This is a genomic window from Streptomyces sp. A0958, assembly GCF_004795035.1.
Classification (GTDB): domain Bacteria; phylum Actinomycetota; class Actinomycetes; order Streptomycetales; family Streptomycetaceae; genus Streptomyces.
Genome location: NZ_SSBK01000009.1, coordinates 1 through 57,291 on the forward strand (window position 1 = coordinate 1; position 57,291 = coordinate 57,291).

49 protein-coding genes and 4 pseudogenes are annotated in these 57,291 nt (G+C 72.4%); 36 read left to right on the forward strand and 17 right to left on the reverse strand.

What is annotated here, in order from left to right; translation table 11 throughout:
• On the reverse strand, positions 1-298 hold a 298-nt coding region (locus E6P78_RS12050; RefSeq protein WP_206307794.1), incomplete at its 3' end, for a transposase.
• A gap of 272 nt (positions 299-570) precedes the next feature.
• On the opposite strand from E6P78_RS12050, the gene E6P78_RS12055 reads away from it, so the two are divergent.
• Complete coding sequence (locus E6P78_RS12055) at positions 571-831, forward strand: hypothetical protein (RefSeq protein WP_136203561.1); 261 nt, start codon at positions 571-573, stop codon at positions 829-831.
• Positions 832-934: 103 nt separating this feature from the next.
• Here the strand turns inward: E6P78_RS12055 and E6P78_RS12060 are convergent.
• The 3 genes and pseudogenes from E6P78_RS12060 to argG all read right to left on the reverse strand — a co-directional run bounded on the left by E6P78_RS12060 (position 935) and on the right by argG (position 4,201).
• Positions 935-2,181 (reverse strand): annotated as a pseudogene (locus E6P78_RS12060) (tyrosine-type recombinase/integrase).
• Positions 2,178-2,288 (reverse strand): annotated as a pseudogene (locus tag E6P78_RS12065) (excisionase); the annotation flags it as partial. The pseudogenes E6P78_RS12065 and E6P78_RS12060, both read right to left, overlap by 4 nt.
• A gap of 467 nt (positions 2,289-2,755) precedes the next feature.
• The gene (argG, locus tag E6P78_RS12070; RefSeq protein ID WP_136203562.1) at positions 2,756-4,201 is read right to left on the reverse strand and encodes an argininosuccinate synthase; all 1,446 of its coding nucleotides are present in this window, start codon (positions 4,199-4,201) and stop codon (positions 2,756-2,758) included.
• Positions 4,202-4,335: 134 nt separating this feature from the next.
• Here argG and E6P78_RS12075 point away from each other — a divergent pair.
• A pseudogene (locus E6P78_RS12075) lies at positions 4,336-4,518 on the forward strand (DUF4396 domain-containing protein); the annotation flags it as partial.
• A 13-nt stretch (positions 4,519-4,531) separates the two neighbouring features.
• Here the strand turns inward: E6P78_RS12075 and E6P78_RS12080 are convergent.
• Entirely contained in the window at positions 4,532-5,176 is a 645-nt protein-coding gene (locus tag E6P78_RS12080; RefSeq protein WP_136203563.1) for a dihydrofolate reductase family protein, read from the reverse strand.
• Between the two features lie 136 nt (positions 5,177-5,312).
• On the opposite strand from E6P78_RS12080, the gene E6P78_RS12085 reads away from it, so the two are divergent.
• Positions 5,313-5,522 carry a hypothetical protein gene (locus tag E6P78_RS12085; protein ID WP_136203564.1) on the forward strand — a complete coding sequence of 70 codons (210 nt, stop codon included), beginning with the start codon at positions 5,313-5,315 and terminating at the stop codon, positions 5,520-5,522.
• 112 nt (positions 5,523-5,634) lie between these two features.
• Here E6P78_RS12085 and E6P78_RS12090 read toward each other — a convergent pair whose 3' ends face one another.
• A complete protein-coding gene (locus tag E6P78_RS12090; RefSeq protein WP_136203565.1) occupies positions 5,635-6,516 on the reverse strand; it encodes a helix-turn-helix domain-containing protein in 882 nt (293 codons plus the stop codon).
• Between the two features lie 304 nt (positions 6,517-6,820).
• The gene (locus tag E6P78_RS12095; RefSeq protein WP_136203566.1) at positions 6,821-7,240 is read right to left on the reverse strand and encodes an ATP-binding protein; all 420 of its coding nucleotides are present in this window, start codon (positions 7,238-7,240) and stop codon (positions 6,821-6,823) included.
• Between the two features lie 127 nt (positions 7,241-7,367).
• Between E6P78_RS12095 and E6P78_RS12100 the strand changes: the two genes are divergently transcribed.
• Both E6P78_RS12100 and E6P78_RS12105 read left to right on the forward strand, forming a co-directional pair.
• On the forward strand, positions 7,368-8,219 hold the full coding sequence (locus E6P78_RS12100; protein WP_136203567.1) for a helix-turn-helix transcriptional regulator: 852 nt from the start codon (positions 7,368-7,370) through the stop codon (positions 8,217-8,219).
• Complete coding sequence (locus tag E6P78_RS12105) at positions 8,216-8,422, forward strand: DUF397 domain-containing protein (RefSeq protein ID WP_136203568.1); 207 nt, start codon at positions 8,216-8,218, stop codon at positions 8,420-8,422. Before E6P78_RS12100 ends, E6P78_RS12105 begins: the two co-directional genes overlap by 4 nt.
• Positions 8,423-8,491: 69 nt before the next feature.
• Here the strand turns inward: E6P78_RS12105 and E6P78_RS12110 are convergent, their stop codons facing one another.
• Both E6P78_RS12110 and E6P78_RS12115 read right to left on the reverse strand, forming a co-directional pair.
• Positions 8,492-9,946 (reverse strand): ATP-binding protein, encoded by a 1,455-nt coding sequence (locus E6P78_RS12110; RefSeq protein ID WP_136203569.1) that lies wholly within the window; start codon positions 9,944-9,946, stop codon positions 8,492-8,494.
• Between the two features lie 94 nt (positions 9,947-10,040).
• Positions 10,041-11,024: an Lrp/AsnC family transcriptional regulator gene (locus E6P78_RS12115; protein WP_136203570.1), complete on the reverse strand. Its 984-nt coding sequence runs from the start codon at positions 11,022-11,024 to the stop codon at positions 10,041-10,043.
• 152 nt (positions 11,025-11,176) lie between these two features.
• Between E6P78_RS12115 and E6P78_RS12120 the strand changes: the two genes are divergently transcribed.
• The 8 genes from E6P78_RS12120 (at position 11,177) to tsaE (ending at position 20,184) form a co-directional block, all read left to right on the forward strand.
• Positions 11,177-12,682, forward strand: coding sequence for an MFS transporter (locus E6P78_RS12120; RefSeq protein ID WP_136203571.1), 1,506 nt, complete (start codon positions 11,177-11,179; stop codon positions 12,680-12,682).
• Positions 12,683-12,852: 170 nt separating this feature from the next.
• A complete protein-coding gene (glmS, locus tag E6P78_RS12125) occupies positions 12,853-14,700 on the forward strand; it encodes a glutamine--fructose-6-phosphate transaminase (isomerizing) (protein WP_136203572.1) in 1,848 nt (615 codons plus the stop codon).
• 40 nt (positions 14,701-14,740) lie between these two features.
• A complete protein-coding gene (locus E6P78_RS12130; protein WP_136203573.1) occupies positions 14,741-15,109 on the forward strand; it encodes a holo-ACP synthase in 369 nt (122 codons plus the stop codon).
• Between the two features lie 48 nt (positions 15,110-15,157).
• Positions 15,158-16,624, forward strand: coding sequence for an NAD(P)H-hydrate dehydratase (locus E6P78_RS12135; protein ID WP_136203574.1), 1,467 nt, complete (start codon positions 15,158-15,160; stop codon positions 16,622-16,624).
• A gap of 42 nt (positions 16,625-16,666) precedes the next feature.
• Positions 16,667-17,053, forward strand: coding sequence for a DUF488 family protein (locus E6P78_RS12140; protein WP_136203575.1), 387 nt, complete (start codon positions 16,667-16,669; stop codon positions 17,051-17,053).
• Between the two features lie 73 nt (positions 17,054-17,126).
• Entirely contained in the window at positions 17,127-18,296 is a 1,170-nt protein-coding gene (gene alr / locus E6P78_RS12145; protein ID WP_136203576.1) for an alanine racemase, read from the forward strand.
• A gap of 98 nt (positions 18,297-18,394) precedes the next feature.
• Positions 18,395-19,603: an alpha/beta hydrolase gene (locus E6P78_RS12150; RefSeq protein WP_136203577.1), complete on the forward strand. Its 1,209-nt coding sequence runs from the start codon at positions 18,395-18,397 to the stop codon at positions 19,601-19,603.
• Between the two features lie 26 nt (positions 19,604-19,629).
• Positions 19,630-20,184 (forward strand): tRNA (adenosine(37)-N6)-threonylcarbamoyltransferase complex ATPase subunit type 1 TsaE, encoded by a 555-nt coding sequence (tsaE, locus tag E6P78_RS12155; RefSeq protein WP_136203578.1) that lies wholly within the window; start codon positions 19,630-19,632, stop codon positions 20,182-20,184.
• Positions 20,185-20,504: 320 nt separating this feature from the next.
• Here tsaE and E6P78_RS12160 read toward each other — a convergent pair whose 3' ends face one another.
• Entirely contained in the window at positions 20,505-21,047 is a 543-nt protein-coding gene (locus E6P78_RS12160; RefSeq protein WP_136203714.1) for a hypothetical protein, read from the reverse strand.
• Positions 21,048-21,253: 206 nt separating this feature from the next.
• Between E6P78_RS12160 and tsaB the strand changes: the two genes are divergently transcribed.
• The 10 genes and pseudogenes from tsaB (at position 21,254) to groL (ending at position 28,155) form a co-directional block, all read left to right on the forward strand.
• Positions 21,254-21,901 (forward strand): tRNA (adenosine(37)-N6)-threonylcarbamoyltransferase complex dimerization subunit type 1 TsaB, encoded by a 648-nt coding sequence (gene tsaB, locus E6P78_RS12165; RefSeq protein ID WP_136203715.1) that lies wholly within the window; start codon positions 21,254-21,256, stop codon positions 21,899-21,901.
• Entirely contained in the window at positions 21,898-22,425 is a 528-nt protein-coding gene (gene rimI / locus E6P78_RS12170; RefSeq protein ID WP_136203579.1) for a ribosomal protein S18-alanine N-acetyltransferase, read from the forward strand. Before tsaB ends, rimI begins: the two co-directional genes overlap by 4 nt.
• Positions 22,425-23,525, forward strand: coding sequence for a tRNA (adenosine(37)-N6)-threonylcarbamoyltransferase complex transferase subunit TsaD (gene tsaD / locus E6P78_RS12175; protein WP_136203580.1), 1,101 nt, complete (start codon positions 22,425-22,427; stop codon positions 23,523-23,525). The genes rimI and tsaD overlap by 1 nt, the downstream gene beginning before the upstream one ends.
• Entirely contained in the window at positions 23,522-23,806 is a 285-nt protein-coding gene (locus E6P78_RS12180) for a hypothetical protein (protein WP_136203581.1), read from the forward strand. Before tsaD ends, E6P78_RS12180 begins: the two co-directional genes overlap by 4 nt.
• 8 nt (positions 23,807-23,814) lie before the next feature.
• A pseudogene (locus tag E6P78_RS33385) lies at positions 23,815-23,977 on the forward strand (VOC family protein); the annotation flags it as partial.
• Between the two features lie 141 nt (positions 23,978-24,118).
• A complete protein-coding gene (locus tag E6P78_RS12190; protein WP_136203582.1) occupies positions 24,119-24,484 on the forward strand; it encodes a hypothetical protein in 366 nt (121 codons plus the stop codon).
• Positions 24,485-24,617: 133 nt separating this feature from the next.
• Positions 24,618-25,601: a polysaccharide deacetylase family protein gene (locus tag E6P78_RS12195; RefSeq protein ID WP_136203583.1), complete on the forward strand. Its 984-nt coding sequence runs from the start codon at positions 24,618-24,620 to the stop codon at positions 25,599-25,601.
• Complete coding sequence (locus E6P78_RS12200; RefSeq protein WP_136203584.1) at positions 25,598-25,918, forward strand: hypothetical protein; 321 nt, start codon at positions 25,598-25,600, stop codon at positions 25,916-25,918. The genes E6P78_RS12195 and E6P78_RS12200 overlap by 4 nt, the downstream gene beginning before the upstream one ends.
• A gap of 204 nt (positions 25,919-26,122) precedes the next feature.
• On the forward strand, positions 26,123-26,431 hold the full coding sequence (gene groES, locus E6P78_RS12205; protein WP_018101172.1) for a co-chaperone GroES: 309 nt from the start codon (positions 26,123-26,125) through the stop codon (positions 26,429-26,431).
• 101 nt (positions 26,432-26,532) lie between these two features.
• Positions 26,533-28,155: a chaperonin GroEL gene (groL, locus tag E6P78_RS12210; RefSeq protein ID WP_136203585.1), complete on the forward strand. Its 1,623-nt coding sequence runs from the start codon at positions 26,533-26,535 to the stop codon at positions 28,153-28,155.
• A gap of 126 nt (positions 28,156-28,281) precedes the next feature.
• On the opposite strand, the gene E6P78_RS12215 is transcribed toward groL, so the two are convergent.
• Together E6P78_RS12215 and E6P78_RS12220 are read right to left on the reverse strand one after the other, a co-directional pair.
• Positions 28,282-29,055 carry an SDR family oxidoreductase gene (locus E6P78_RS12215; RefSeq protein ID WP_136203586.1) on the reverse strand — a complete coding sequence of 258 codons (774 nt, stop codon included), beginning with the start codon at positions 29,053-29,055 and terminating at the stop codon, positions 28,282-28,284.
• A 74-nt stretch (positions 29,056-29,129) separates the two neighbouring features.
• A complete protein-coding gene (locus E6P78_RS12220) occupies positions 29,130-29,801 on the reverse strand; it encodes an MOSC domain-containing protein (RefSeq protein WP_136203716.1) in 672 nt (223 codons plus the stop codon).
• A gap of 89 nt (positions 29,802-29,890) precedes the next feature.
• Here E6P78_RS12220 and E6P78_RS12225 point away from each other — a divergent pair, with 89 nt between their 5' ends.
• Positions 29,891-30,781 (forward strand): LysR family transcriptional regulator, encoded by an 891-nt coding sequence (locus tag E6P78_RS12225; RefSeq protein ID WP_136203587.1) that lies wholly within the window; start codon positions 29,891-29,893, stop codon positions 30,779-30,781.
• A gap of 65 nt (positions 30,782-30,846) precedes the next feature.
• On the opposite strand, the gene E6P78_RS12230 is transcribed toward E6P78_RS12225, so the two are convergent.
• On the reverse strand, positions 30,847-31,173 hold the full coding sequence (locus tag E6P78_RS12230) for a WhiB family transcriptional regulator (protein WP_018550557.1): 327 nt from the start codon (positions 31,171-31,173) through the stop codon (positions 30,847-30,849).
• A gap of 445 nt (positions 31,174-31,618) precedes the next feature.
• Here E6P78_RS12230 and E6P78_RS12235 point away from each other — a divergent pair, with 445 nt between their 5' ends.
• From E6P78_RS12235 to E6P78_RS12250, 4 genes are all read left to right on the forward strand, one after another.
• Positions 31,619-32,230, forward strand: a complete 612-nt coding sequence (locus E6P78_RS12235; protein WP_003948568.1) for a response regulator transcription factor — start codon at positions 31,619-31,621, stop codon at positions 32,228-32,230.
• A gap of 267 nt (positions 32,231-32,497) precedes the next feature.
• The gene (locus E6P78_RS12240) at positions 32,498-33,073 is read left to right on the forward strand and encodes a sigma-70 family RNA polymerase sigma factor (RefSeq protein ID WP_018101160.1); all 576 of its coding nucleotides are present in this window, start codon (positions 32,498-32,500) and stop codon (positions 33,071-33,073) included.
• A 141-nt stretch (positions 33,074-33,214) separates the two neighbouring features.
• On the forward strand, positions 33,215-34,717 hold the full coding sequence (gene guaB, locus E6P78_RS12245) for an IMP dehydrogenase (RefSeq protein WP_136203588.1): 1,503 nt from the start codon (positions 33,215-33,217) through the stop codon (positions 34,715-34,717).
• A gap of 265 nt (positions 34,718-34,982) precedes the next feature.
• Entirely contained in the window at positions 34,983-36,107 is a 1,125-nt protein-coding gene (locus tag E6P78_RS12250) for a GuaB3 family IMP dehydrogenase-related protein (protein WP_136203589.1), read from the forward strand.
• Positions 36,108-36,195: 88 nt separating this feature from the next.
• Here the strand turns inward: E6P78_RS12250 and E6P78_RS12255 are convergent, their stop codons facing one another.
• Together E6P78_RS12255 and E6P78_RS12260 are read right to left on the reverse strand one after the other, a co-directional pair.
• Positions 36,196-36,801 carry a hypothetical protein gene (locus tag E6P78_RS12255; protein WP_136203590.1) on the reverse strand — a complete coding sequence of 202 codons (606 nt, stop codon included), beginning with the start codon at positions 36,799-36,801 and terminating at the stop codon, positions 36,196-36,198.
• A 122-nt stretch (positions 36,802-36,923) separates the two neighbouring features.
• Positions 36,924-38,186, reverse strand: a complete 1,263-nt coding sequence (locus E6P78_RS12260) for a nucleotide sugar dehydrogenase (RefSeq protein WP_136203591.1) — start codon at positions 38,184-38,186, stop codon at positions 36,924-36,926.
• A gap of 247 nt (positions 38,187-38,433) precedes the next feature.
• Here E6P78_RS12260 and E6P78_RS12265 point away from each other — a divergent pair, with 247 nt between their 5' ends.
• Positions 38,434-40,140, forward strand: a complete 1,707-nt coding sequence (locus tag E6P78_RS12265; protein WP_136203592.1) for a glycerol-3-phosphate dehydrogenase/oxidase — start codon at positions 38,434-38,436, stop codon at positions 40,138-40,140.
• A gap of 328 nt (positions 40,141-40,468) precedes the next feature.
• On the opposite strand, the gene E6P78_RS12270 is transcribed toward E6P78_RS12265, so the two are convergent.
• Positions 40,469-41,536, reverse strand: a complete 1,068-nt coding sequence (locus tag E6P78_RS12270; protein WP_206307795.1) for a serine hydrolase domain-containing protein — start codon at positions 41,534-41,536, stop codon at positions 40,469-40,471.
• 295 nt (positions 41,537-41,831) lie between these two features.
• Between E6P78_RS12270 and E6P78_RS12275 the strand changes: the two genes are divergently transcribed.
• The 6 genes from E6P78_RS12275 (at position 41,832) to E6P78_RS12300 (ending at position 54,663) form a co-directional block, all read left to right on the forward strand.
• Positions 41,832-43,778: a serine/threonine-protein kinase gene (locus E6P78_RS12275; RefSeq protein ID WP_136203593.1), complete on the forward strand. Its 1,947-nt coding sequence runs from the start codon at positions 41,832-41,834 to the stop codon at positions 43,776-43,778.
• A gap of 213 nt (positions 43,779-43,991) precedes the next feature.
• On the forward strand, positions 43,992-47,114 hold the full coding sequence (locus E6P78_RS12280; RefSeq protein ID WP_136203594.1) for a protein kinase: 3,123 nt from the start codon (positions 43,992-43,994) through the stop codon (positions 47,112-47,114).
• Positions 47,115-47,236: 122 nt separating this feature from the next.
• On the forward strand, positions 47,237-48,892 hold the full coding sequence (locus E6P78_RS12285) for a serine/threonine-protein kinase (RefSeq protein ID WP_240799167.1): 1,656 nt from the start codon (positions 47,237-47,239) through the stop codon (positions 48,890-48,892).
• 172 nt (positions 48,893-49,064) lie between these two features.
• Positions 49,065-50,693 (forward strand): succinic semialdehyde dehydrogenase, encoded by a 1,629-nt coding sequence (locus E6P78_RS12290; protein WP_136203595.1) that lies wholly within the window; start codon positions 49,065-49,067, stop codon positions 50,691-50,693.
• Positions 50,694-50,786: 93 nt separating this feature from the next.
• Positions 50,787-52,625, forward strand: a complete 1,839-nt coding sequence (locus E6P78_RS12295; RefSeq protein WP_136203596.1) for a GMC family oxidoreductase — start codon at positions 50,787-50,789, stop codon at positions 52,623-52,625.
• Positions 52,626-52,935: 310 nt separating this feature from the next.
• Positions 52,936-54,663 (forward strand): peptidase, encoded by a 1,728-nt coding sequence (locus E6P78_RS12300; protein ID WP_136203597.1) that lies wholly within the window; start codon positions 52,936-52,938, stop codon positions 54,661-54,663.
• Between the two features lie 384 nt (positions 54,664-55,047).
• Here E6P78_RS12300 and E6P78_RS12305 read toward each other — a convergent pair whose 3' ends face one another.
• On the reverse strand, positions 55,048-55,356 hold the full coding sequence (locus E6P78_RS12305; protein ID WP_136203598.1) for a chorismate mutase: 309 nt from the start codon (positions 55,354-55,356) through the stop codon (positions 55,048-55,050).
• A gap of 330 nt (positions 55,357-55,686) precedes the next feature.
• Here E6P78_RS12305 and guaA point away from each other — a divergent pair, with 330 nt between their 5' ends.
• Entirely contained in the window at positions 55,687-57,273 is a 1,587-nt protein-coding gene (gene guaA, locus E6P78_RS12310; protein ID WP_136203599.1) for a glutamine-hydrolyzing GMP synthase, read from the forward strand.
• Positions 57,274-57,291 lie beyond the last annotated feature (18 nt).

The window sequence follows — 57,291 nt, forward strand, 5'->3', positions numbered from 1 at the left end:
TCTCCACCGGGCCGACCTCGGTCGTCACCGTCTTGGACCGGTGACCGTTGCGGTAGTTCTCCCGACCGCCCTCGGCCCGCTCGCCGGGCTCATGCCCGAGGTGGTCGGTCAGCTCGCCCTCCAGCGCGGACTCCAGCACTTTGCGCGTGAGCTCCGCCAGGAGGCCGCCCTCACCGGTCAGCTTCACTCCGCCGGCCTCGGCCCGGGCCACCAGCTCGGCAACCAGACCGTCATCCACAGCATCCAGCGCACTCACGGCGGCCTCCCCGGCCTCGATGTCACTCACCACGTCAGTCATCAACTGCCGCTTTCAGATCGGGAGTTACACCGCTCACCGTACAGACCCCACTTCGGGGACCGCGTTCAGGGCATCCAGGGGATCTGGGTCTACGGAGATAACCTTGGAGGCTTCAACGAAGCTGTCCGTGGTGGTGCGAGCCTTGTATCGGCAGCCAAGGGAACCTGGACTGGAAGACAAGCAGCCAGATATGGCTTCACTCGTGCGAGGATCGATGAAGCAGTTCCGAGGCTCGACGGGGACTTCCAGCAAGTTCTTGCCACATTCCGAAGATGAGGGAACTGATGGACGAGGAAATTGAACGATTGGCGCGCTTGGCCGTCGAGTACGGCGCGATTGGGTGCAGTGTTGCAGAGATCGCCGATCTCCTTATCGACAAGCATCCGGACTTGAGGTCGGCGCCGTTCCGGCTGGTCCAAGTGCTTCGATCGGCCTTCGGTCTTTCGGTTCATGACCTGCAATACGTCACCGCATGGGCGCAAGGTGAGATTTCAATGGAAACACTGGAGGAGCGCCTTCAGGTGACTCGGTAAGTCAGCCTCAGCCCATAGCATGCTGTAAACATTTCGAGAGGCCCCACCGAATAGCTATTCGGTGGGGCCTCTCGGGCGTTTGACGGCAACGCTGACGGCAACGTCAGCGGACGACGGCCGCGGCGGGTGGGTCGCCGTCGGTCGAGCCAAGGGCATTGCCCAAGGCGTCGACGGCTTGGCGCTGGAGGCGGAGTCGTACGTGGGTGTAGACGCCGGCAGTGACGCCGATGTGGGCGTGGCCAAGGAGTTCCTTGATGACGATGAGGTCCACGCCTTGTTCCAGCAACAGGGTGGCGGTCGAGTGGCGGAGGTCGTGGAAGCGGATGCGCCGGAGCCCGGCCTGGTTGAGGAAGCCGCGGAAGCGGCGGGTGAGGTTGGCAGGGTCGAGAGGGCGGCCAGTGGGCGTGGAGAAGACGAGGCCGCTGTCTGTCCAGGCCGACCCTGCGGTCTCCCGCTCCTTGTCCTGCCGTTCCTGGTGCTTCTTGAGGGAGTGGAGGCATTCGGTCGGGAGGGCGATTCGGCGTTCGGACGCGCGGGTCTTGGTGGGCAGGTGAGTGAGGCCGCCGCTTCGGGTGCGCTGGAGCGAGCGCCGGATGCTGGCTGTTCCGGTGGTGAGGTCGAGGTCTTCCCAGTGGAGGCCGAGGAGTTCGCCTTTGCGGAGGCCGGTGCGAAGGGCGAGTTCGTACAGGGCGTGGAGCCGGTCCGTGCGGGCGGCGTCGAGGAACTGACGAGCCTCTGTCGCCGTGAGGGGCCGGAAGCGCCTGGGCCGGGCGTGGCGGCTTCGACGTTCCGGGCGACGTTGCGCGGCAGCTCGTCTTCGCGGACGGCGTGTTCCAGTGCCGACTTGAGCACCGAGTGCACGTAGGTCACGGTCGAAGCGGACAGGTGCTTCTGGCAGCACTCGCCGACGGCGCAGCATCTCTTCCGTTCGGTGTCCAGGTCCTGGGCGCAGCACTGGCAGGTGGTGCGGAGCCGGTCGAGGAAGGTGCGGACGTCCTTGGCGGTGAGGCGGGCGATCTTCTTGGTGCCGAGGCCGGGGATGAGGTGGAGGCGGACGCAGGCGGCGTAGCGGGTGTGGGTGTTCTCGCGGAGCCGGTGGATGGCGACGCTGCCGAGCCAGTAGGTGAGGTAGTCGCCAAGGGCGCTGTCGGCGGTGGCGTCGGGGAGGCCGCGGTTGCTATCGGCGATCTTGTCGGCGGCTTCCCTCCGCGTGCTGCCGTAGACGCGGACGCGTTTGCGGGTGCCGTTGGCGGCGAGGACTTAGCCGGCGGCTTCCCAGCGGCCGTCCTTGCGCCGGTAGTTGGTGCCTTCGCCGTTGGCGCGGGCCTTCTTGCGCTTGGGGGCGGTCATCGGGCGGCCTCTTCCAGGTGGTGCTGGACGTAGTCAGCGAGGGCGTGGGTGGGGATGCGGCGGGCGCGGCCGATGGTCAGCGAGGCGAGGCGCCGGGTGCGCAATACCGGGACAAGCGTTCCAGGTGTCGGCTGGCACGATCTGACAACTACACGCATGTGGGGGCAGCACGTAATTGACTACGTCCTAAATATGGCCCCGGAGTCGGAATCCTCTGGCAGTGAATACGAAAGTCTCCATAAATTCCGTAGTCCCCCGCATGACGGGATGATCGCCGAAAATCACGCGGAGGCGGACTCCTTGGCGTGAACCGCCGGGGCGCAGGCGCTCCCGACGTCCTGAGTGACAACAGCACACATGAAGCCCCGGCAGGTGCGTCCTGGCGGGGCCTCCGCGTGAGGTGAGCGCAGGAGTCGACCACTCAGCGGATGCGTGCGTGGGCATGGCTTCGACGTGAGCGGGGGTCGGGGGAGTGGTCCGGAACATGAGCCCCGCGCGGGTCCTTGGCCGGAGCGCGGCGAAAGGCCGGGCGGTCCCCAAGGGCGCCCGGCCTTTCGCCGTCGTGCCGCAGGGGTTAGTCCGTGCCCGACTCCATCGCCGCGCGGTCCAGCATCTCGTCCACGTCGGAGACCTCGCCGCGGGAGGCGATGGCCTCGGCGCCGCCCTCGGGGAGGGAGCCGATCAGGCCGGTCGCGGCGGCCTGGGCCGCGCCGATCGCCGGGTTGGCGTTGCCGATCATGCCGAGGCCCGCGTACTGCTCCAGCTTGGCGCGGGAGTCGGCGATGTCGAGGTTGCGCATGGTGAGCTGGCCGATGCGGTCGACCGGGCCGAACGCGGAGTCCTCGGTGCGCTCCATGGACAGCTTGTCCGGGTGGTAGCTGAAGGCCGGGCCCGTGGTGTCGAGGATCGAGTAGTCCTCGCCGCGCCGCAGCCGCAGGGTGACCTCGCCGGTGACGGCCGTACCGACCCAGCGCTGGATCGACTCGCGGACCATCAGCGCCTGCGGGTCCAGCCAGCGGCCCTCGTACATCAGCCGGCCGAGGCGGCGGCCCTCGTTGTGGTACTGGGCGAGGGTGTCCTCGTTGTGGATCGCGTTGACCAGGCGCTCGTACGCGGCGTGCAGCAGGGCCATGCCGGGGGCCTCGTAGATGCCCCGGCTCTTGGCCTCGATGATCCGGTTCTCGATCTGGTCGGACATGCCCATGCCGTGGCGGCCGCCGATGGCGTTCGCCTTCATCACCAGGTCGACGGCGGTCTCGAACTTCTCGCCGTTGATCGTGACCGGCCGGCCCTGGTCGAAGCCGATCGTGACGTCCTCGGTCTCGATCTCGACCGACGGGTCCCAGAACCGCACGCCCATGATCGGCTCGACGGTCTCCACCCCGGTGTTCAGGTGCTCCAGCGTCTTGGCCTCGTGGGTGGCGCCCCAGATGTTGGCGTCGGTGGAGTACGCCTTCTCCGTGCTGTCGCGGTACGGCAGGTCATGGGCGGCCAGCCACTCCGACATCTCCTTGCGCCCGCCGAGCTCCGTCACGAACTCGGCGTCCAGCCAGGGCTTGTAGATCCGCAGGTGCGGGTTGGCCAGCAGGCCGTAGCGGTAGAACCGCTCGATGTCGTTGCCCTTGAACGTGGAGCCGTCGCCCCAGATCTGCACGTCGTCCTCAAGCATCGCCCGGACCAGGAGCGTGCCCGTGACCGCGCGGCCCAGCGGCGTGGTGTTGAAGTACGCCCTGCCGCCCGAGCGGATGTGGAACGCCCCGCACGTCAGCGCGGCCAGGCCCTCCTCGACGAGCGCGGCGCGGCAGTCGACCAGGCGGGCGAGCTCGGCGCCGTACGCCTTGGCGCGGCCCGGCACCGAGGCGATGTCGGGCTCGTCGTACTGGCCGATGTCGGCGGTGTAGGTGCACGGGACGGCGCCCTTGTCACGCATCCAGGCGACCGCGACCGAGGTGTCGAGGCCGCCCGAGAAGGCGATGCCGACGCGTTCGCCGGCGGGCAGGGAGGTGAGGACCTTGGACATGGGAAGATTATGCATCATCTCGCATGATCATGCAATGTCGGGTTGCGATGCCGGATCGCAATGCCGGCCCCCGGCGGCCACGCGTCCTGGCGCGGATGGCGGCACAGGCCGCCCTCTGTCGATCGCCGTCATCCGAGGTCGTCGACGACACCGCCATGGTGACGATCCCCGACGCCGTGGACGCGCGCCCGGTCGGAGCCCTCTTCCGGGGCGCGCTCGCCGGCTCCCTGGCCCTCGCCTTCGTGATCACGACACCGGTCAACCGGTGGATGACCGGCCGCGGCAAGGGCCACGCCGTGGTCCACGCCTACCGCTGAGCGGCGTACGGGCTCACTTCCGCCAGAACAGGTGGTGCGCCACCCCGCTCGGGCTCGGTACGACGTCCAGGTGGAAGCGGTCGCGCAGATCGTCCGGCGAGTCCCAGAGCCGCAGGCCCGACCCCAGCTTCACCGGGGACACCGCCACGTGCAGGGTGTCGACGAGGTCGGCGTCCAGGAACTCCCTGACGGTCGTGACCCCGCCGCCGAGGCGTACGTCCTTGCCCCGCGCCGCCTCCCGGGCCTGCGCCAAAACCTCGGCGGGCTCGCCGTCCACGAAGTGGAACGTGGTGTCGGAGAGCGTGAACGAGGGGCGCTTGTGGTGGGTCAGGACGAACACCGGGGTGTGGAACGGCGGTTCGCCGCCCCACCAGCCCTGCCACTCGTGGTCCTCCCAGGGCCCGCGCTGCGGGCCGAACTTGTTGCGGCCCATGATCTCGGCACCGATGTTGTGCGAGAAGTCCCGCGTCATGTAGTCGTCCAGGCCCCGGCTCCCGCCCGGGTCGGTCCGGCCCGGCCAGCTCGCCGTCGCCCCGGCCCAGGAGAACAGCTGCCCCGGGTCGACATGGCCGAAGGGCCGCTCCAGGGTCTGGTCCTCACCGCAGGCGACGCCGTCGGCGGAGACGGTGAAGCTCTGGACCCGCAGCAGTTGAGCCATGTGATTCCTCCTGGTGTTCGAGTGGTGACCCAAGGATGACTCCCCGGGCGGGCCGAACTCATCGGCGTAACGCCGTCCGGATGTCCGCGATGACGTCCGGCGCACGGGACCGGCCCCGGACCGAGCCTATTTCCGGGTGCGGGCGCCCGCTCGCCACTACGCGCACCAGGCGGCCGGCGTGGGCGTGGCGACGGCGCCGCCCTTCGCCGAGGCCGTGACCGGAGCCCGGACTCCGGAGGAACTGCTCGATGAGGTGTGGGCGTCACTGTCCGGGGAGTACCGCATCGTCGCCGCGGTCCTCGACCCGGCCAAGGGCCCCGGCGCCGCTCTCCTGCGATCCGCCTGACGCGGGGCCGGCTACGGCCGCCGGGGAGGACGGCAAGGGCTTCCACCCCCAAGGAGAACTCTTACCGCAAGAGGGCCGCCGCCTGCACGGCTCTGTCGGCAGGGCCACATGACTACGACCGTCGCCGCGCCGTGGCGGCGAGCTCCGACCGGCACTCGGCGCAGTACCCGGGCTCCGGTGCCCGGAACCCCCGGTCGCAGCCGTCGCAGTTCTGTATGGCGTCGTGACTCCCGGCTCGTTCGGCGGCCGGGAGGGGCGCCGGAAGGCCGGTGGTCAGCCGGTGCGCGAGGAGTCTCGCGGGGCACTTCAGCGGGGCGGGGAGGGCACTCGTCAGCGCCCTCGCGATGGCGGCGGGCGTGACGTCGCGTTCGAGCCAGGCGGCGACGGCGGGGGTGAGCGCGGCGATGTCACCTTCGTGCAGCACGATCTCGGCCGCCTCTCGCCGCAGCCCGAGGAGCAGGGCGCGCGCCGCCCGGTACAGCTCGGGGTGAGGGGCCTGCGGCCGGGGGAGGGGCGGGCGCTTCACGGGCGGTTCGGGCCGGGGCGGGAGCGGTGCGACGGCTGCGGGGGGAGCGACGGCTTCGGGGGGAGCGGGGGGAGCGGGGTGCGGAACCGGCGTCCGTACGGGTGCCCGTGAGGCCGGGCGTACGGCGGCGCGCGGCTGGTTGTACGAGGTCGTGCGGGTGACGACCCGGCCGTTGGGAAGCCGCTCGCGCTCGCGCGTGAGGTAGCCGTGTTCCTCCAGTTCGCGCAGGGCCCCGGCGATGCGGGTCTCGCTCCCGGGGAAGCGTTCGGTCAGGCACTTGACGCCGACCTTCGCCCCGGCGGGCAGCGACTGGATGTGCGTGGCCAGGCCGATCGCGACGAGCGAGAGCTCGCTGTGCTGGGCGAGGTGGTTGCCGATGACGGTGAAGTGGGTGGTGTGGCGCACGTTTTGGTGCACGATGCCCCGGGACGGGGCGCGCGGGGGCGCGATAACCTGCGATGTCCCCATCGGGAAGCCCTGTTCTCTTCCTCGGTGGTGAGGCCCTCGCCAGGGATTGCTGTCCCGGCGGGGGCCGTCACGTTTCTGACGTCTGGCTGCGCGAGCATATGCCAGGCAATCAGGGTCATATCCAGCCCAGTTGGGCAACCTCACCCGTGCGGGTGACGGGCGCGCGTGGGCGCACGGGGCCTGCTGAGGTCCACCCGGGTCGGGTGGGTTGGGTGGGGTTCTTTCCCAGAGGTCCTTTAAAGCCTTTACGTCGTGGACCACCGGGTCGCGGCCGGCCGGGTCGCCGTCCATCGGGTCGCGGCTGTCACGATCCGGTGAGCGCGATCTCCGCCCAGACGGTCTTGCGGGGGAAAGGCCCGCGCTCGACGCCCCAGCGGGTGGCTAGCACCTGGACCAGCAGTAGTCCGCGCCCGGACTCCGACACCTCGCTCTGCGCTCGGAGGCACGGCACGTGCTCACCGCGCGCGTCCGTCACCTCGATGCGCAGCGTGTCCTCCTCGACGGTCAACTGGACGCGGAAGTCCCGCCCCGGCACGTATCCGTGCAACACGGCATTGGCCGCGAGTTCGGCGACGACGAGAGGGGCGGCGTCGAGCGGGAGCCCCCAGGAGCGGAGCTGCTCGGTCGCCAGCAGCCGGGCGAGCCGGGCGCCCCGGCGGGTGGCGGAGAGCTGGACGACGAACTGGCCGCTGCGGGTTCGCGGATGGGTGATTTCTCGGTTCACGTCACTCAGCGTGGCCGCACGTGTCTACGCTGAACAGCAGTGACGCGTGTACGGACGGTGACTGTCCAGCGGTTGTGCGGGGCTGTCTGGTGCGTACAGGAGCTGGGTGGCTGGAGGCGGGTGGCGGATGAGCGTGAACGACATTGCGGGCGACCAGGACTGGGGCCCTGAGCCCGAGGACGATTCACAAGCGGTGGTCGCGGCCGTCGGGCGGCAGATCCGGATCTGGCGGGAGGCGGCCGGTTTACGTGCGGCGCAGCTGGGCGAGCTGATCGGCTACGGCGAGAACATGGTCTACAAGGTGGAGTCGGGTGTCCGTATCCCGAAGCCGGAGTTCCTGGACAGGGTGGACAAGGCAGTCGGGGCGGAGGGCAAGATCGCCGCGATGAAGCAGGACGTGGCGGAGGCGCGGTACCCGAAGAAGGTCCGGGATCTGGCCAAGTTGGAGGCCAGCGCAGTGGAGATGGGCGCGTACGACACCGATGTGATCAACGGCCTCCTTCAGACCGAGGAGTATGCCCGCGCCCTGTACAGGGAGCGGCGTCCGGCTTACGCCGAGGACCAATTCGAGCGCCTGGTGGCCGCGCGCATGGCCCGGCAGTCAGTCCTGGACCGCCGTCCCGTGCCTCTGCTGACCTTTGTCCAGGAGGAGACAACGCTTCGGCGGCCGATCGGGGGGAGGGCCGTCCTGCGGCGTCAACTCGAACGCTTGCTTGAGCTGGGGTCGTTGCGGCACGTCGAGATCCAGATCATGCCGACAGAGACGGAGGAGCACTCGGGGCTGGCGGGCTCGCACCGTGTGCTTAAGCTGAAGGACGGCACGGCTGTTGGGCTCAACGAGGTGCAGCTCACCAGTCGGCTGATCAGCAATCCCAGGGAGGTTCAGATCCTTGAGATGCGGTACGGCATGATCAGGGCGCAAGCGCTCACGCCGCGGCTGTCGCGGGCCTTCATCGAAAAACTGCTGGGAGAGACATGAGTGCCAAGTCCTCGGCCGGGAGCACGTCCGACTTGACCTGGTTCAAGAGCAGTCACAGCTCGAACGACGGTCCTTCGTGCGTGGAGGTGGCCGCAGCCCCCGCCACCGTCCACGTCCGTGACTCGAAGAACATCCCCGGCCCGGAACTCGGCTTCACCCCGGCCGCCTGGGCCGACTTCGTCTCGTACGCATCGGACAACTGACACCGGCACCACCGCCCACGGAGGACCTGCCGCGCACATCCGCGCCGCAGGTCCTCCGCGTGTATGTACTCAGCGCCACCCCGCGATGACGTCCTCCGGGCCCCAGTACGCGGCCAGGTCCTTCGCTGCCGTGTCCGTCGGGGGGACGCGGCTGACCGCGATCAGGGGAGCGTCCTGGGCACCTGGGACCTGCTGCGCGGAGGCGACGAGTTCCGCGAGGTCGCGTGCCCCGAACGGAGTCTCGTCGCGCCATTTCACCGAGCCGACGAAACAGACGCGGCCTGCGACCGGGGCCGCGTCGGCGCCGATGAGGTCGACCTCGGGGTTGTTCTGCCGGTTCCACCAGCCGCCGACCTCCACGGCCTCGGGGAAGAGATCATCGGGGACTCGGCGCGCCAGGGACTCCCTGATCACCGGCTCCACCGCGCGGCTCCGCCACGAGGGCCAGGAACGCTGGATGCGTGCGGCCGAGATTTCGCCCCTGCCCCTCTCCGCCTGGGCGACGGCGTCTTCCAGGTGGGCCAGCCAGAAGCGCAGATACGTGTCGGCGATGCGGTAGCGCTTGAGCTTGAGGGCCGGCTGGGTGGAGAGCGGGACGTCGGTGGCCACGATCCGTTTGGCCTCCGTGAGTTCGTTCAGTATCGGGGCGAGCGTGCCGTGTGCCAGCGCGCGCCCGTCTGCGCCTCCCGTGCTCGCGGCGATGCCGGAGAAGGTGCGCTCGCCGGAGCCGATCGCCCGGAGCACCCGGCCCGCTTGGAGACGTGCGGGGAACTCCGCCGCGAGCGACCGCTCGCCCGTGGTGAGCAGGACCGACGACGGGTCCTCCAACTGGCGGTCGAGATACGCGGCGACGGGCTCGCCGGTATGCCAGCCGGTGACCACCTCGGGGAAGCCCCCGGTGACGAGGTAGGCGTCGAGCGCCGCCCCCGCGTCCAGACCGGTGGAGTCCTGTACGTCGGCCGGGCTGAGCGGCCCCACGGTGTACTGGCCGGCCCGGCCGTAGAACGGGTGGTCGTACGAAGTCAGCCGGTCCATCATTGCGTGGTCGGAGCCGAGTAGCAGCAGGAGCACCGGCTTGGCGGACAGGTGCATGTCCCAGGCCGTCTTGAGTGCCGCGTCGAAGCCGCCGTCCGCCTCGGACAGCCACGGGACCTCGTCGAGGACGAGGATCACCGGCTCGTCGGAGGGCAGGGCGGCGCTGACGGCGGCCAGCGTCCGCCCCCAGTCCCCGGGGGCGGCTGCGTGTTCCAGTGCCGCACCGTGGTCCCGCATCCCCTGACCACCGGCGACCGCGTCGAACAGAGCCCGCCGGGCGAGGGGCGCCGGCTGGCTGCGGGTCGCCTGGAAGAAGACGTACGGCCGGCCCGACCGGGCGCAGAACTCCTGCACAAGCCGCGTCTTGCCGACACGTCGCCGCCCCTTGATGACCAGCGCCTGTCCGGCGCTGCCGCCCGCGCCGGAGGCGACGCGCTCCAGCCACGATCCGAGGATGCGCAGCTCGCGGCCGCGTCCGGTGAAGGCCACTGGTCCTCCATGAAGTCGTAGTGGCTCAAAGTATGAAGCATTCCTACTTTACCGCCGGTCGGCCGGACTCGGAGGGTCGGTTCAGCAGCGCGCGCTATCCCCGGAACGGCCGGTACGTCAGCTGCTTCACGCGGCGCAGCAGCGGCATCGACTCCACGTGTTCGACGCCGTCGAGCCGGCCCAGGCGTGCGCTGAGGTAGCGGTAGAGGTGGGCCGGGTCGCGGGTGATCACGACCGCCATCAGGTTGGACGGGCCCGTGGTGGCCGCCGCGTAGGCCACCTCGGGGTCGGTCGCGAGTGCTTCGCCCACCGTGTGCAGGGCGCGGGGTGCGGCGGTGACGCACAGCATGCTCGCGTTGCGGAAGCCCAGGTGGGCGGAGTCGAACTCCACGTCCACGTAGAGCGCGCCGGAGGCGACGAGGCGGGCCAGGCGGCGCTTGACCGATGATTCGGAGTGGCCCGTAGCGCGCTGGAGTTCGGGGTACGTGGCCCGGCCGTCCCGTTCCAGCGCGGCGACCAGGGGTTCGTCGTCGGCGGTGATGACGGCCGGGCCCGGCGGGGCGGAGGCGGGGGGCGGGGTGAGGGCGGCGGTCTCCTCCGGGGTCAGGGCGCCGCTCTTGTGGAGCCAGCCGGCCGGGCCGCCGTAGAAGCGGTGCAGGAGCTGGTGGGCGCGGATGTCCACGATGTGCGGGGTGCGCGGCAGCTTGCCGAGGAGCAGGTCGTCGGCGTCGCCCCGGCTGCGGACGTTGGCCGTGCACGTCACCTCCGTACCGCCCGAGGTCAGCCCGATCCACGAGGTGTCGGGGCGTTTGGCCAGGGCCTCCGCGATGGCCATCGCGCCCTCGGGGGCGCAGCGCACCCGCAGCAGCCAGTGCTCCAACGACTCCTCCGAGGCCGCGCACCGCACCCCCACCACCCGCAGGCCGCCCTCCGTCCGCAGCCTGCGGAACCGGCGTGCCACCGTCTGGTCGGAGACCCCGAGCGCGGCGGCGATCCGGCTGAAGGGGGCGCGGGCGTCCAGCTCCAGTGCGTGCAGGATGCGCAGGTCGAGGACGTCGCCCCGGGTGGGTGATTCCACTGCTTCAGGCCCCTTTCATGTCGGATTCCGGCGCCGGGGTGTCGCTGGCTGGGGATTCCGGACGCGGTCATCCGATCGTACGGGGGTGGCCGCCGGCCGCACCGAAGCCGTACGGGCCGCACCGAAGCCGTACAGGGAGAAGGACAAAGGACATGCGTAAGTGGGGGCCGCTGACCGCGGTCTGTCTGGGGACGTTCATGCTGCTGCTGGACGTGACGATCGTCATCGTGGCCCTGCCCGACATGGCGCGGGCGCTGGACGCGTCGCTCTCCGATCTGCAGTGGGTCATCGACGGCTACGCCCTCGCGCTCGCCGCGCTGCTGCTCGGCATCGGCGCCGCGGCCGACCGGCTCGGGCGGCGCCGGGTCCATGTCGCGGGCGTCGTGCTCTTCGCCGTCGCCTCGCTGGCCTGCGGCCTCGCCTCCTCGCCGGCCGCGCTGGTGGCCGCGCGCGGGGTCCAGGGGGTGGGCGCGGCCGCGATGTTCGCGACCACGCTGCCGCTGCTCGCCTCGGTGTACCAGGGCAAGGACCGGTCCGTGGCGCTCGGGCTGTGGGGTGCGGTCAGCGGGGGCGCCGCCGCGATCGGCCCGGTGGTCGGCGGGCTGCTGACCGAGGGGCCCGGCTGGCGCTGGATCTTCTTCGTGAACCTGCCGGTCAGCGTGGGCGCCATCTGGCTGACCCTCAGGACCGTGCCCGAGTCGCACGGGGCGCGGGACCGGCGGACCGACTGGGCGGGGACCGTGGCGTTCGCGGTGTTCGCGGGGGCCGCGACGTACGCCGTCGTACGGGCGGGCAGCGTCGGCTGGACGTCCGGGCAGACGCTCGCCACCTTCGGGATCGCCGCGCTGGCGCTGCTCTGTTTCGTCCTCGTGGAGCTGCGCGTCGCCCACCCGCTGCTGGACCTCTCGCTGTTCCGGACCTCCGCCTTCACCGGTGTGATGGCGGGGTCGCTCGCCTTCAACATGGCGGCGTTCGGCGTGCTGCCGTACACCTCGATCTGGTTGCAGACGGTCCTCGGCCTGAGCCCGGTCCAGGGCGGTCTGGCGGTCCTGCCGCTGGCCGCGACCTCGTTCGTGGTGGCGGCCGCCGGCGGGCGCCTGCTGCACGGGGTGCAGCCGCGCCTGACCATCGGTGTCGGGCTCGCCCTCATCGGCGCCGGCACGCTCGGTCAGGCCGTGCTCGGCGCGGGCTCCTCGTGGCCCGCGCTGATACCGGGCCTGGTGGTCGCGGGCATCGGTACGGGGCTGGTGTCGCCGGCCATCGCGGGCGCGGCGCTCGCGGCGGTGCCGCCGGAGCGGGCCGGCATGGCGGGCGGCGCGGTCAACACCTTCCGCCAGCTCGGATACGCCTTCGGGGTGGCCGTCCTCGGGACGGTGCTGACCTCCCGGATGGGGGAGAGCCTGGGCGACGGCCAGTCCCACGCTCTCGCGGGCGGCGGCGCGGCCGGGCTGCGCGCGGCCGGGGTGCCGGAGCACGCGCTGCGGGCGGCGTTCGCCTCGGGGCTGGACGTGGCGGCCGTGGTGGCCGGTGCGGTGGGGATCGTCGCGGGGGCGGCGGTGCTGCTGCTCGTGAAGGGGAAGCGGGGGGCGCCTGGGGCGCCGGAGGCGCCGGAGGCTGCTGGGAGCGGTGCGGTGCCGGAGGCCGTGCGGGCCGGCTGAGGTGCGCGCCACCTCCGGCGGCGCCTTGTCCTCAATCGCCGGACGGGCTTGAAGCGGCCGGTGCGGGCTCGACGGGGCGCGCTGGGCCGGCGGGCTCCGTTGGGCTTGAAATGGGGATCACTTCTGCGACTATGCGAAGAACAGGGGCTGGTGACCAGGAAAGGACCACTATGTGCGGAATCGTGGGTTACGTCGGTGGGCAGTCGGCGCAGGACGTCGTCGTCGCGGGCCTCAAGCGGCTGGAGTACCGGGGGTACGACTCCGCCGGCATCGCCGTCCTCGCCGACGGCGGGCTGGCCGCCGCCAAGAGGGCCGGGAAGCTCGTCAACCTGGAGAAGGCGCTCGCCGAGCGCCCGCTGCCGGCCGGCAGCGCCGGGATCGGGCACACCCGGTGGGCCACCCACGGCGGACCCACCGACGTCAACGCGCACCCGCACCTCGACAACGCGGGCCGCGTCGCCGTCGTCCACAACGGGATCATCGAGAACTTCGCGGCCCTGCGCGCCGAACTCGGCGAGCGCGGCCACGACCTGCTCTCCGAGACCGACACCGAGGTCGTCGCCCACCTCCTCGCCGAGGCGTACAGCGGGAGCGGGGAGCCGGCCGAGGCGATGCGGCAGGTGTGCCGGCGGCTCGAAGGGGCGTTCACGCTCGTCGCCGTCTTCGCGGACGCGCCCGACGTCGTGGTCGGGGCCCGGCGCAACTCGCCGCTCGTCGTCGGGGTGGGGGAGGGCGAGTCGTTCCTCGCCTCCGACGTCGCCGCGTTCATCGCGCACACCCGGTCCGCGATCGAACTCGGCCAGGACCAGGTGGTGGAGCTGCGCCGGGAGGGCGTCCTCGTCACCGGGTTCGACGGGGAGCCCGCCGAGGTGCGCTCGTACCACGTGGACTGGGACGCGTCGGCCGCCGAGAAGGGCGGGTACGCCTCCTTCATGCTCAAGGAGATCGCCGAGCAGCCCAAGGCCGTCACCGACACCCTCCTCGGCCGCATCGATCCCGAGGGCACGCTCCACCTGGACGAGGTGCGCATCACGCGCGGCGAGCTGCGCGAGGTCGACAAGGTGGTGATCGTCGCCTGCGGGACCGCGTTCCACGCCGGGATGATCGCCAAGTACGCCATCGAGCACTGGACCCGCATCCCCTGCGAGACCGAGCTGGCCAGCGAGTTCCGCTACCGCGACCCGATCCTGGACCCGCACACCCTGGTCGTCGCCATCTCCCAGTCCGGCGAGACGATGGACACCCTGATGGCCCTGCGGCACGCCCGTGAGCAGGGCGCGAAGGTGCTCGCCATCTGCAACACCAACGGCTCCACCATCCCCCGCGAGTCCGACGCCGTCCTCTACACGCACGCCGGGCCCGAGGTCGCCGTCGCCTCCACCAAGGCGTTCCTGACCCAACTCGTCGCCTGCTACCTCGTCGCCCTCTACCTCGGCCAGGTGCGCGGCACCAAGTGGGGCGACGAGATCCGGACCGTCATCCGGCAGCTCTCCGAGATCTCCGGCTCGGTCGACCGCGTCCTGGAGACCATGGAACCGGTCCGGGAGCTGGCCCGGTCGCTGGCCTCCCACGACACCGTGCTCTTCCTCGGCCGGCACGTCGGCTACCCGGTGGCCCTGGAGGGGGCGCTGAAGCTGAAGGAACTCGCGTACATGCACGCCGAGGGGTTCGCCGCAGGAGAGCTCAAGCACGGGCCGATCGCGCTCATCGAGGACGGGCTCCCGGTCGTCGTCGTGGTGCCGTCCCCGGCCGGGCGCTCGGTGCTGCACGGCAAGATCGTGTCGAACATCCAGGAGATCCGGGCCCGCGGCGCCCTTACCGTCGTCATCGCCGAGGAGGGCGACGACGAGGTCGTCCCGTACGCCGACCACCTCATCCGGATTCCGGCAACGCCTACGCTGCTTCAGCCGCTGGTCGCCACCGTGCCGTTGCAGGTCTTCGCCTGCGAGCTGGCGACGGCCCGCGGCAACGAGGTCGACCAGCCGCGCAACCTGGCGAAGTCCGTCACCGTGGAGTGAGCCGCGGGCGGGGCCGTGAACGAGCAATGAGGGTGGATACGTGATCATCGGGGTCGGGATCGACGTGGCGGAGATCGAACGGTTCGACGCGGCGATGCGGCGCACGCCGCAGCTGGCCACGCGCCTCTTCCTGGAGCGGGAACTGCTGCTGCCCGACGGCGAGCGGCGCGGCATCGCCTCGCTGGCCGCCCGGTTCGCCGCCAAGGAGGCCCTGGCCAAGGCGCTCGGCGCCCCCGCCGGACTGCTGTGGACGGACGCCGAGGTGTACGTCGAGGACAGCGGCCGGCCGAGGCTGCGGGTACGCGGCACGGTCGCCGCCCGCGCCGCCGAACTGGGCGTGGAGCACTGGCACGTGTCGCTCAGTCATGACGCCGGGATCGCCTCGGCGGTGGTGATCGCGGAGGGATAGGACCCTTACGTGGCGCGCCCCCGGCCATTCCTGCGTACGTTGGGGGGCATGCGTACCGCCTACAGCGTTGAGACCGTACGGGCCGCCGAGCAGGCCCTCATGGCCCGGCTCCCCGAAGGGGCGCTGATGCAGCGCGCCGCCGCCGGACTCGCCGCCGCCTGCGCCGACCTGCTGCGGCGGGCAGGCCGGGTGTACGGCTCCCGGGTCGTCCTCCTCGTCGGCACCGGCGACAACGGGGGCGACGCCCTGTACGCCGGCGCCCGGCTCGCCCGGCGCGGCGCGGGCGTGGTGGCCGTACGGGCCGTCCACGGCCGGGCCCACGAGGGCGGCAGCGCGGCCCTGCGCGCGGCGGGCGGGCGCGTCGTGGACGGCGGGGACAGCACCACCCACCAGGACTGGGCCGGGCGCATCGACCTCGTCGTGGACGCCATCACCGGCATCGGCGGACGCGGCGGACTGCGGCCCGAGGCGGCCGAACTGGTCGGGCGGTACACCGCGCACGGCGCCCCCGTCGTCGCCGTCGACCTGCCGAGCGGCGTCGAGGCCGACACCGGGGAGGTGCCCGGCGACGCGGTGCGCGCGGACGCGACCGTCACCTTCGGGGCGTACAAACCGGCGCTGCTCGTCGACCCGGCCGCCGAACGGGCCGGTGCGCTGCGCCTCGTGGACATCGGGCTCGGCGACGAACTCCCCGACGTGCCCGACCTGGAGGCCCTTCAGTACGCGGACGTGGCGGACCTGCTGCCCGTGCCCGCCGCCGAGAGCGACAAGTACCGGCGAGGCGTCGTCGGCATCGCCGCCGGATCGACCCGCTACCCGGGCGCCGCGGTGCTGGCCGTCTCCGGGGCGCTGCGCGGCGGGGCGGGGGCCGTGCGCTACGCGGGCCCCGGCGGCGAGGCCGTCATCGCCCGGCATCCGGAGGTCCTGGTCCACGCGGGCCGGCCCTCGCAGGCCGGGCGGGTGCAGGCGTGGGTCGTCGGGCCGGGGCTCGGCGACGGGACGAAGGCCGTGGAGGCCGTCTCCGACGTGCTGGCCGCCGAGGTGCCGGTGCTGGTCGACGCGGACGGGCTGCGGCTGCTGGACGCCGACGTGGTCCGGGCCCGCACCGCGCCCACCGTCCTCACCCCGCACGCCGGGGAGGCCGCGGCGCTGCTCGGCGTGGCGCGCGAGGAGGTCGAGGCGGGGCGGCTCGCCGCCGTACGCGCCCTGGCCGAGCGGTTCGGCGCGACGGTCCTGCTCAAGGGGTCGACCACCGTGGTCGCCACCGACACCCCGCACACCCCGGTCCGGGTCAACCCGACGGGCACCTCGTGGCTGGCCACCGCCGGCAGCGGCGACGTGCTCTCCGGCCTGACCGGCTCGCTGCTCGCCGCCGGCCTCGCCCCGCTCGACGCCGCGTCCGCCGGGGCCTACCTGCACGGCCTCGCGGCCCGCCGCGCGGCGGACGGCTCCCCGCTCGCCGCACTGGACGTCGCCGAGGCGATCCCCGCGGCCTGGCGGGACGTCCTGGCCTGAGCGATCCTGGAGGCAGCATCCGCACCCGAGAGGCGGTCGGCCGTGAGCAGCAGCGACGAGGTGCGCGTACGCCGGGTGTACGACCCCGCGGAGGACGGCGACGGCACTCGTGTCCTGGTCGACCGGCTGTGGCCGCGCGGGGTCTCCAAGGAGCGGGCCGCGATCGACCGGTGGCTCAAGGACCTCACCCCCTCGGACGAGCTGCGCTCCTGGTACCACGAGGACCGCTCCGAGACCCGCTACGACTCCTTCGTGGACCGCTACCGCGCCGAGCTGGCCGACCCGGTGCACGCGGCGGCCGTGGACGAGCTGGTGGGGCTGGTACGCGAGGGCGGCCCGGTGACGCTCGTCACGGCGGTCAAGGACGTTCCGCACAGCCACGTACCGGTCCTGGCCGAACACCTGGGGCACGAGCTGCACCACGGCTGACCAGCCCGTGCACCGGTTCGGCACGCCCCGCCATGGCCGCCGGACGGCACAGCTCTGAGACACTGGGCGCGATATGAACGAGACAGCGCCCCTGAGAGCCCGTGCCGAGATCGATCTCGCCGCACTCCGCGCCAACGTGCGCGTCCTGCGTGCCCGGGCGTCCGGGGCGCGGCTCATGGCCGTGGTCAAGGCCGACGCCTACGGGCACGGTGCGGTCCCCTGCGCGCGGGCCGCGCTGGAGGCCGGCGCCACCTGGCTGGGCACCGCCACGCCGCAGGAGGCGCTGGCCCTGCGCGCGGCCGGGCTCGACGCCCCGATGATGTGCTGGCTGTGGACGCCGGGCGGGCCCTGGCGCGAGGCGATCGAGGCCGGCATCGACGTGTCGGTGAGCGGCATGTGGGCGCTGCGCGAGGTCACCGCCGCCGCTGCGGAGGCCGGCCGGCCGGCCCGCGTCCACCTCAAGGCGGACACCGGCCTCGGCCGGGCCGGCTGCCAGCCCGCCGACTGGCCCGAACTGGTCGCCGCCGCCCGCACCGCCGAGCAGGCGGGCACGGTCCGCGTCACCGGCCTGTGGTCCCACTTCGCCTGCGCCGACGAGCCGGGCCACCCCTCGATCACCGCCCAGCTGGACACCTTCCGCGACATGGTGGCGTACGCCGAGAAGGCCGGCGTCGAGCCCGAGGTGCGGCACATCGCCAACTCCCCGGCCACCCTCACGCTCCCCGAGTCCCACTTCGACCTCGTGCGCACCGGGATCGCCATGTACGGCATCTCGCCCGGCCCCGAGCTGGGCACCGCCGCCGACTTCGGGCTGCGCCCCGTCATGACGCTCGCCGCGTCCGTCGCCCTGGTCAAGCACGTACCGGCCGGCCACGGCATCAGCTACGGCCACCACTACACGACGGCCGCCGAGACCACGCTCGGCCTGGTGCCGCTCGGGTACGCCGACGGCATCCCGCGCCACGCGTCGGGCCGGGGCCCGGTCCTGGTCGGCGGGGTGCGGCGGAAGGTCGCGGGCCGGGTGGCCATGGACCAGTTCGTCGTGGACCTCCACGGCGACGAGGTGGCGGTCGGCAGCGACGCGGTGCTGTTCGGCCCGGGCGACCGGGGCGAGCCGAGCGCCGAGGACTGGGCCGAGGCGGCCGGCACGATCGCGTACGAGATCGTCACCCGGATCGGGGCCCGGGTGCCGCGCGTCCACCTGGGCACCGGGGCGGCGGACGGTGCCTCGGCCGGGTCCTGACCGGTGAAGGCCCCTGACCAGGCACGATCTGAACACGTCCGAGACGGGCCTGGCTCGGGCCGGGACGGACCGACACGACCGACGAGGAGTGCGGCACGGTGAGCGAGATCAGTGCGGGTGACGCGGTGGCGACGGCCGCTTCGGCGGCCGGCTGGCGCCGGGCGGGAGTCGCCGGCGCCGCCATAGGCGTGATCGCCGCCGGGGCGGCGGCCGGGGTCGCGGTGGAGCGGCTGACGGTCGGCCGGTCCATGCGCAAGCGCGCCCGGCTGGCCCTGGACGCCACCGGACCGTACGGCTCGCTGCGCGGGCTGCCGGGCCGGGCCACGGCCGACGACGGCACCCAGCTGTACTACGAAACCGACGAGATCGACGAGGCCGGCTCCGAAGACGCCACATCCTCGTCCGCCGGTGCGGGCCCCCGCCGGCGCCGGCTCTTCGGACGCAAGGCCCCCGCCCCGGTCACGGTCGTCTTCAGCCACGGCTACTGCCTCAGCCAGGACTCCTGGCACTTCCAGCGGGCAGCCCTGCGCGGCATCGTGCGCACCGTCCACTGGGACCAGCGCAGCCACGGCCGCTCCGAACGCGGCCGCGCCCAGGCGAGGGCCGGCGGCGGGGTGCCCGTCGGCATCGACCAGCTCGGCCGCGACCTCAAGGCCGTCATCGACGCGGCCGCCCCCGAGGGCCCGCTCGTCCTGGTCGGCCACTCCATGGGCGGGATGACGATCATGGCGCTGGCCGAGCGGTACCCGGAGCTGATCCGCGACCGGGTCGCCGCCGTCGCGTTCGTCGGTACGTCGAGCGGGAAGCTCAACGAGGTCAGCTTCGGCCTGCCGGTCGCGGGCGTCAACGCGGTGCGGCGGGTCCTGCCCGGGGTGCTGAAGGCGCTCGGCTCGCAGGCGGAGCTGGTGGAGCGGGGGCGGCGGGCGACCGCGGACCTGTTCGCCGGGCTGATCAAGCGGTACTCGTTCGGCTCGCGGGACGTGGACCCGGCCGTCGCGCGGTTCGCCGAGCGGCTGATCGAGTCCACCCCGATCGACGTGGTCGCCGAGTTCTACCCCGCCTTCGCCGAACACGACCAGAGCGCGACCCTGCCCCTCTTCCGCGATCTCCCCGTCCTCATCCTGGCCGGTGACAAGGACCTCGTCACGCCCAGCTCGCACAGCGAGGCCATCGCGGACCGGCTGCCCGACGCGGAACAGGTCATCGTCCCGGACGCCGGCCACCTGGTGATGCTGGAACACCCGGAAACGGTGACGGACCGGCTCGCCGACCTGCTGGTGCGCGCGGGCGCCGTACCGGAATCCTGACGGCCGGGGCCGTATCGTTTCCGGCCATGGAAGCAGCACAGAACAGCCCGGCGGCCGCTGGGGCCGCCGCGTACGAGAACGCCCCCTCCGCCGTCACCGTGAAGCTGGCGGTCGACGCCCCCGAACAGATGCGGGCCCTGGGCCGCCGGCTCGCCGCTGTGCTGCGCCCCGGCGACCTCGTGATGCTCACCGGCGAGCTGGGCGCCGGCAAGACGACCCTGACCCGGGGGCTCGGCGAGGGCCTGGGGGTGCGCGGCGCCGTCACGTCCCCCACCTTCGTGATCGTCCGCGTCCACCCGCCGCTCGGCGACGGTCCGGCGCTGGTCCACGTCGACGCCTACCGGCTGGGCGGCGGTCTGGACGAGATGGAGGACCTGGACCTGGACGTGTCGCTGCCGGAGTCGGTGGTCGTCGTCGAGTGGGGCGACGGCAAGGTCGAGGAGCTGTCGGAGGACCGGCTCCAGGTGTTCATCGACCGCGCGGTCGGGGACACGGACGACGAGCGGCGCTCGGTGACGCTGCTGGGCGTGGGTGCCCGGTGGGCGGGGCTGCGCAACGAGTCCTGGGCGCCCTGGGCCTGAGCGGGCCCGCTGTTTCCGACGCCTTGTCGGTAAAATGTTGCGCCGGACGGGGCAGGCATGGTGACATGGAGGACGAGAGCAGGTTAGGTCTGCCTAACCATGCCTTCCACCGGAGTCTCAGGAGGCGTCCATGCCGGCATCCGAGCATGAAGCCCAGCCGCCGCGGGCGGTATCGATGAGGGACCTGCTGGCCGCGGGAGCGGCGGCGAACGCGGTGTCCACCCCGCCGAATCAGACCCGTCCGGCGACCGGGGACATCTCCGACCGGTCCGAGAACGGCCCGCGCCCCGATCGTCCGGGGCGCTGATCCGCGCTCCGGCTCACGGGACCACGACCACCTTCGCGCTCACCGTGGCGAACGTCCACATGGCGTCGCCGTCCTCACGGGACATCCGTACGCCGCCGGCCTTCAGGGTCGGGTCCGGCTCCTCCATCGAGCCGTCCTGCGCCGCGCTGAAGCCGATCGCCACGTCGTTCACCGAGGTGAACCGCACCACGTGCTCGATCGGCACGCCGTCGGAGCCCTGGACGGTGCCGGAGCGCGAGGTCACCGCGTAGGTGCCCGGCACGGCCGTCACCGCGCTCGGCATCACCTTGAACGTCCGGGACGCCTTGCCCTTCGCGTCCACCAGCCACACCCGGCGGTCGCCCAGTGCGTACACCACCCGCGCCCCGGTGCCGGAGTCGGCGGGGACCGCGAGCGGGTCCTTCTTCACCTTGGGCTTGGCGTGGCCGCCGCCGGTCGGCGCGGACGCGCTGGTGGACGGCTTCGGCTTCGCGCTCAGGTGGTCGGGCACGTTGGCGGAGGCCTGGTAGGCCAGGAAGCCGACCGCGGCGATGGCCGCCGCGGTGAGCGCGGCCACGATTCCCGAGCTGCCCCTTGCCACCGTGCGTGCCTCTTTCGCCGTCGTGTGCCGTAAGTCGCGTGTCGTAAGTCGTACAAGCGTTTACACGTACTCCGCGTATACCCGGTGACGGTAGCAGCCGGGATCGCCCGGAACGGGAAGCCGTACGGGGCGCGGGGCGGACCGCGCCGGAGCCGTAGGCTGTTTGCGTGCTCTTGCTCGCAATGGATACCGCCACCCCCGCCGTCACCGTCGCCCTGCACGACGGAACCCGCGTCGTCGCCGAGTCCGCCCAGGTCGACGCCCGCAGGCACGGGGAGCTGCTGCTGCCCGCCGTCGACCGGGTCCTCGCGGACGCCGGGGTGAAACTCGACGCCGTGACGGACGTCGTCGTCGGCGTCGGCCCCGGACCGTACACCGGGCTGCGGGTCGGCCTGGTGACGGCCGCGACGTTCGGCTCGGCGCTGTCCGTGCCGGTGCACGGGCTGTGCACCCTGGACGGCCTCGCGTACGCCGCCGGGCGGGCCGGGCTCGAAGGACCGTTCGCCGTCGCCACGGACGCCCGCCGCAGGGAGGTCTACTGGGCGCGGTACGAGGACCCCCGCACCCGGACCGATGGGCCCTCCGTCGACCGGCCCGCCGACATCGCCGAGCGGCTCGCGGGCCTCCCCGTCGTCGGGGCGGGCGCGGTGCTCTACCCCGACGCCTTCCCGGACGCGCGCGGCCCCGAACACCTCGCGGCGGGCGCCCTCGCGGGCCTCGCCGCCGAACGCCTCGCGGCCGGTGACGAACTGCTGCCGCCGCAGCCGCTCTACCTCCGCAGGCCCGACGCGCAGGTCCCGAAGAACTACAAGGTGGTCACCCCCAAGTGACCGCCACGACCGCCGTGCTGCGCGAGATGCGCTGGTGGGACATCGATCCGGTGCTCGACCTGGAGCACGAGCTGTTCCCGGACGACGCCTGGTCGGCCGGCATGTTCTGGTCCGAGCTGGCGCACGCGCGGGGCCAGGGGGCCACCCGCCGCTACGTGGTCGCCGAGGACCCGGCCACCGGCCGGATCGTCGGGTACGCGGGCCTCGCCGCCGCCGGTGACCTCGCCGACGTACAGACGATCGGCGTCACCCGCGACCACTGGGGCGGCGGACTCGGCTCCGAGCTCCTGACCGATCTGCTCAAGCACGCCACCGCCTTCGAGTGCGCCGAGGTGCTGCTGGAGGTCCGCGTCGACAACATCCGGGCCCAGAAGCTGTACGGACGCTTCGGCTTCGAACCGATCGGCTTCCGCCGCGGCTACTACCAGCCGGGCAACGTCGACGCACTCGTCATGCGCCTGCACGTACACGAAGACGTACCCGAGGACATCCCGGGGCACGCACAGGGAACAGAGACTGACTGATGGCTGACGAACCGCTCGTACTCGGCATCGAGACCTCCTGCGACGAAACCGGGGTCGGCATCGTCCGGGGGACCACGCTCCTCGCGGACGCCGTCGCGTCCAGCGTCGACACGCACGCCCGCTTCGGCGGCGTCGTCCCGGAGATCGCCTCCCGCGCGCACCTGGAGGCGATGGTCCCCACCATCGAGCGCGCCCTGAAGGAGGCCGGCGTCAGCGGCCGGGACCTCGACGGCATCGCCGTCACCGCGGGGCCCGGCCTCGCGGGCGCCCTGCTCGTCGGCGTCTCGGCGGCCAAGGCGTACGCGTACGCGCTGGACAAGCCGCTGTACGGGGTCAACCACCTCGCCTCGCACATCTGCGTCGACCAGCTGGAGCACGGCCCGCTGCCCGAGCCCACCATGGCGCTCCTGGTCAGCGGCGGGCACTCCTCGCTGCTCCTGGCGCCCGACATCACCAACGACGTGCGGCCGCTGGGCGCGACCATCGACGACGCGGCGGGCGAGGCCTTCGACAAGATCGCCCGGGTGCTGGACCTCGGCTTCCCCGGCGGCCCGGTCATCGACCGGCTCGCGCAGGAGGGCGACCCGGCCGCCATCGCCTTCCCGCGCGGCCTGACCGGCCCGCGCGACCCCGCGTACGACTTCTCCTTCTCCGGCCTGAAGACCTCCGTCGCCCGCTGGATCGAGGCGAAGCGCGCGGCCGGCGAGGAGGTGCCGGTCCGGGACGTGGCCGCCTCCTTCCAGGAGGCCGTGGTGGACGTGCTCACCCGCAAGGCCGTCCGCGCCTGCAAGGACGAGGGCGTCGACCACCTGATGATCGGCGGTGGCGTCGCGGCCAACTCCCGGCTGCGGGCGCTCGCCCAGGAGCGGTGCGAGCGGGCCGGCATCCGGCTGCGCGTGCCGCGCCCCAAGCTGTGCACCGACAACGGGGCGATGGTCGCCGCGCTCGGCGCCGAGATGGTGGCCCGCAACCGGCCCTCCTCAGACCTGGAGCTGTCCGCCGACTCCTCGCTGCCGGTCACCGAGACCCACGTCCCGGGCGCCCACACTCACGACCACGACCACGTGCACGAGGTCAGCAAGGACAACCTCTACTCATGAGCGCCCCCGCCACCGCCCTGATGTGGGAGGCCCGCGCCACCGAGGGCCGGGGCGCCGAACTCCTGGAGTGGGCCCGCGCCCGCGCCGCGGAGCTGGCCCGGCCGCCCCTGCGCAGCGAACTCCTCCGTGCTCCCCGGGACCGGGTCCTGGTCATCACCTGGTGGGACGGCGCGTACGCCGACGACCCGCCGGAGCTGCCCGAGCCGGACGCGGCCCTGATCACCCGCCCGGTGCACCGCTGGCGCTTCGAGTCGCTGGGGCCGGTGACGCCCGGCCGATGAGTTCCGGGGGCCGGTGCGGCCGGCTCAAGGACCGGTTCGGCGACTCCTGGCAGATCGTCCCGCCGGGCCTCGGAGGTCCTGGCCGACCCGGACCCGGAGAAGGCGGCCCGCGCCATGAAGGCGATGTTCGGCGTGAAGCGCCTGGACATCGAGGCCCTGCGCAAGGCCTGAGCGGGGCGCGGGCGTCGGGTTCTCCGGACGCCGGCCGGTGCGACCGCCGCCGCACCGCTGGTCAGCGCTGAGCCCCGGCGCCCTATTCTTGGCGTGTACACGGGCGCTCCTGTGTGCGCCGTGACGCAGGGGGAGGGCTTTATGGAGTGGTACTGGTGGGTGCTCATCATCTTCTGGACGGGCGGCTTCGGCTGGCTCGCCGACAACATCCGCACCGCGCTGCGCAACCGCCACACCCGCAGGATGGAGCTGATGGAGGCCGGCCGGCAGGAACGGCTCGCGGTCGAGGCCGCCAGCAAGCCGCCCGAGCCCGTCTGCGGCTGCACGCACCACCTCGCCAAGCACGACAAGCAGGGCAAGTGCCACGAGCGGGTCGAGGTGCCGACCGCCTGGGACGAGCAGAAGAAGCCCGTCCGTTTCGAGTCGGGGCAGTGCAACTGCCAGCAGTACGTGGGCCCTCAGCCGCTCTCGCAGGTGTACGCGGAGGACCTGACCGACCTCGTGTGACGCGTTCGGCCGCCCCCGTGTGAGCCACCCGGGGGACCGCGCGGGGGCGGCGGCGGTGTCGGGCCCGCCGCCCGTTCACGTACTGGCAATATGCGGCGCCATGCAGCCAGTACGACAAAAGGACAAATTAGCCATGAATGGGCGCAGACCGGATGCGACGACGGGCGGGCAGCGGCGGGCGCGACGGGGGCGGGGCCACCTGCGGCGCCGGCCGGGCTACGCGGTCCTGGCCGCGCTCCTGGTCGCCGCCGTCGGCTCCGGCTGTGCGGCCGGGACCGGCGAATCCGGGGCCGGATCGGGCGCGAAGCTCCAAGCCGGACAGCCGGGCGCGCAGGCCCAGGCCCCGGCGGGGGCGCTGGGCACCCGCGCGGCGCAGGCGGAGCGGGCCGAACTCGCCCAGGCGGCCCGCGCGGTCGCCGCCAAGAAGTGGGGCCTGGCGAGCACGCCGCTCGCGGCGCCCGTACCGCCCGCCGTGAAGCCGCGCATCACCACCCGCAAGGGCTTCGAGGTCGAGGGCCAGGACGACTCGCTGCCGCCGGTCTTCACCACCGTCCCCACCAAGGACAAGATCGTCTTCCTGACGATGGACGACGGCGACGACAAGGACCCCGAGCTGCTGCGGATGATGTCGGAGCTGAACATCCCGTACAGCGCCTTCCTCAGCGACTACCTGGTGCGCGACGACTACACGTACTTCAAGGACGCCCAGGAGCGCGGGGTCACGCTCAACAACCACACACTCAACCACCGCTACATGCCGGGCCTCTCCCACGAGGAGCAGAAGCAGGAGATCTGCGACCAGCAGGACATCATCGAGAAGCAGTTCGGCAAGCGGCCCCGGCTCTTCCGCCCGCCGTACGGCAACTACAACACCGACACCCTGCGCATCGCCAAGTCCTGCGGCATCACCGCCGTACCGCTCTGGGCCGAGGAGGCGTTCCCCGACCACATGGAGTGGCGCGAGGAAGACCTCGACCTGCACCCCGGCGACATCATCCTCACCCACTTCCGCGGCAAGAACGACTGGAAGGGCAGCATGCCCGACCTGATCCGGGCCGTCATGAAGGTCGTCACGGACAAGGGATACGCCGTGGCCCGGCTGGAGGACTACGTATGAGAAGGGCGCACCGGCTGCTGGCCGGACTGCTGACGGCCGGTGCGCTCCTGACCGTCACCACCGGCTGCGCGCAGTCGGTGGACCCGATCGCCCGGCTGGGCCGCAAGGCGGCACAGCGGGTGGACCGGCGGCCGAGCACCCCGGCGGCGGTGCACGGCGATCACGGGGCCCCGGGGGCGCTGGTCGTCGTCGCCTGCGTCCGGGCGGTCCCGGCGGCCGGGCACGCCGGGACCGCCGCCCCGGCGAGGCACTGGTGGCCCGGCGGGGGCGGGGCGTACGCGGGGGTGGGTGCGGGTACGGAGTGCGCGAGGCGGTAGGCGGGTCCGCCACAAGGGGCGTGAATTGGCACTCCGCTTGACCGAGTGCTAATCGCGGTCATAGTCTCAGTGCTGGCACTCCCCACTGGAGAGTGCCAGCAGTACTGTGCGACCGGCAGGTCCGGCACCCGCGACGACGGGCCCACCTGGTCGCCACCCAAAGACTGTTAACCCCGTGAGATCTCCGAAGGGGGAGACCGGATCGTGTCGACCGCCAGCTCCAAGGTTGCGATCAAGCCGCTCGAGGACCGCATTGTGGTCCAGCCGCTCGACGCCGAGCAGACCACGGCCTCCGGCCTGGTTATTCCGGACACCGCCAAGGAGAAGCCCCAGGAGGGCGTCGTCCTGGCCGTGGGCCCGGGCCGCTTCGAGAACGGCGAGCGCCTGCCGCTCGACGTCAAGACCGGCGATGTCGTGCTGTACAGCAAGTACGGCGGCACCGAGGTGAAGTACAACGGCGAGGAGTACCTCGTCCTCTCGGCTCGCGACGTGCTCGCGATCATCGAGAAGTAATTCACCCACGTTTGCTTCTGTTCTGCGCCCCTGGCCCCCAGCGAGATGACTAGCCGGGCGGCAGGGGCGCAGTTCTTGTTTTGAGAGGACAGTTCAGCTCCATGGCGAAGATCCTGAAGTTCGACGAGGACGCCCGTCGCGCCCTCGAGCGCGGCGTCAACAAGCTTGCCGACACGGTGAAGGTGACGATCGGCCCCAAGGGCCGCAACGTCGTCATCGACAAGAAGTTCGGTGCTCCCACCATCACCAACGACGGTGTCACCATCGCGCGCGAGGTCGAGCTGGACGACCCGTACGAGAACCTCGGTGCCCAGCTGGTGAAGGAGGTGGCGACCAAGACCAACGACGTGGCCGGTGACGGTACGACCACCGCCACCGTCCTCGCCCAGGCGCTCGTCCGCGAGGGCCTGCGCAACGTCGCCGCCGGCGCATCCCCGGCCGCCCTGAAGAAGGGCATCGACGCCGCGGTCAAGGCCGTGTCCGAGGAACTCCTCGCGACCGCCCGCCCGATCGACGACAAGTCCGACATCGCCGCCGTCGCCGCGCTCTCCGCGCAGGACGCCCAGGTCGGCGAGCTCATCGCGGACGCGATGGACAAGGTCGGCAAGGACGGTGTCATCACCGTCGAGGAGTCCAACACCTTCGGCCTGGACCTCGACTTCACCGAGGGCATGGCCTTCGACAAGGGCTACCTGTCCCCGTACATGGTGACCGACCAGGAGCGTATGGAGGCCGTCCTCGACGACCCGTACATCCTGATCCACCAGGGCAAGATCGGCTCGATCCAGGAGCTGCTGCCGCTCCTGGAGAAGGTCATCCAGGCCGGTGGCTCCAAGCCGCTGCTGATCATCGCCGAGGACGTCGAGGGCGAGGCCCTGTCGACCCTGGTCGTCAACAAGATCCGCGGCACGTTCAACGCCGTCGCCGTGAAGGCCCCCGGCTTCGGTGACCGCCGCAAGGCCATGCTCGGCGACATCGCCACCCTCACCGGTGCGACCGTCATCGCCGAGGAGGTCGGCCTCAAGCTCGACCAGGCCGGTCTGGACGTGCTGGGCACCGCCCGCCGCGTGACCGTCTCCAAGGACGACACCACCATCGTCGACGGCGGCGGCAAGTCCGACGAGGTCGCCGGCCGCGTCAACCAGATCAAGGCCGAGATCGAGGCCACGGACTCCGACTGGGACCGCGAGAAGCTTCAGGAGCGCCTGGCGAAGCTGGCCGGCGGTGTCTGCGTGATCCGCGTCGGTGCCGCCACCGAGGTGGAGCTCAAGGAGAAGAAGCACCGTCTGGAGGACGCCATCTCCGCGACCCGCGCCGCGGTCGAGGAGGGCATCGTCTCCGGTGGTGGCTCCGCCCTCGTCCACGCCGTCAAGGTCCTGGAGGGCAACCTCGGCAAGACCGGCGACGAGGCCACCGGTGTCGCGGTCGTGCGCCGCGCCGCCGTCGAGCCGCTTCGCTGGATCGCGGAGAACGCGGGCCTCGAGGGCTACGTCATCACCTCGAAGGTCGCCGAGCTCGACAAGGGCCAGGGCTTCAACGCCGCGACCGGCGAGTACGGCGACCTGGTGAAGGCCGGCGTCATCGACCCGGTCAAGGTCACCCGCTCCGCCCTGGAGAACGCCGCGTCCATCGCGTCGCTGCTGCTCACGACCGAGACCCTGGTCGTCGAGAAGCCGGCCGAGGAGGAGCCGGAGGCCGGTCACGGCCACGGGCACTCCCACTAGCGCGTAACCGAAAGGCCCGGTACCCCGCGCGGGGTACCGGGCCTTTCGCGTGTGCTCTTTCAAGCCCCCTTTCAAGCCCCTCCGGCGATCGAGGAGCGGGGGCACGGGGGGCGGGGCCCCGGGAAGTCACTGCGGCCCGTACTTGCGGCCCGTCCGGGAGGTCACGCCCCCGAGCAGGCCGCGCGGCGTCACCTTCACCAGACCCATCAGCGCCTTGTAGCGGGGGTCGGGGATCGACAGGGACTTGCCGCGCGCCAGGTCCGCGAGCGCCGTGGCCACCAGCTTGTCGGCGTCGAGCCACATCCAGCCGGGGATGTTGCCCGTGCCCATCCCGGCCCGCTGGTGGAACTCCGTCCGTACGAAGCCGGGGCAGAGCGCCATCATCCGCACCCCCGAACCGGCCAGGTCCGTCGCCGCGCCCTGGGTGAACTGCACGACCCACGCCTTGGACGCCCCGTACGTACCGCGCGGCAGGAACGCCGCGACCGAGGCCACGTTGACGATCCCGCCCCTGCCACGCTCCTTCATCCCGGCCGCCGCCGCCGAGGTCAGCCGCAGGACCGCCTCGCAGTGCACCTTCAGCATCGTCAGCTCGTCGGCCACCGGGACGTCGAGGAAGCGGCCCCTGTTGCCGAACCCGGCGTTGTTGACCAGGAGATCGACGGGCTGCAGGCGGTCGCCGAGCCGTTCCTCGACCGCGCTGATCCCCTTGTCCCCGGACAGGTCCGCGGTCAGCACCTCGGCCTCGATGCCGTGCCGGTCGTGCAGCTCGGTGGCCTGATCCCGCAGCCGGTCGGTGTCGCGGGCCACCAGCACGAGGTTGTGCCCGTCCGCCGCGAGCCGCCGCGCGAAGGCGGCCCCGATGCCCGCGGTCGCGCCCGTAATCAGTGCAGTCGTCATACGCGGCACGTTAGAGCATCCGGAATCGGCGGTTCACGGCGCTCTCGGCGCCCCGCGCGCGCCCGGCGCCTCGGTCAGGAGGCGGCGAGCTTCGCCTCGTACGCGCGCGCCTTCCGCAGCGCCTCCGGGTGCAGCGCCTCGCCCGCCGGCAGGAGCAGCGGCAGCAGGTCGCGCCGGGTCGTCACGGCCCGGAACTGAAGCTCGACCGTCACCCCGTGGTCCGGCCGGTGCACGATCTCGACCGGGTCGCCGGCTCGGACGGAGCCCGGCGTGATGACCCGGAAGTACGCCCCCGGGGCCGCCGCCTGCGTGAACCGCTTGACCCAGCGCGCCTCGCCGAGGTGGCCCGCGAACGTACGGCACGGAATCCGGCCGGAGGTGACCTCCAGGACCAGTTGGGCGCCGATCCGCCAGCGCTCGCCGATCAGCGCACCGCTGACCCCGATCCCGGCCGTGGTCAGGTTCTCGCCGAACGAGCCGTTGGCCAGCGGGCGCCCGAGCTCCCGCTCCCAGGCGTCGAGTTCTTCGCGGGCGAAGGCGTAGACGGCCTGGTGGGAGCCGCCGTGGTGGCGCAGGTCGCAGACCGCGTCCCCGGCGAGACCGCTGCCGCCCACGCCCTTGGGCCCGGGGTCGCCGACCCGGACCAGCCCCTCGACGGGGCGCTTGTCGATCCCGGTCATGCCGTCCGGGGCATCGGTGTAGGACGCCGCCGTGGGACGCCCCGCGTTCACGGTCAGCACAGTCATTGCGGTCATACCCGAACGCTAACCAGTACCGGCCCAAAGTCGCACGCGAATAATTCGCTCTTGCCCCAAGTGTCCCTTATGATCGAGGGGTGATCGAAGCCCGCCACCTCCGCGTCCTGCGCGCCGTGTCCACCACCGGCTCGTTCTCCGCCGCCGCCCGTGAGCTGGGCTGCACCCAGCCAGCGGTCAGCCAGCAGATGAAGGCCCTGGAGGCCTCCGCCGGTACCACGCTGCTCATCCGTACGGGCCGCGAGATGCGGCTGACGCAGGCGGGCGAGGCCCTTGTGCGGCACGCGTCCGGCATCCTCGCCGGGCTCACCGCCGCGGAGGAGGAGGTCGCCGCGATCGCCGGGCTGCGGGCCGGCCGGGTCCGCCTCGTCTCGTTCCCCAGCGGCAGTTCGTCCCTGGTCCCGGGCGCCCTCGCCGCGCTGCGGGCCGCCCACCCCGGCACCCAGGTCTCCCTGGTCGAGGCCGAGCCGCCCCGGTCGGTGGAGATGCTGCGCGACGGCGACTGCGACATCGCGCTCGCGTTCCGGTACGGCGAACCGGGTGACGAGTGGGACGACCTGGTGGTGTGCCCGCTGCTCACCGACCGGCTGACCGGCCTCGTCCCCGAGGGGCACGCGCTGGCGGACCGGGACGAGGTGGGCATCGCGGAACTGGCCGGGGAGTCCTGGATCGCGGGCTGCCCCCGGTGCCGCAGGCAGCTCGTGGAGGTGTGCGAGGAGTCCGGCTTCACCCCGCGCATCGACTTCGCCACCGACGACTACCCGGCGGTGATCGGCCTGGTCGGCGCGGGCCTGGGCGTTGCCGTACTGCCGGCGCTGGCGATCGAGTCGGTACGCCCCAGGGGCGCCAGGACCGTCACGGTGGAGCCGGCCATCGAGCGCGAGATCGTCGCGCTGACCCTGCCCGACCTGGCGCGGGTCCCGGCCGTGGCGGCGACCCTGGACCAGCTCTCCCTGGCGGCGGCCCGCTGAGGATGGGCCTGCGGGGGCGGGGTGAGTGAAGAAACGTTTCTGTTGTGGTGCGGGGCGGCGGGGGATCAGCCGTGTCCGGGCGGGGACGAGGGGGCCGCCGCCGAGATCAGGCGGTTGCGGGCGCGTCCCATGAGTTCCTCGCGCTCGTCCTCGGTCAGTCCGCCCCACACCCCGTAGGGCTCGCGTACCGCCAGCGCGTGGGCGGCGCACTCGGCACGTACCGGGCACCGCATGCAGACCTCCTTCGCGGAGGTCTCGCGGGCGCTGCGGGCGGCCCCGCGTTCCCCCTCGGGGTGGAAGAACAGCGAGCTGTCGACCCCGCGGCAGGCTGCCAGCAGCTGCCAGTCCCACAGATCGGCGTTGGGTCCGGGAAGGCGGGAGAAATCGGCCATTGCTTGTCCCCTCGAAACCGTGCTGAGTCGGAAACGTCGTAGTCGTTCGTCGTGGACCGGGTGCGTCGTGGGTGGATGCTCGTCGATGACCGCGTACAAAACCGTACATCTACGGTGTTAGTAGATGTAAATATGACTGATTGCGAATCTAGCCACAGACACCAGCAAAAGGAAAGAAAACCCGCTAAATGGGGCATGCGTTCACCAAAAGTTTCGGTTGACGGCTGGACGACCCGTGGCGTTCTCCTCCGTGTGCGCTTCCTCACGTAGAGTGCCGAACTCGGTCTTCCAACCCGTAACTCTTTCGAGTGACCGTCGTTGAGAGTGCGGAGGCGGTTGGCAGAAAGAGCGATCGGGCAGATGTCCGAGAGCGTCAACCGCACAGGTGACGACTTGTAACAGCCTGGAGGCTCAAGGTGACGCGCAACAGCTGCGGAGGGCGGTCATGACATCCGTCCTCGTCTGCGACGACTCCCCGCTTGCCCGAGAAGCGCTCCGTCGCGCGGTCGCGACCGTGCCCGGCGTCGAGCGTGTGACGACGGCCGCCAACGGCGAGGAAGTCCTCCGCCGCTGGGGTGCCGACCGTTCGGATCTGATTCTCATGGACGTACGCATGCCCGGACTCGGGGGGGTGGAGACAGTCCGACGGCTGCTTTCCGCCGATCCCGGTGCCCGGATCATCATGCTGACCGTCGCGGAGGACCTGGACGGCGTCGCGCTGGCGGTCGCCGCCGGCGCCCGCGGGTATCTGCACAAGGACGCCTCCCGGGCCGAGCTCCGGGCGACCGTCACCCAGGCCCTGGCCGACCCGACGTGGCGGCTCGCCCCGCGCCGGCTGCGCTCGGCCGAGATGGGTGCGGCGCCCACGCTCACGGCGCGTGAGATCCAGGTCCTCGAAGGGATGAGCCACGGCCGCTCCAACGCGGAGATCGGCCGTGAGCTGTTCCTCTCCGAGGACACGGTGAAGACGCACGCCCGGCGTCTGTTCAAGAAGCTCGGCGCCTCGGACCGGGCCCACGCGGTGGCGCTCGGCTTCCGCTGGGGCCTGGTCCGCTAGTGCGGGGGGTGCGGCGTGAGCCGTACCCCGCCGACGGAGCGATGCGGCGCGAGCCGTAGCCCGCCGACGGAGCCCGCCGCTCCGGCGGTATGTGACGCTTCCCGGCCGATGCCGCATCCTTGAGACGTGGAGTTCCTCGGGAACGATTCGGTCGAGCGGAAGGGGAGGGCGCAGGACATGACTTCCGGCGCACCCGCTCATAACGCTTCGGTGCACAACTACGGACGCGGTGCCGCGGATGACGCGGCGCCGGGGCACCATGGTTCGATGCGCGACGACGGAACGACGGTGATCGGTGCCCTGGTGCACCGCGCCGTCGAGGGCGACGCGCAGGCCACTCACGATCTGCTGGCCCACGTCCATCCGCTGGCCCTGCGCTACTGCAGGTCCCGGTTGAACCGGCTGCCCGGCGACGCCCGCCATTTCGTCGAGGACCTGGCGCAGGAGGTCTGCGTCGCGGTGCTCATGGCGCTGCCGCGCTACAAGGACACGGGCAGACCCTTCGAAGCCTTCGTCTTCGCCATCGCCGGTCACAAGGTGGCCGATCTCCAGCGCGCCGCGATGCGGCACCCGGGATCGACCGCCGTGCCCTCCGACGAGATGCCGGAGCGGCCGGACGATTCGCTCGGCCCCGAGGAGCGCGCGCTGCTCAGCAGCGACGCCGCCTGGGCGAAGAAACTCCTCGCCAACCTCCCGGAGAACCAGCGTGAGCTGCTCGTTCTGCGGGTCGCGGTCGGGCTGACCGCCGAGGAGACCGGGCAGATGCTGGGCATGTCGCCGGGCGCCGTCCGGGTCGCGCAGCACCGGGCGCTGAGCCGGCTGCGGGCCCTCGCGGAGCAGTGAGCCGGCAGCCCGCGCGGCGGCGTACGCGGAGGCCGTAGGAAGCTACAGAACCTGCGGGTGATCTTGCCCGTGGAATGAGACGCGTCCGGAGCCCGTTAGCATGGACATCCGCACCGATCAAGGCCATTTGGGGAAGGTGTCATGACTGCAAACGTCGACGGAGTGCCCGAGAAATTCGCGACGCTCGGGCTGACATACGACGACGTGCTGCTGCTGCCGGGCGCATCCGAAGTGCTGCCCAACGCGGTCGACACCTCGACGCTCATCTCGCGCAACGTACGGGTGAACATCCCGCTGCTGTCCGCCGCCATGGACAAGGTGACCGAGGCCCGCATGGCCATCGCCATGGCCCGGCAGGGCGGCGTCGGCGTACTGCACCGCAACCTCTCGGTCGAGGACCAGGTCAACCAGGTCGACCTGGTCAAGCGCTCCGAGTCCGGCATGGTGACCGACCCGATCACGGTCGGCCCGGACGCCACGCTCGGCGAGGCCGACGCGCTCTGCGCCAAGTTCCGCATCAGCGGCGTCCCGGTCACCGACCCGGCGGGCAAGCTCCTGGGCATCGTCACCAACCGTGACATGGCCTTCGAGTCGGACCGTTCGCGCCAGGTGCGCGAGGTCATGACGCCGATGCCGCTGGTCACCGGGCGGGTCGGCATCTCCGGCGTGGACGCCATGGAGCTGCTGCGCCGCCACAAGATCGAGAAGCTTCCGCTGGTGGACGAGGCGGGCATCCTCAAGGGCCTCATCACGGTCAAGGACTTCAAGAAGGCCGAGCAGTACCCGAACGCGGCCAAGGACGCCGAGGGACGCCTGCTCGTCGGTGCGGCCGTGGGCGCCAGCCCGGAGGCGCTGGAACGCGCCCAGGCGCTGGCCGAGGCCGGTGTGGACTTCCTCATCGTCGACACCTCGCACGGCCACAACCGCAACGCCCTCGACTGGATGGCCAAGATCAAGTCGGCCGTGAACGTGGACGTCATCGGCGGCAACGTCGCGACCCGCGACGGCGCCCAGGCACTGATCGACGCCGGCGTGGACGGCGTCAAGGTCGGTGTCGGGCCCGGTTCGATCTGTACGACCCGTGTGGTCGCCGGCATCGGCGTCCCGCAGGTCACCGCGATCTACGAGGCCGCGCTGGCCGCCCGTGCGGCGGGCGTTCCGGTCATCGGCGACGGCGGCCTCCAGTACTCCGGCGACATCGGCAAGGCGCTCGCCGCCGGCGCCGACAGCGTGATGCTGGGCTCGCTCCTCGCGGGCTGCGAGGAGTCGCCGGGCGAACTCCTCTTCATCAACGGCAAGCAGTTCAAGTCGTACCGCGGCATGGGTTCGCTGGGTGCGATGCAGTCCCGCGGGCAGGGCCGCTCCTACTCGAAGGACCGGTACTTCCAGGCCGAGGTGGCCTCCGACGACAAGCTCGTCCCCGAGGGCATCGAGGGCCAGGTGCCCTACCGCGGCCCCCTCGCCAACGTGCTGCACCAGCTCGTCGGCGGTCTCCGCCAGACGATGGGGTACGTGGGCGCGGCCTCGGTCGACGAGATGGAGAGCAAGGGCCGCTTCGTGCGGATCACCTCGGCGGGCCTCAAGGAGAGCCACCCGCACGACATCCAGATGACGGTCGAGGCACCGAACTACAGCAGGAAGTAACGCGACAGCACGCGTGAGGGGCGGACCGGGGGTTCCCGGGACCGCCCCTGGACCGGCGGCGGCATGGGGGGCGGCGTCGCGGGGCTGGGCACGCGCATCTGCGGCGTTGTCGTCAATCACCATGGCCCCGCCATGGCTCAATCCTCCGCCGTGCAGCTGCACGCACCCAGCCCCGCTCCTTCTCCCACCCCCCATGCGGCCGCCGGTCTCCGTGCGTGTCGGGGATACTGGACAGCGCAGACGCAGAGGGAAAGGCCACATCATCGTGACTGAGATCGAGATCGGGCGCGGCAAGCGCGGCCGCCGGGCATACGCATTCGACGACATCGCCGTCGTCCCGAGCCGCCGGACCCGCGACCCGAAGGAGGTCTCGATCGCCTGGCAGATCGACGCCTACCGCTTCGAGCTGCCGTTCCTGGCCGCCCCCATGGACTCCGTGGTGTCCCCGCAGCACGCCATCCGCATCGGTGAGCTCGGCGGCCTCGGCGTGCTCAACCTGGAAGGGCTGTGGACCCGGCACGCCGACCCGCAGCCGCTCCTTGACGAGATCGCCCAGATGCCCGTCGAGTCCGCGACCCGCCGGCTCCAGGAGATCTACTCCGCCCCCATCCAGGAGGAGCTGATCGGGCAGCGCATCAAGGAGGTGCGCGACTCCGGTGTCGTCACCGCCGCCGCGCTCTCCCCGCAGCGCACCGCCCAGTTCTCCAAGGCCGTCGTGGACGCGGGTGTGGACATCTTCGTCATCCGCGGCACGACCGTCTCCGCCGAGCACGTCTCGGGCGCGGCCGAGCCGCTGAACCTGAAGCAGTTCATCTACGAGCTGGACGTCCCGGTGATCGTCGGCGGCTGCGCCACGTACACCGCGGCCCTGCACCTGATGCGTACGGGCGCGGCCGGTGTCCTCGTCGGCTTCGGCGGCGGCGCCGCGCACACCACGCGCAACGTCTTCGGCATCCAGGTCCCGATGGCGACCGCGGTCGCCGACGTGGCCGGTGCCCGCCGCGACTACATGGACGAGTCCGGCGGCCGGTACGTGCACGTGATCGCGGACGGCGGCGTCGGCTGGTCCGGCGACCTGCCGAAGGCCATCGCCTGCGGTGCGGACGCCGTGATGATGGGCTCCCCGCTGGCCCGCGCGACGGACGCGCCGGGGCGCGGCCGGCACTGGGGCATGGAGGCCGTCCACGAGGACGTGCCGCGCGGCAAGCTGGTCGACCTCGGCTCGGTCGGGACGACGGAGGAGGTCCTTACCGGTCCTTCGCATTCCCCCGACGGCTCGATGAACATCTTCGGCGCGCTGCGCCGGGCGATGGCGACCACGGGCTACAGCGACCTCAAGGAGTTCCAGCGCGTCGAGGTGACGGTGGCGGACTCGCAGCACAGCCGCTGAGTCCTTCCCGTACGACCGAGGGCCCGGACCGCGATGGCGAGAGCGGTACGGGCCCTCCGGTGTGTCCCGCTCGGGTCCGGGACAGCCCTTAGGCGGCGGCCTTCTTGGCGCCGGAGAACGCGGCGATGGCCGCGATGACGAAGAAGAAGTAGGTGAGGAAGTTCGAGTCGGCCTTCCACGCCTCGTTCAGCAGGCCGAAGTGGTCGAAGAACAGCTCGGACACCGTGACCGGGAACTCCTTGGCCGCGATCATCGCCTCGCCGAGGAGCTGACCGAAGTAGACGGCGACCAGCGCGAAGACGGCGCTCACGACCGGCACGACGGGGTTCCGGCCGCCGACCTTGCCGGAGGCGAAGCCGACGACGAAGCCGACAGCCACGGCCGCGTAGCCGATTTCGTGCTTGGTGGTGCCGATGATCACGCCGTAGAGCGCCGCTGCGACGACGGCCGCGACGACGGCGGCGGCGATGCCGAGCCCGACATTGTTGCGCGCCGGCGGGGCCGGGGTGAACGGGGCGGGGGCGCCGTACGGAACGCCGGGCTGCTGACCCGCGAACGGGTTGCCGGGCTGCTGACCCGCGAACGGGACGCCGGGCTGCTGGCCGGCGTACGGGTTGCCGCCCTGGGGCTGGGCGCCGTAGGGCTGGTTCGGCGGTGGTACGGGCTGGTTCGGCGGTGGCACGGGCTGGCTCATGCTGGGTTCTCCCCCTGGGGACGTCTGCGCACTGGTGTGCGACGAGTGACGCCGCAGGCTAGCAGCCGGTTCCGACAACGGCCCACCGAAATCCTTGGGGGGACTGGGCCGAGGGGCCGTCATCAGAGCCGGTGGGCGGCTCCGGCGGGGGTCGCTCCGCGGGTGTCGAGGAGGAGTTGCGCCTTCACGGCGAGGCCCTGGAGGTCGTACGTACGGTGGTGCTGGAGCAGCACCGTGAGGTCCGCGCCGGCGGCGGCCTCGTAGAGCGAATCGGCGCGGGGGACGGGGAGTTCGCGTACGCGCCAGTCCAGGACGTGGGGGTCGTGGTAGCCGATCTGGGCGCCCATGTCCATCAGCCGGGTGGCGATCTCGCGGGCGGGGGACGCCTCCTGGTCGGCGAGGTCGGGCTTGTAGGTGACGCCGAGCAGGAGCACCCGGGCGCCCCGGACGGCCTTTCCGTGTTCGTTGAGGAGGGTGGCGCAGCGCTGGATCACGTACTGCGGCATCCGGTCGTTGATCTCCTGGGCCAGCGAGACCATCCGCAGCGGGGGGCCGGGGGTGCGGCTGTTGTACGGGAGGTGGCCCGGGTCGACCGGGGCGCCGTGGCCCCCGACGCCGGGGCCGGGGCGGAAGGGCTGGAAGCCGAAGGGTTTGGTCTCGGCGCACCGGATGACGTCCCAGAGGTCGACACCGAGGTCGTGGCAGAGCACCGCCATCTCGTTGACCAGGGCGATGTTGACGTGCCGGAAGTTGGTCTCCAGGACCTTGGTCATCTCGGCCTCGCGCGGGCCCCGGGCGCGGACGACCTTGTCGGTGAGCCGGCCGTAGAAGGCGGCGGCCGACTCGGTGCAGGCGGGGGTGAGGCCGCCGATGACCTTGGGGGTGCTGGCGTAGACGTGGGTGCGGTTACCGGGGTCAAGCCGGCTGGGGGAGTGGGCGAGGTGGAAGTCTCGCCCGCCGCGCAGCCCCGAGCCCTCTTCGAGGAGGGGGAGCAGGAAGTTCTCCGTGGTGCCGGGGGGTACCGCCGATTCGAGGAGCACGGTGGTGTGCGGGCGCAGCCGGGCGGCCAGGGCGCGGGCGGCGTCGCCGACGGCACTCAGGTCGAGGGTGCGGTCGGCGCCGAGCGGGGTCGGCGCGCAGATCACGGCGGTACGGACCCGGCCCAGCTCGGCCTGGTCGGTGGTGGGCCGGAACCCTCCGGAGAGCATCCGGCGCACTTCGGACGCGGAGAGTGATCCCTCGACCGGGGTACGGCCCGCCACGACCTCCGCGAAGGCCCGGGGGTCGGTGTCGTAGCCGATGGTCTGGATACCGGCGTGGACGGCGGCCTGGGCGAGGGGCAGGCCGAGGTGACCGAGTCCGATGACGGCGAGGTCTGCAGGCACGTGGATGGCCGTCCTTCCCTAAGACCATGAGAGCAGAAAGCGCAACCGCTGTGGACAGCGCAATGTCAGACTAGGCGTAAATATGACCTATATGTCGCATTGTGGGGCCCTTGTCGTCCGGGTGTTGTCCACAGGCGGTGGCTGAAGTCGCTGAGCGCGGACAGAATCGATCTGTGGGCACGGGTGCCGACCGCATGGTCGGGGCCGCGTTTCGTGCCGGACCACCCCGATCTACCGGGAGGCAGCAGTGAGGACAGCGACACTGGGACCCGCGCAGCGCGCCGAGGCGCTCGCCGCGATGGCCGAGCGCGAACTGGACGTGCTGGTCGTGGGGGCGGGCGTGGTCGGCGCCGGCACGGCGCTGGACGCGGTCACGAGAGGGCTCTCGACCGGCCTGGTCGAGGCGCGGGACTGGGCGTCCGGCACGTCGAGCAGGTCGAGCAAGCTGATCCACGGCGGGCTGCGCTATCTGGAGATGCTGGACTTCGCCCTGGTCAGAGAGGCGCTGAAGGAGCGCGGGCTGCTCCTCGAACGGCTCGCCCCGCACCTGGTGAAGCCGGTGCCCTTCCTCTACCCGTTGCAGCACAAGGGCTGGGAGCGGCTGTACGCAGGCTCCGGCGTCGCGCTGTACGACGCGATGTCCTTCTCCTCCGGGCACGGCCGGGGCCTGCCCGTGCACCGGCACCTCTCCCGCCGCCGGGCCCTGCGGGTCGCCCCGGCCCTGAAGCGGGACGCCCTGGTGGGGGCCCTGCAGTACTACGACGCCCAGATGGACGACGCCCGCTACGTGGCGACGCTGGTGCGCACCGCCGCCGGGTACGGCGCGCAGGTGGCGAACCGGGCCAAGGTGGTCGGCTTCCTCCGGGAGGGGGAACGGGTCGTCGGCGTCCGGGTGGAGGACGTCGAGGCGGGCGGTGAGTACGAGGTCAGGGCCAAACAGGTGGTCAACGCCACCGGCGTCTGGACGGACGACACCCAGTCGCTGATCGGCGAGCGCGGCCAGTTCCACGTCCGGGCCTCCAAGGGCATCCACCTGGTCGTCCCCAAGGACCGCATCCACTCCTCGACCGGCCTGATCCTGCGCACCGAGAAGTCCGTGCTCTTCGTCATCCCCTGGGGCCGGCACTGGATCGTGGGCACCACGGACACCGACTGGGACCTGGACAAGGCGCACCCGGCCGCCTCCAGCGCCGACATCGACTACCTGCTCGAACATGTCAACGCGGTCCTGTCCACGCCCCTGACCAGGGACGACGTCGAGGGCGTCTACGCCGGGCTGCGGCCCCTGCTGGCCGGTGAGTCGGACGCCACCAGCAAGCTGTCCCGCGAGCACACGGTGGCCCATCCGGTGCCCGGCCTCGTCGTCGTCGCGGGCGGCAAGTACACGACGTACCGGGTGATGGCCAAGGACGCCGTGGACGAGGCGGTGCACGGGCTCGACCAGCGGGTCGCCGCCTGTGTCACGGAGGACATCCCGCTGCTGGGCGCCGAGGGCTACCGCGCCCAGTGGAACGCGCGCGCCAGGATCGCCGCCCGCACCGGCCTCCACGTCGCCCGGGTGGAGCATCTGCTGAACCGGTACGGCTCGATGACCGAGGAGATCCTTGAGCTGATCGTCGCCGACCCCGCGATGGGCGAACCGCTGCCGGCCGCCGACGACTATCTGAAGGCCGAGATCGTGTACGCCGCCTCGCACGAGGGGGCCCGTCACCTCGACGACGTGCTGACCCGGCGGACCCGGATCTCCATAGAGACCTTCGACCGGGGCGCCCGCTCCGCCCGGCTCTGCGCGGAGCTGATGGCGCCGGTCCTCGGCTGGGACTCCGGTCAGATCGACCGGGAGGTCGCGCACTACGAGAAGCGGGTGGAGGCGGAACGCGAGTCGCAGCGCCAGCCGGACGACCTGACGGCGGACGCGGCGAGGCTGGGCGCGCCGGACATCGTGCCGCTCTGACGGGGGTCGGCCGGGGGCCGGGGGTCGGCCGGGGGCCGGGGCCGGGCTGGGCCTCGCGCCCGGTCCGGGCCCGCGCACCCCGGTCGGGGCTCGCGTCCGGTCGGGCCTTGCGTACCGGCCCCGGCCCCGCTTCCCGGTCGGGCCTTGCGTCCCCGTCCCGGGCCCCGCTTCCCGGTCGGGCCTTGCGTTCCCGTCCCGGGCCCCGCTTCCCGGTCGGGCCTTGCGTTCCCGTCCCGGGCCCCGCTTCCCGGTCGGGCCTTGCGTTCCGGCCCCGGGCCCCGCTTCCCGGTCGGGCCTTGCGTCCCCGTCCCGGGCCCCGGCGTGCCGCTCAGCTCGGGCAGAACTCCGCTTCCAGGAGCGCCGGTTCCAGCGTGTCCGCTTCGGCCAGGGTGTCCGTGTCGAAGCGGTAGGTCAGCGTGTGGCGGCCGTCGCGGGTGGCGGCGGTGCGGACATAACTGCCCGTGATGCGGCCGTTGTGGCCCCAGACGGTGACCCCGCAGGACAGCTGCTCCGGGAAGACGCCGAGGCCGTACAGCCCGTGCGTCGCCGAGGTGTCGAGCGCGGAGGTCAGCTGAGGGGGCATCAGCAGCCTTCCGCCCAGCAGGGCCGCGTAGAAGCGGTTCAGATCGGAGAGCGTGGAGATCAGCTCGCCCGCCGCGCCGGCGGTGCGCGGGTCGAGGGTGGTGGCGTCGGTGAGGTGGCCGTCCGACGGATCGCGCGTGTAGGCCCGGCCGTGCGGTGCGGGCAGGGTGGTGCGGCTGCCGGGCAGGGAGGTGCCGGTGAGGTGGAGGGGGCCGATGACGCGGCTGCGGATCTCGGTCGCGTAGGTGTGGCCGGTGACGCGGCGGACGACGAGGCCGAGGACGGCGTAATCGGTGTTGGAGTACGTGTAGGTGCCGGGTGCGGCCGTGGGGTGATGGGCCGTTGCCGTGCGGACCGCGGCCGAGGCGGAGAGGGGGTGCGCGGAGGTGTCGTCGGTGTAGTCGTAGAGGCCGCTGGTGTGGCTGAGCAGGGCGCGCAGGGTGATGCGGCGGCCGTCGTTGCCGTGACCCCGGATCAGCCCGGGCAGGAGGCGCTCGACCGTATCGGACAGCCGCAGCCTTTTCTCCCCGGCGAGTTGGAGGACGACGACGGCGACGAACGTCTTGGTGACGCTGCCTGCCCGGAACCGGTCCGCGTACCGGATGCCGGGGCCCGTCGAACGGTAGGTGTTCCGCGGCGCGGAGGAGGGGTCGTGCGCCAGAAGTGCCGCGTCGGGGGCGCCTCCCCGGGCGGTGAACCGGGGGAGGTAGGAGGCCGCGGGGGTGAGGTGTGATTCGCTGGGGAGGGGCCCCGTTCCGAGTCCGCACAACGCCAGCACCACCAGGGCGACGAGCGGTGCCCTGAGCATCGGCATGGCGGGATGTCCCTTCCTCGGCCGTGTCCCGAAGTCCCGCCCGGCCCGCGGCGTCTGGCGCGCGCACTCGCCGCGTTGTCGGAAACATCCGAGTACGTCCAGTACGAGGATGATCCTCCGCCTTGCGATCGCACGCACCGGACGCCGCGGGCCACGCCCTCCGGGCGTACGGCGGGACTTCGCGGACGCGGCCTCGGGCCCCATCATGACCGAGCCCGGACCCGGCACCAGGAGCGGTCCCGGGGTGAGGGACAATGAACGCTCTGCCAGGGCGGGTTGATCGCAGAGGGGACGCATGTCGGAGGCGGAGCAGGCACGGGAGCCCCAACGGGACAAGGACGGACGTCTCCTTGCGGGGCGGTACCGGCTCGGGGAGGTGCTCGGCCGGGGCGGTATGGGCACGGTCTGGCGTGCCGTCGACGAGACGCTGGGCCGCACGGTGGCGGTCAAGGAACTGCGGTTCCCCTCGGCCATCGACGAGGACGAGAAGCGCCGGCTGATCACGCGTACGCTGCGCGAGGCCAAGGCGATCGCGCGCATCCGCAACAACGGCGCGGTCACGGTCTACGACGTGGTCGACGAGGACGACCGGCCGTGGATCGTCATGGAACTCATCGAGGGCAAGTCGCTGGCCGAGGCGGTGCGCGAGGACGGTGTCCTGACGCCGAAACGTGCCGCCGAGGTCGGCCTCGCCATCCTCGACGTGCTGCGCTCGGCGCACCGCGAGGGCATTCTGCACCGCGACGTGAAGCCGTCCAACGTGCTGATCGCCGAGGACGGCCGGGTCGTGCTGACCGACTTCGGCATCGCGCAGGTCGAGGGCGACCCGTCCGTCACCTCCACGGGCATGCTCGTGGGCGCGCCCTCGTACATCTCGCCGGAGCGGGCGCGCGGGCACAAGCCGGGCCCGCCCGCCGACCTGTGGTCGCTGGGCGGGCTGCTGTACGCGAGCGTCGAGGGCTGCCCGCCGTACGACAAGGGCTCCGCCATCGCGACCCTGACCGCCGTGATGACCGAACCGCTCGACCCGCCGAAGAACGCGGGCCCGCTGGAGGAGGTCATCTACGGGCTGCTCGCCCGGGACCCCGAGCAGCGGCTCGACGACGCGGGGGCGCGCGCCCTGCTCAACGACGTGATCAGCTCCTTCGACCAGCCGGAGCGTCCGGCGCCGGCCCCGGCCGACGCCACGCAGGTCATGGCGCTGCCCAAGGGCGTCGCCGACGCCGGGGCGGCGAAGTCCGGTGAGACGGGCGAGGGCGCCCGCGACCGGTTGCGCGGCGCGCTGCGCTCCGTACGCAACGCCAAGTCGACGCCCGCCGCCGCTGCCGTCGCTGCCCCCGTCGTCGCACCGCCCGTCCCGGCCCGGCCCACCCCGGCCCCCGGCGCCGCCTCGCCCTCGGGGGCCGTACCGCCGCAGCGCCCGGCGTCCTCGCCGGTCACCGCACCCCGGGCGTCCCTCACGGACGTGGTGCCGCGCCGCACCCTGGCGATCATCGCGGCCGTCATCGTGCTCGCCGTCCTCGGCACGGTCCTCGCGCTCACGCTCGGCGGCGGCGACGACAAGCCGGCCGACGACGCCGGCGCGAAGAAGACCGGCGCGTCCGCGCCCGCCGGAACCCCCACCGCAGCCGGCTCCTCCGGGTCGGCCGACGCGGAACAGGGCAGCAGCGGCAAGGAGCAGGACGCGGGCAAGGACGGCAACGACGGCCAGGACGGGGACCAGGACAAGGGGGCGAAGGACGACGGCGACGACGGCGCGAAGGCCGACGAGGATGCCGACGCCCTGCCCGCCGGGTACCGCACGGTGGCGAACAAGCGGTTCCACTTCTCCATCGCCATGCCCAAGGGCTTCCGCTTCGACACCACCTCCGGCCAGGGCGCCGGCGCCATCTACAACGCCGACGGCGGCTTTCCCAGACTCCAGGTCGACTACACCGGTTCGCCCGGCGGCGACGCGGCAGCCGCCTGGAACGCCGCCCGGAGCGGGGTCGCCGGCTCCAGCACGAACTACCACCACCTCGGCATACAGAAGGTGCAGTACAACGGCTACCCGACCGTCGCCGACTGGCAGTTCGAGCGGACCCAGCACGGCCGGCGCGTCCGGGTGCTCAACCGCGGCTTCAAGGTCGACGGGAAGCACGGCTACGCGATCATGATCAGTTGCGAGGCGGACGAGTGGGACGGCAAGGAGTGCCGGACGCTGCGCGAGACGGCGTTCGGATCGTTCGAGCCGGTCGACTGAGGCGGCCGGGCTCGGGCCGACGGCGGCCTGCGGGTGCGGTCGCCGGGCCGGGTTGCGCCGACCCGGCCGCGCGGCCGCCGCAGGACACGTATGGTGAGAGCCCGTAGACCGTACGCAGCCGAAACGGGCAGTCAATTGCACCGCAAGTGACTGTGATTGACGGATTCGGTGCGGTCTGGGTGACCGGGGGACAGCGCGCTCTGGGGAGGCGTCGTGGACGACTACGCGGGTCGGGTACTTGCCGACCGCTACCGCCTTCCCCTGCCTCCGTCCGACGCGTACGAACTGGCCGAGACCCGGGCCTTCGACACCTACAGCGGCCAGGAGGTCCTGGTCCGTCAGGTGCCGCTGCCCGAGGTCGTGGACGCGGAGGTCGTCGAGGGCGACGGCCGGACGTCCCCCGTGCCGCGCACCGGCGGGCGCGCGGTCCGGCGGTCCACCGAGCCGGCCGTGCGGCGCGCCATCGAGGCCGCCCAGGCGGCGGCCCAGGTCCCCGACCACCCACGGCTCGACCAGGTCTTCGACGTGTTCGCGGAGGCGGGCTCGCTCTGGATAGTGAGCGAACTGGTCGCGTCCCGCCCGCTGGCCGCCCTGCTCGCGGAGCGCCCGCTCAACCCGTACCGGGCCGCCGAGATCGGCTCCGACGTGCTGACGGCGCTGCGCGTGCTGCACGCCCATGGCTGGACCCACCGCAACATCACCGTGCGCACGGTGCTCGTCTGCGACGACGGGCGGGTCGTCCTGACCGGTCTTGCGGCCGGGGCGGCCGAGGAGGCGCTGTGCGGTTACAGCCCGGTGCCGCGCCCCGACGACGAGGAGCCGGACGAGGGCGGGTACGGCGGCCCCGCCATCGAGTCCGGTCCCACCGGCCCTTACGTGGCGCCCGCGGCCGGTCCGGAGCCCTCAGATCCGTACGCGCCCAGCGAACCCGGCCGGCTCCCGGCCTCCCGGGGCCCCGCCGCGATCGAGTCGGCACCCGGCGACGAACCGGCGCCGCCGTATGGCGGCGAACCGATGCCCCCGTACGGCGGCGAGACGGACACCGCGCGCCGGCCGGTGCCGCCCGCCGGCCTGCCCGTGCCCGCCGCCGGAGCGGACAGCGCCGCCCACGCCAGGGCAGCGCGGGCCGGGGCCATCGCCGCGTACCGGGCCGGCGCCCGCGCCGCCGCCCGCATCAGCGAGGAGGGACGCCGCGCGGGCGGGCGAGGCACGGGAACCCCCCCGACCGGGCGCCCCGCGCTCCCGCAGCCCCCGGACGCGGACGACGCGCGCGGGCCCGAACGCGCGCCCGACGCCTGGCCCGCGCTCCCGCAGCCTCCCGGGGGAGACGAGCCGCCCGGCGCGGGAGCCACACCCGGCGGCGCGCACTCGGCGCACCGGCAACTGCCCGACGCGGACGACGCGCGCGGCTCCGAGCCCGCGCCTGACGCCTGGCCCGCCCTTCCGCAGCCCTCCGGCCGAGACGAGGCAGCGCGCGGCTCGGAGCCGGCGCCTGACGCCTGGCCCGTGCTTCCGCAGCCCTCCGGCCGAGACGAGGCAGCGCGCGGCTCGGAGCCGGCGCCGGACGCCTGGCCCGTGCTCCCGCAGCCCGGCGGCGAGGAGCGTGACGCCGGTGGCGGACGTGCCCCGCACACCGCGCCCCGGCAGGCGCTCCCGCAGTTGCCCGGGGGCTGGGTGCGCGGGCCCGAGGTGCAGGAGCCGCACGACGCCTATCCGTACGACGACGATGACGCGGACGACGAGGACGACGAGGACGACGAGGACGACGACGGTGGGCAGGTTCCGCCCCGGCGGCTGCACCTGACCGGTTCCTGGGACGACGGGCCCGGCTCCGGGCGGCCCGTGCCCGCCGGCGGGTCCGGCGAGGACGCCCTGCGCGCCGATGCCGCCCGGCGGGGCCCCGCGTCCGAACCGCCCCCGGCCGGTTCCGGCGCCCCGTCCGGGCGCTGGGACGACGTCGTCGCCCCGGACCAGGACAGCTCCGCCTACCGGGGCCCCGCCACCGCACTCGCCGCCGAGCGGGCCCGGCAGGCGCGGATCGCCGTCGTCGGCGCGGTCACGGAGCGCTGGGCGCCCGAACAGGCCGGACCCGTCCACGGGAACTGGCAGCTGGCCCCGCCCATCGGCCCCGCCACCGACCTGTGGGCCCTGGGCGCGCTGCTCTACCGCGCCGTCCAGGGGCACGCCCCCTACCCCGAGGACAGCGCCCCCGAACTCGTCCAGATGGTCTGCGGTGAACCGCCCGCCTTCGCCGAGGAGTGCGGCCCGCTGCGCCCGGTCGTCGAGTCGCTGCTGCGCCAGGACGCCACCGAGCGGCCCGACGTCGAGGAGCTGAGCGGCTGGCTGCGCTCCCTCGTACGCTCGGCGCCGGAACCGGAGGCCGGGCTCGACGTCGTGACGCTGCCCGCCGAGGACACCACACGGCTGCCCGTCGTACGCCGTCGCGGCGAGCTCGTCCGCAAGCGGCGCGGCCGGCGCGGCGGATCGGCGCACGGCCGGCACCGCCACACCGGGGAGGCCGTGGACCGCACCGCCGTCACGCACCACGAGCCGAGGCTGAGAGCGCCCCGCGAGCCCAAGGGCCCCAAGGCGCTGCGCACCCCGCCACGCCCGCCGCAGGGTGGGGAGCGGGCGCCGCGCCGGCTGGGCAGGCTGCTGCTCGTCGTGATCCTGCTGGCGCTCGTCGCGGTGATCGCGTACGCGGTGATGTTCATGCCCAGGTCCGACGCGGACAACGGGACCGGCGCCGCCCCCTCCCGTACCGCCTCGGCGCCCCCCGCCTCCGCGACGCCCGACCCGACGCCGAGTGGGTCGAAGGAGCCGGCACCGGCCAAGTCCTCGGGGGCGAAGCAGCCGCAGACGAGCCGTTCCGCCGCCGCGCTCGCGGCCGGCTACACGCTGCGCGAGGACGCCGAGGGCTTCGAGGTCGGCGTCCCCAAGGGCTGGCAGCGCAGCCCGGCCAACGCCGAGCGCCAGGTCCGCTACGGCAGCGACGGCTTCAGCGTGCTGATCGTCCCCGGGCGCGACACCGCCAAGGCCAACGGCAGCGACCCGCTGGACTACCAGCGGGACAAGGAGCCGGAGTTGAAGCCGTTCCGCGACTCCAGCTGGTCGTCGGCGAGCGGGCTGCGCCGCACCGACGTGGGCCGACAGGCCATGGCGGAGGGGCAGTTCACCTGGCAGGACGGCAACGGCCGCGAGGTCTACGTCCGCAACCTCGTGATGCTCGTCGCCGGCCGCTACCACGTCCTCCAGGTCATCGGCCCGGAGGACCAGCGCGACCGGGTCACCGAGATCTACCAACAGGCCAGCGTCTCCTACCGCGTGACGGGCTGACGCCCCGGGGGGCCGTCGCCGGGCGACAAGCATCACAGTGCGGTCTCGTGGGCGATGCGAGGTTCCGTGGCCGCGCGTCCGATCCGTAACCTGTCTTCCGAAGCAACGGGGGCGGGGAACACGTGGATGGATCGCAGGGCACGGAGGCGGGACTGCTGCTGGCCGGGAGGTACCGGCTGGGCGACGTCCTCGGGCGCGGGGGCATGGGCAAGGTGTGGCGGGCCCACGACGAGGTGCTGCACCGCACCGTGGCCGTCAAGGAGTTGACCGCAGGTCTCTACGTCACCGACGCGGACCGGCTCGTACTGCACGCCAGGACCCAGAAGGAGGCCCGTGCGGCGGCCCGCATCACCCACCCCGGTGTCGTCACCGTCCACGACGTCGTCGAGTACGACAACCGGCCGTGGATCGTCATGCAGTACGTCGACGGCCCGTCGCTCGCCGACCGGGCGAAGGAGACCGGCGAGGTCGAGGCGCGCGAGGCCGCCAGGATCGGGCTGCACGTGCTGGGCGCGCTGCGCGCCGCGCACGAGGCCGGGGTGCTGCACCGCGATGTGAAGCCGGGCAACGTGCTGCTCGCCCGGGACGGCCGGGTCCTGCTCACCGACTTCGGGATCGCCGCGATAGAGGGCGACTCCACCATCACCAGGACCGGTGAGATCGTCGGCTCCATCGACTACCTGGCGCCCGAGCGGGTACGCGGTGGCGACCCCGGCCCGGCGTCCGACCTGTGGTCGCTGGGCGCCACGCTGTACACGGCGGTCGAGGGGCGTTCGCCGTTCCGCCGGACCTCCCCGATATCGACCATGCAGGCCGTCGTCACCGAGGAGGCGCCGCCGCCCGCCAGGGCCGGGGCGCTTGCCCCCGTCATCACCGCGCTGCTGCGCAAGGACCCGGAGGACCGGCCGTCGGCGGCGGACACCGAGCGGATGCTGCTGGAGGCCATGGAGGGCCGCAAGCCCCGGGCCGCCCAGGCCTTCGTCCCGACCCAGCAGGTCTCCGAGGAGATGCTGCGCGGGGGCACCGCCGTGCTGCCGCAACCCGGGCCCGTCGTGCCGCCCACGCCCGTACCGGCACCCGCTCCCGCCGCTCGCCGCAGCCGGTGGCGCACGACCGTCCTGGTCATCGCCCTGGCCGCACTGCTCGGCGGCGGCGCGGGGATCGCCGCGATGATGTACGCGCACCGCACGGAGGCCGCCGTCACCGCGGACGGTGGCGGCACGGCCTCCCACGGCACCCGCACCCCGGGGCCTGCCACCCCGACGCCCACGCCCACCCCCACGCCCACCGACTCGTCCTCGTCGGAGGCGGCGACGCAGGGCGTGCCGGACGGCTGGCGGCGGGTGCAGGACCCCGCCGGGTTCAGCGTCTTCATGCCGGACGGCTGGGAGCGCCGGGTGGAGGGCACCAACATCGACTACACCCCGGACAACGGCGTGCACTACTTCCGGGTCAGCGTCGACCCGGCCCCCGACTTCGACAACTCCTACGACCACATGCTCGAACTGCAGACGGCGCTCAGCAAGCGGCTGCCGCAGTACGTGAACCTGGAGCTGAACTCCAACGTCTACCGCGACTGCCCGGGGTCCGTCTGGGAGTTCACCTGGACCGAGAAGAACGGCGAGGCGCGGCACGCCATCGACCAGATGTACTTCGCCAAGGAGGGCGGCCCGGAGTACGCGCTCTACATGACGGGCCCGGCGGACGACTGGGACAACACCCGGGACCGGTTCAACGCGATGCTGCGCAGCTGGCGCGCCCCGGCCGACACCGACTGACCCGCCCGGCCACCGGGACCGGCCAGAGGTGGCGGATAGCCCCTGATCAGGGCTTATGCCGCCAGTGATCACTGGCTCGGTCGGCGGGTGGGTGGCGGGACTCCGGGAGAGACGGTGAAAAGCTGTTACCCACGGGTACCCAAAGCCTTCCGGCCGACGTACTCTCGGCCTCATGACGGACTCGCAGGCCCTCACGTCCACCTCCGCCGCCGCTGCCGGCACCAACCCCGTGGCCGCCGCGCCCGCGGGCGTGCGCACGGCCGCCGACGTCGTGACGCCCGAGGTGATCGCCCAGCTGACGCGCGGCGTCGTCGGCTCCGGCCGCACCGCCAACCACACGCCCTTCACCGGCGAGAAGCTGGCCGACCTGCCGGAGTCCACCCCCGAGGACGTGGCGACCGCCTTCGAGCGGGCGCGCGCCGCCCAGCCCGCCTGGGCCGCCCTGCCGGTCCGGCACAGGGCCGCGGTGCTCCTGCGCTTCCACGACCTCGTCATCGGCCGCCAGTCCGAGGTCCTCGACCTCATCCAGCTGGAGACCGGCAAGGCCCGTCTGCACGCCCACGAGGAGGTGCAGGCGGTCGCCGTCGCCGCCCGGCACTACGGGCGCAAGGCCTCCGCCTACCTGAAACCGAAGCGGCACACCGGTGTCGTACCGACGCTCACCAAGGTCACCGAGCTGCGCCAGCCGCGCGGGGTGGTCGGCCAGATCGCCCCGTGGAACTACCCCTTCGAGCTGTCCGTCGGTGACGCGCTGCCCGCCTTCGTCTCCGGCAACGCCGTGGTGATGAAGCCCGACACGGAGACCGCGCTGACCGCCCTGTGGGCGCGCGACCTCCTGATCGAGGCGGGGCTCCCGGCCGAGGTCTTCCAGGTCGTCCTGGGGGAGGGCCCGGTCGTCGGCCCCGAGGTCGTCAAGCACGCCGACTACGTCTCGTTCACCGGTTCCACCCGCACCGGCCGCGAGGTCGCCCAGGGCGCGGCGGCCCGGCTCGTCGGCGTCTCGCTGGAGCTCGGCGGCAAGAACGCCATGCTGGTCCTGGAGGACGCCGACGTAGAGAAGGCCGCCGCCGGCGCCGTCCGCGCCTGCTTCTCCTCCGCCGGCCAGCTCTGCATCTCCATCGAGCGGCTGTACGTCCACGAGTCCGTCGCCGACGCCTTCGTGGAGCGGTTCGCCGCCCGTACCAAGGCGATGTGGCTCGGCAACTCCCTCGCGTACGGCGCCGACATGGGCTCGCTGGTGGGCGAACGGCAGCTGGAGACCGTCAGCCGGCATGTCGCGGAGGCCGTCGAGAAGGGCGCCAGACTCGTCGCCGGCGGGGTCGCCCGCCCCGACATCGGCCCCCTCTTCTACGAGCCGACGATCCTGGACGGCGTCGAGGCCCCCATGGCGGTCTGCACCGAGGAGACCTTCGGCCCGGTCGTCTCGATCTACCGCTTCCGCGACGAGGACGAGGTTGTCGCGCTGGCCAACGCCACCCCGTACGGCCTCAATTCGAGCGTCTGGACCAAGGACGGCCGGCGCGGTCACCGGGTCGCCGCCCGGCTGCGCACCGGCACGGTCAACATCAACGAGGGGTACGCCCCCGCGTACGGCAGCGTGCAGTCCCCGATGGGCGGCATGAAGGACTCCGGTCTCGGCCGCCGCCACGGCTCCGAGGGCATCCTCAAGTACACCGAGGCCCAGACCGTCGCCCAGCAGCGGCTGATCCCGCTCGCCCCGTCCTTCGGGATGGACGACGAGAAGTACGCGGCGTTCATGAGCCGCAGCCTGAAGGCGATGAAGGCGTTCCGCCTGCGCTGAACCCCCGTCCGGGCAGGGGGTGGGGCGTTCCGCCCGGGCCGAACCTCCGCCCCCGCCCGCACCACTTCTGTCCTTTTCGTACCGAGGAGTGCCATGTCCCAGGACAGCCATGCCCAGAATCAGGACCGGCCGGCCGGCGGCGCCGACGACGACGCCGCGTACGACTACGACGTGATCGTCGTCGGTTCGGGCTTCGGCGGTGCGGTCTCGGCGCTGCGGCTGAGCGAGAAGGGGTACCGGGTCGGCGTCCTGGAGGCGGGCCGCCGCTTCACCCCGGGCACCCTGCCCAAGAACTCCTGGGACCTGAAGAACTACCTCTGGGCCCCCGCCCTCGGCCTCTTCGGCATCCAGCGCGTGCACCTGCTCGGCAAGGTGATGGTGCTGGCCGGCGCAGGGGTCGGCGGCGGCTCGCTCAACTACGCCAACACGCTGTACGTGCCCCCGGCCCCGTTCTTCGAGGACCGGCAGTGGGCGCACATCACCGACTGGCAGGACGAGCTGAGGCCGTACTACGACCAGGCCAGGCGGATGCTCGGGGTCCGGCTCAACCCGACGACGACCCCCTCCGACGTCCACCTCAAGGCGACCGCCGAGGCCATGGGGGTCGGCGACACCTTCCACCTGGCCCCGGTCGGCGTCTTCTTCGGTGACGGCGAGGACGCCGACGGCACGGCGAGGGCGAAGCCCGGCGGCACGGTCGCCGACCCCTACTTCGGCGGCGCGGGCCCGGCGCGCAAGGCGTGCACCGAGTGCGGCGAGTGCATGACGGGCTGCCGCCACGGCGCGAAGAACACCCTCAACGAGAACTACCTCCACCTCGCCGAGAAGGCCGGCGCGGTCATCCACCCCATGACCTCGGTCCTAGGCGTCACCGACCACCCCGACGGCGGCTACCGCGTCTCCACCGTGCCCACCGACCGCCGCCGGAAGGCCGCGCCGACCGTGCTGCGCGCCCGCGAGGTGGTCGTGGCGGCGGGCACGTACGGCACCCAGACCCTGCTGCACACGATGAAGGACAAGGGACTGCTGCCCCGGCTCTCGGCCCGGCTGGGCGAGCTGACCCGGACCAACTCCGAGGGGCTGGTCGGCGCGCAGACCTCCGACCGCCGCTACCGCAGGAAGCACGGTACGAAGCCCGACTTCACCAAGGGTGTCGCCATCACCTCGTCCATCCACCCCGACGAGAACACCCACATCGAGCCGGTTCGCTACGGCAAGGGCTCCAACGCCATGGGCGGCATGACCATCCTCCAGGTCCCCTTCAGCACCCACCGGGTCCTCGCCTGGTTCGGGAACCTGGCCAAGCACCCCACGCTCGCCGTGCGGTCGCTCTCCAACCGGCGCTGGTCGGAACGGACCATCATCGGCCTCGTCATGCAGTCGCTCGACAACTCCCTGACCGCCTACCGCAAGCCGCGCGGCATCGGCAAGGGCCTGCTCACCGCCCGCCAGGGCCACGGCGCGCCCAACCCGACCCAGATCGCCGAGGCGACCCTGAGCGCCTCGCTGCTCGCCGACGAGATCAACGGCTTCCCCGGCTCCAACATAGGCGAGCTGATGGGCACCCCGCTCACCGCCCACTTCCTCGGCGGCTGCCCGATCGGCGCCAGTGCGGACGAGGGCGTCATCGACCCCTACCACCGGTTGTTCGGGCACCCGGGTATCTCGGTGGTCGACGGCTCGGCGGTCTCCGCCAACCTCGGCGTCAACCCCTCGCTGACGATCACCGCGCAGGCGGAACGCGCCATGTCCTTCTGGCCCAACAAGGGCGAGCGCGACCCGCGCCCGGCGCAGGGCGAGGCGTACGAGCGGCTGGCGGCGGTCGAGCCGCAGGCACCGGCCGTCCCGAAGGAGGCGTTCGGCGCGCTGAGGCTGCCGTTCCTGGGGATACCCGCGGTGCCGCCGAAGAAGGAGTCGGCCGACAAGGCGTAGAGGGCTGGCGTAGAAGGCCTCAAGGAAGCCCGAGGACAGCAGAAGGGGCTGCACCCCCCTCCAAGTGCAGCCCCTCACGCTGTAACCGGTCCGTCGCACAACAACCGACAACCGGTGTTCCGCATGCATGACCTGCCGGACGCCCCGATGGTTGTCCCCGTACTGATGAAATCCTTATGTGAGGTGGATCACTCCGGTCGGCGTACCCGATCCGTGATCTGATCCCGCGCAACTTTTCCCGCCCGCCCCAGGTCGTACCCATGTCGCTGCCACAGCGGTCACAGCTCCCGACGACCCCAGAGGGCCCGAGATGAGAAGCACGACCCCGAGAGCCGCGTTCCGCCGCTTCGCAGGCGTGGTCGCCTCGGCCGGCCTGCTGGCCGCCGGTACGCTCGCGCTGGGCGGACCGGCCCGGGCGGCCGTCCCCGAGTTCACGCTCGGCGGTCCCGCCGACACGGCCCTGCACCCGTACCCGGCCACGGGCACCCCGCAGAAGGCGACCCTGGGCCTCACGGTCACCAATCCGTCCGAGGACGAGGAGAACGGCGTCCTCGACGGCGAGTACACCGTCCGCTTCGACTTCAGCAAGCTCGCCGGTGTCGCGGACGTGTCCTTCGGTGAGGACGGCGGCCTCGACTGCGAGCGGACCGGGACGACCGCCGTCTGCCACGACTACGGGATCTGGCCCGGCCTGAGCACCCTCGCCGAACTCGACGTCAGCGCCGCCGAGGGCAGCGAGGACGGCGACACCGGCACCCTCGCGGTCACGGCGGAGGCGGAGGGAGCCACCTTCCGGGCGTTCACCGCGCGCGTCTCCATCGGCGGGCCCGACCTGTCGATGAAGCGGCTGCCGTTGAGGACGGAGCTGAAGCCCGGGGACAGCCAGCCGGTGCCCATCACCTTCACCAACAACGGCACCCGCGCCGCCCAGGGCGTCCTGCTCACCCTGCGCAACACCCGGGGCATGGAGTTCACCGAGCGGTACCAGAACTGCGAGTACAGCGAGGACGACCTGGGCTTCGGCAGCCCCGGCGCCTGGTCCACCGCCCTGTGCACCTTCCCGGGCAGCTACGAGCCCGGCGCCACCTACACGCTGGCCGAGCCGCCCGTGATCCGGGCCACCGAGCGCGCGTACTACGACTCGTTCCTCTACCGCGTCGCCGAGGACGGCACCGACGCCCGCGCGTCGCTGAGGGCCGGCGCCCGGTTCAGCCCCGGCAAGGGCGCCGCGCTCGCCCTGCGCAAGAGCCCCGCGGTCCGCTCGGCCGACCTCGACCCCGACGACAACCAGCAGGACGTCGACTTCCACACGGCCAACAGCGCCGACTTCGCGGCCTACGGCGACAAGGCCCGGGGCGCCGCCGGCGACACGGTCGACGTGACCGTCGGCTTCCGCAACCGGGGGCCCGCCTGGATCGGGTACATCCGCTCCGGCGAGGACGTCGCCACCGTCGACATCACCGTGCCCGAGGGCGCCTCGGTCCTCTCCGGGCCGGCCACCTGCCGGGGGGTGACCAAGGACGGGCAGTACCGCGAGAACCAGAAGGCGGCCCCGCGCTACTTCTGCTCCACGCCGATGTCCGTACGCGAGGACGCGGACTTCGCCCTCCCCTTCCGGCTGAAGATCGACAAGGTCGTCGCGGGGGCCTCCGGCAACGTCGTGGTCCGCAACACCTTCCTCCAGGACCCCGCGCTGCCCTTCGACCCGAAGCCCGCGAACAACACCGCGTCCCTGGTGCTCAACGGCGAGGACCCCGGCGCCACGACGGGCGGGTCCACCTCGGGCGGCTCGACGGCCACGGGCGGCTCCACCGGAGGCTCGGGGGACACCGGCGCGACCGGCTCCGCCTCGGCCGGCTCGTCCTCGACCGGCACCACCGGCACCACCGGCACGACGGGCTCCGGCTCCGGCGACGGCACCGGCGGGGCGCTCGCCTCCACCGGGACCGTCGCGCTCACGGCGTCCGGCGCGGCCCTCGTCGCGCTGCTCGCGGGCGGTGCCCTCTTCACGGTCGCCCGCCGACGCGCCACCCGCTGAAGCGGCACCCGTAGAAGCCGTAGCGGCACACGAGAAGCTGAAGCGGTGCACGAGAAGCTGGGTGCACGAAGACGCGGCACACGTAGGAGCGGCCGGCCCCGGGCGTCCCCGGAGCCGGCCGTTCCTGGAAGGACCAACGGTCCCTCCGAGTGACCGGGCTGCTGTCCCCTGCCGACCGGTCACGCACGCCGGTGCGCGGTCCCACGGCGTACACGCGGTACGCCACACACCCCGGCGGAGCCACGCGTGGTTCCCATCGAGAGCCGCCCCTGGCTGGCACGGACACCGGGACCAACGAAGCCGCGCCGGGCCTGGTCACGCGCCGTACGGGTGAGAGTCCGCCCGAACTGGGATACGCCCCTACAGCCCCCGGAGCGCGTCCGTTCAGACCCGGCCCCGGCACAGCTCCAGCAGCGTCATCGCCAGCGAGGTGCCCGGCTTGCCCAGCGCGTCCCGGTAGCGGCCCAGGATCTCCATCTCGCGGGACAGATTGACCCGGCGGCCGCCCGAGGTCATCCGGGCCTCCTGGATCACCGAGGACACGGCCATCCGCTCCCGGACGAGCCCGATGATCCGGTCGTCCAGGGCGTCGATGCGCGTGCGGGCGTCGCCGATCAGGGACGCGGCCTCGTCGGTGCGGGCGCCGGTCGCCTCGGTGACGCTCTTGGTGGCGGGGGTGGTGGTGTTGCTCATGGTGGGTCTCCCGGTGAGTGCGGTGCGGCTCCCCGGGGCCGGCGGGCCCGGAACGCCAGAACGCCCCGGACCTGTCGGCCCGGGGCGCCTGGAACGTTGCTTGTCAGTTGCTCAAGCAGCACGACCATGGCAGCCGGCGGGCCGGATGCCATAGGTAAAGACGAAGGTCGTGTGCTGACGCATGGGGCCAGTATGGCCCCGCCGCCCGCGCCGGCCGACGCCGGGCCCGGATGGTGAGACGGAGCACGCTCGCCGTCCGGCGGGGGATGCTTCCGGCCGCCGGTAGAATTGGGAGGACCGACCCCTCTCCACCGCCGGAAGGCCGCCCCCGTGCCAGCAGCACCCCCCGCCGCCCCCGACACCACCACCGACGTGGTTCTCGTTGTCGACTTCGGCGCGCAGTACGCCCAGCTCATCGCCCGACGCGTCCGTGAGGCCCGGGTCTACAGCGAGATCGTGCCCTCCACGATGCCGGTGGCCGAGATGCTGGCCAAGAACCCCCGGGCGATCATCCTGTCCGGCGGGCCCTCCTCGGTCTACGCCGAGGGCGCGCCCTCGCTGGACCGCGCGCTGTTCGAGGCCGGGGTCCCCGTCTTCGGCATGTGCTACGGCTTCCAGCTGATGGCCACCACGCTCGGCGGCACCGTCGACGACAACGGCGCCCGCGAGTACGGCCGCACCCCGCTCACCGTCTCCAAGGCCGGCTCCACCCTCTTCGAGGGCACCCCGGCCGACCAGTCGGTGTGGATGTCGCACGGCGACGCCTGCTCCGCCGCCCCCGAGGGCTTCACCGTCACCGCGTCCACGGACGTCGTCCCGGTCGCCGCCTTCGAGAACGACGAGAAGAAGCTCTACGGCGTCCAGTACCACCCCGAGGTCATGCACTCCACGCACGGCCAGCAGGTCCTGGAGCACTTCCTGTACCGGGGCGCGGGCATCGAGCCGACCTGGACCACGGGCAACGTGATCGAGGAGCAGGTCGCCGCGATCCGCGCGCAGGTCGGTGACAAGCGCGCCATCTGCGGCCTGTCCGGCGGCGTGGACTCCGCCGTCGCCGCCGCCCTCGTGCAGAAGGCGATCGGCTCCCAGCTCACCTGCGTGTACGTCGACCACGGCCTGATGCGCAAGGGCGAGACCGAGCAGGTCGAGAAGGACTTCGTCGCCGCGACCGGCGCGAAGCTGAAGGTCGTCGACGCGGAGAAGCGCTTCCTCGACGCCCTGGCCGGCGTGTCCGACCCGGAGCAGAAGCGGAAGATCATCGGCCGCGAGTTCATCCGCGTCTTCGAGCAGGCCCAGCTGGAGATCCTCCAGGAGGACGGCCCCGAGGTCGCCTTCCTCGTGCAGGGCACGCTCTACCCGGACGTCGTGGAGTCCGGCGGCGGCACCGGCACCGCCAACATCAAGTCCCACCACAACGTGGGCGGGCTCCCCGAGGACATCGAGTTCGAGCTCGTCGAGCCGCTGCGCCAGCTGTTCAAGGACGAGGTCCGGATGGTCGGCCAGGAGCTCGGCCTGCCCGACGAGATCGTCCAGCGCCAGCCCTTCCCCGGCCCCGGCCTCGGCATCCGCATCGTCGGCGACGTCACGAAGGAGCGGCTCGACCTGCTGCGCGAGGCCGACGCCATCGCCCGCGAGGAGCTGACCGCCGCCGGCCTGGACCGGGACATCTGGCAGTGCCCGGTGGTCCTCCTCGCGGACGTCCGCAGCGTCGGCGTCCAGGGCGACGGCCGCACCTACGGCCACCCGATCGTGCTGCGCCCGGTCTCCTCCGAGGACGCCATGACCGCCGACTGGTCGCGGCTGCCGTACGAGACCCTGGCCAAGATCTCCACCCGCATCACCAACGAGGTCGCCGACGTCAACCGCGTGGTGCTCGACGTGACGAGCAAGCCGCCGGGGACCATCGAGTGGGAGTGAACCCTCCCGGTGCGTGAC

Coding starts and splice junctions, on each gene's coding strand:
- E6P78_RS12055 (WP_136203561.1), top strand. CDS start 571: ATGAGGGAACTGATGGACGAGGAAATTGAACGATTGGCGCGCTTGGCC.
- argG (WP_136203562.1), bottom strand. CDS start 4,201: ATGTCCAAGGTCCTCACCTCCCTGCCCGCCGGCGAACGCGTCGGCATC.
- E6P78_RS12080 (WP_136203563.1), bottom strand. CDS start 5,176: ATGGCTCAACTGCTGCGGGTCCAGAGCTTCACCGTCTCCGCCGACGGC.
- E6P78_RS12090 (WP_136203565.1), bottom strand. CDS start 6,516: ATGGGGACATCGCAGGTTATCGCGCCCCCGCGCGCCCCGTCCCGGGGC.
- E6P78_RS12100 (WP_136203567.1), top strand. CDS start 7,368: ATGAGCGTGAACGACATTGCGGGCGACCAGGACTGGGGCCCTGAGCCC.
- E6P78_RS12105 (WP_136203568.1), top strand. CDS start 8,216: ATGAGTGCCAAGTCCTCGGCCGGGAGCACGTCCGACTTGACCTGGTTC.
- E6P78_RS12120 (WP_136203571.1), top strand. CDS start 11,177: ATGCGTAAGTGGGGGCCGCTGACCGCGGTCTGTCTGGGGACGTTCATG.
- glmS (WP_136203572.1), top strand. CDS start 12,853: ATGTGCGGAATCGTGGGTTACGTCGGTGGGCAGTCGGCGCAGGACGTC.
- E6P78_RS12135 (WP_136203574.1), top strand. CDS start 15,158: ATGCGTACCGCCTACAGCGTTGAGACCGTACGGGCCGCCGAGCAGGCC.
- alr (WP_136203576.1), top strand. CDS start 17,127: ATGAACGAGACAGCGCCCCTGAGAGCCCGTGCCGAGATCGATCTCGCC.
- tsaE (WP_136203578.1), top strand. CDS start 19,630: ATGGAAGCAGCACAGAACAGCCCGGCGGCCGCTGGGGCCGCCGCGTAC.
- tsaB (WP_136203715.1), top strand. CDS start 21,254: ATGGATACCGCCACCCCCGCCGTCACCGTCGCCCTGCACGACGGAACC.
- tsaD (WP_136203580.1), top strand. CDS start 22,425: ATGGCTGACGAACCGCTCGTACTCGGCATCGAGACCTCCTGCGACGAA.
- E6P78_RS12180 (WP_136203581.1), top strand. CDS start 23,522: ATGAGCGCCCCCGCCACCGCCCTGATGTGGGAGGCCCGCGCCACCGAG.
- E6P78_RS12190 (WP_136203582.1), top strand. CDS start 24,119: ATGGAGTGGTACTGGTGGGTGCTCATCATCTTCTGGACGGGCGGCTTC.
- E6P78_RS12195 (WP_136203583.1), top strand. CDS start 24,618: ATGAATGGGCGCAGACCGGATGCGACGACGGGCGGGCAGCGGCGGGCG.
- E6P78_RS12200 (WP_136203584.1), top strand. CDS start 25,598: ATGAGAAGGGCGCACCGGCTGCTGGCCGGACTGCTGACGGCCGGTGCG.
- groL (WP_136203585.1), top strand. CDS start 26,533: ATGGCGAAGATCCTGAAGTTCGACGAGGACGCCCGTCGCGCCCTCGAG.
- E6P78_RS12215 (WP_136203586.1), bottom strand. CDS start 29,055: ATGACGACTGCACTGATTACGGGCGCGACCGCGGGCATCGGGGCCGCC.
- E6P78_RS12220 (WP_136203716.1), bottom strand. CDS start 29,801: ATGACTGTGCTGACCGTGAACGCGGGGCGTCCCACGGCGGCGTCCTAC.
- E6P78_RS12230 (WP_018550557.1), bottom strand. CDS start 31,173: ATGGCCGATTTCTCCCGCCTTCCCGGACCCAACGCCGATCTGTGGGAC.
- E6P78_RS12235 (WP_003948568.1), top strand. CDS start 31,619: ATGACATCCGTCCTCGTCTGCGACGACTCCCCGCTTGCCCGAGAAGCG.
- E6P78_RS12240 (WP_018101160.1), top strand. CDS start 32,498: ATGCGCGACGACGGAACGACGGTGATCGGTGCCCTGGTGCACCGCGCC.
- guaB (WP_136203588.1), top strand. CDS start 33,215: ATGACTGCAAACGTCGACGGAGTGCCCGAGAAATTCGCGACGCTCGGG.
- E6P78_RS12255 (WP_136203590.1), bottom strand. CDS start 36,801: ATGAGCCAGCCCGTGCCACCGCCGAACCAGCCCGTACCACCGCCGAAC.
- E6P78_RS12270 (WP_206307795.1), bottom strand. CDS start 41,536: ATGCCGATGCTCAGGGCACCGCTCGTCGCCCTGGTGGTGCTGGCGTTG.
- E6P78_RS12275 (WP_136203593.1), top strand. CDS start 41,832: ATGTCGGAGGCGGAGCAGGCACGGGAGCCCCAACGGGACAAGGACGGA.
- E6P78_RS12290 (WP_136203595.1), top strand. CDS start 49,065: ATGACGGACTCGCAGGCCCTCACGTCCACCTCCGCCGCCGCTGCCGGC.
- E6P78_RS12295 (WP_136203596.1), top strand. CDS start 50,787: ATGTCCCAGGACAGCCATGCCCAGAATCAGGACCGGCCGGCCGGCGGC.
- E6P78_RS12300 (WP_136203597.1), top strand. CDS start 52,936: ATGAGAAGCACGACCCCGAGAGCCGCGTTCCGCCGCTTCGCAGGCGTG.
- E6P78_RS12305 (WP_136203598.1), bottom strand. CDS start 55,356: ATGAGCAACACCACCACCCCCGCCACCAAGAGCGTCACCGAGGCGACC.